The organism is Brevundimonas sp., from assembly GCF_013823285.1.
Lineage (GTDB): Bacteria > Pseudomonadota > Alphaproteobacteria > Caulobacterales > Caulobacteraceae > Brevundimonas.
This window is the reverse complement of the sequence record NZ_PNLV01000001.1, coordinates 1-56649: the sequence shown is the minus strand read 5'-3', so window position 1 is coordinate 56649 and position 56649 is coordinate 1. Positions and strand designations below refer to the sequence as shown.

Below are 56649 nucleotides of genomic sequence, written 5' to 3'. Positions count from 1 at the left end.
GTGGAAGATCACCTCGTAGGGCTTGCCCATGACGGCGGCCAGCACGTTGAGGCGGCCCCGGTGGGCCATGCCCAGAACGATTTCGTCGACGCCCATGGCGCCGCCGCGCTTGATGACCTGCTCCAGCGCCGGGACCATGGCCTCGCCGCCGTCCAGGCCGAAGCGCTTGGTGCCGGGGAAGCGCTTGTGCAGGAAGCGCTCGAAGGTCTCGGCTTCGATCAGCTTGGACAGGATGGCGCGCTTGCCGTTGGCGGTGAAGGTGATCTCGCGATCATTGCCTTCCTTGTCGCGGCCCTCGATGCGCTCCTGCAGCCAGGCCTTCTCCTCCGGCTCGGCGATGTGCATGTACTGGATGCCGAGATTGCCGCAGTAAGTCCGGCGCAGGATGGCGATGATCTCGCGCAGGGTGGCGTTCTCCATCCCCAGCACATTGGCGATGAAGATCGGCCGGTCCATGTCGGCTTCGGTGAAGCCCCAGAACTCGGGCGTCAGCTCGGGGTTCTGGATCGGCGGCTCGATGCCAAGCGGGTCCAGATTGGCCTGAAGATGGCCGCGGATGCGGTAGGCCCGGATCAGCATCAGGGCGCGGATGGAGTCGTGGGCCGCGTTGCGGATCTCGTCGCCGGTGACCGAAGCTGCGGGCCCAGAGGCGGCGGAGGCGGCCTTTGCGGCGGGCCTTTTCGGATCGGGCTTCGGAGCGGGCCAGCGGCCGTCCATGGCGCCCAGCTCGTCGGTGGGCTCGGTCACGGGCTTGCGGCCCCATGACCCGGCGCCCGCAGCTTCCTTCACCTGATCGGCGCGGTCGCGCAGCTGATCGAAGAAGGCGCGCCATTCGCCCGAAACCGAAGCGGGATTGTCGGCCCACTTCGCATGGAGTTCCTCGATGAACCCGGCGTTGGCGCCGTAAAGGAAGGAGGTCTCGGCAAAGACCTGGTTCAGCCGACCCGCATCGTCCGCCATCTTATCGCTTCTCGTCCCTTCGGACGCATCCCTTCAAGGCCCGGATCGCACGTCTGCGCATGGGGCGGGGCGTCGGGGGTCATATAACCGCTGTTTCCTTACGGGTCATGACCGCAAGGTGGCGAGACGCGGATATTTTTCGATTTGCCGGACAAAAACGCCCCCGGTTTGCGGCCGGGGGCGTCGTCGCGTGGAGTCTCGCAAGGGATCAGCCCTTGAGGACGTCCATCAGGGTCGAACCCAGGCGGGCCGGGGAGGGGGAGACGCGGATGCCCGCGGCCTCCATGGCCGCGATCTTGGACCCGGCGTCGCCCTTGCCGCCAGACACCACCGCGCCGGCGTGACCCATGGTGCGGCCTTCCGGGGCGGTGCGGCCGGCGATGAAGCCGACCATGGGCTTCTTGCGGCCCTTCTTCGCCTCATCGATCAGGAACTGGGCGGCGTCCTCTTCCGCCGCGCCGCCGATCTCGCCGATCATGACGATGGACTTTGTCTCGTCGTCGGCCAGGAACATCTCGAGCACGTCGATGAACTCGGTGCCCTTGACCGGGTCGCCGCCGATGCCGACGGCCGTGGTCTGGCCCAGGCCCTCATTGGTGGTCTGGAATACCGCTTCATAGGTCAGGGTGCCCGAGCGCGAGACGATGCCCACATTGCCCTTCTGGAAGATCTGGCCGGGCATGATGCCGATCTTGCATTCCTCGGGGGTCAGCACGCCGGGGCAGTTGGGGCCCAGCAGCCGGGACTTCGACGTCTCCAGCCGCGCCTTGACCCGCACCATGTCCAGCACCGGGATGCCCTCGGTGATGCAGGTGATGAAGGGGATCTCGGCCTCAATGGCCTCGATGATGGCGTCGGCCGCGCCCGCCGGGGGCACATAGATCACGCTGGCGTCGGCGCCGGTGCGCTCCTTCGCCTCGGCCACGCTGGCGTAGATGGGCAGGGTTTCTTCCTCGGACCCGTGCCAGGTCTCGCCGCCCTTCTTGGGGTGCACCCCGGCGACCATTTTCGTGCCGTAGTAGCGCAGCGCCTGTTCCGTGTGGAAGGTGCCGGTCTTGCCGGTCAGGCCCTGGACGATGACCTTGGTGTTCTTGTCGACGAGGATGGACATGGGGACTGCTTTCAGGCGGTGGGAAGGAAAGGGTTCTCGACCCGGACCGAGCCATAGGTCTGGCCGTGGTTCAGGTCTTCGGAATAGACGACGCGGGCGCCCAGCCGCTCGGCGGCGGCGATGATGGCGCCGTCCCAGTAGGAGATCCGGTAGCGACGGGCGTTCTCGATGCCGCCGCGCACCACCTTGTAGTCGACGGGCTGGAACGGCTTCTTCGACAGGCGAAACACCCATTCCTGGGCTTCTTCGGCGGTCAGCGGGCGCGCCCCCTTGCGCTGGGCGTTGACGAAGAACTCGGCCAGAACCTGAGCCGAGGTGCCGAAACGCAGAGTCAGCAGTTCGACCGCGCGCTCGTACTTGACCGGTTCGTCGGCCGAACCGAGCGCGGCGTAGATCAGGACGTTGGTGTCGAGGAAAACGTCAGCGCCAGCGATCAAAACGAGGCTCGCCGCTGTAGGTTTCTTCACGGGAGGGCCGCCAGTCGCCCATGCGGCCCTCGCTCTCGCGGGCCAGCTTCAGCAGGGCCTCGGTCGCCTCGTCATGCTCGGTTTCCTCCTCGACCAGCCGGGTCAGGAACTGGCGCACCATCTCGTTGACGCTGGTCCGCTTCATGGCGGCCAGCACCCGCACCTTGTCGAGCAGGGCGTCGTCGATGGCGAGGGTGAGGTTGCGGGTCACGAAGAAGGTTTTACACGGGTTATGTGGAGCACACAACCTGCGGAGCCATCGCGTCCCGAACGGCCCCATGGATAGAGGGATCAGTCGGCCTCGATCAGCACCAGTTGCCGCGACAGGCTGACGACGACCCTGCCGCTCGCCCGGTCATAGGTGGATGTCAGCGTATACCCGCCCAGGCTTGACCACATGCGCATCTCGCCTTCGATCGGCAGATTCGGAACACGATCTGGTTGTAACCCGAGATCTGCTGCGAGTTGGGCGATCTCCGTGAGCCAGTCGCCTCTCGCCCTTGCCGCATCAACCGTGCAGATCGAACCAAGTGATGGATCAACTCTCCCCGGTTCCGGCAAGCTCGTCAGCGCGACATGAGCATCGCGCACACGATATCCAACGCTCCAGCCGTGAGCGGAACTGGAAGATCTTGTTCGGACAGATCGCCAGCCACGCTCACGAGCGAGACGGTCGATCGCCTCACGGTTCATCTCCGTTTCGACGCAGGCTTCACGCACAAGATGCGCCACCGTAGGCGGTTCAGACGGCTGAGCATTCACGAGCATAAAAGCAAGTGCCAGAGCTGCAGTCATAGCGGGGCTCCTCTTGTTCGGGTGTGCACTTTAGGCCAACCCACATGAAAAGTTCACGCTAGCCCCAGCTGGCAGCCTACCCCACCGCGGCGACGATCTTCTGGGCGGCGTCGTCCAGGTCGTCGGCGGCGGTGATGGCCAGGCCGGATTCGTTGAGAATCTTCTTGCCCAGCTCCACATTGGTGCCTTCCAGACGCACCACCAGCGGCACCTTGAGGCCCACTTCCTTCACCGCCGCGACCACGCCCTCGGCGATGACGTCGCAGCGCATGATGCCGCCGAAGATGTTGACCAGGATGCCCTTCACGTTGGGATCGGCGGTGATGATCTTGAAGGCTGCGGTGACCTTTTCCTTCGAGGCGCCGCCGCCCACGTCCAGAAAGTTGGCGGGCTCCTTCCCGTACAGCTTGATGATGTCCATGGTCGCCATGGCCAGGCCGGCGCCGTTGACCATGCAGCCGATGTCGCCGTCCAGGGCCACATAGGCCAGGTCATGTTTGGACGCCTCGATCTCCTTGGCGTCCTCCTCGGTCTCGTCGCGCAGGGCGACGATATCCGGGTGGCGGAACAGGGCGTTGCCGTCGAAGCTGACCTTGGCGTCCAGCACGCGCAGGCGGCCGTTCTCCATGACGATGAGCGGATTGATCTCCAGCATGGACATGTCCTTGTCCACGAACGCCCGGTAGAGGGTCGGGAACAGGGTCTCGCCGTCCTGGGCGGCAGCGCCGTCCAGCTTCAGGGCCCCGTTGATCTTCGCCACGTCGGCCTCGGTGACGCCGGCGACGGGGTCGATGACGATGGTCTGGATCTTCTCGGGCGTGTCGTGGGCGACGGCCTCGATGTCCATGCCGCCCTCGGTGGAGACCACGAAGGCGATGCGGCCGTGCTGGCGGTCCACCAGCAGCGAGCAGTACAGCTCGCGGGCGATGTCGGCGCCGTCCTCGATGTACAGGCGGTTGACCTGCTTGCCGGCCTCGCCGGTCTGGGCGGTGACCAGGGTGTTGCCCAGCATGTCCTTCGCGTGAGCCACGACCTCTTCAATCGATTTCGCCAGCCGCACGCCGCCCTTGGCGTCCGGGCCCAGCTCCTTGAACTTGCCCTTGCCGCGTCCGCCGGCGTGGATCTGGGACTTCACGACATACAGCGGGCCGGGCAGTTGGCGGGCCGCAGCCTCGGCCTCGTCCACCGAGGTGATGGCGACGCCCGAGGCGACGGGAGCCCCGAAGCCCTTCAGAACCTGCTTGGCCTGGTATTCGTGAATGTTCATGGAGAGGACCGCTGACGCTGGGGAGGAAGGTTGAGGCGCTTATAAAGGCCGCCCCTTCGCAGGCGCAACAGGCGATCCCCTCCGATCAGTCCACCCAGTCGCGCTTCAGGGTGCGCGAAGCCGCGATCAGCAGCACCGAGGCCAGCAGATAGAAGCCCATGCCGGTGTAGATGGCCCAGCGCAGGCTCTCGTCCCCGAAGCGGGGCGCCAGCAGATCGCTCATCCAGCCGAAATAGTAGAAGCCCACGGCGATGCCGAGCAGGTTGTTGATCAGCAGGAACAGGGCCGAGGCGGTGGAGCGCATGGGCGCCGGGACCAGGTGCTGGATCGCCGCGGTGATCGGCCCCAGCCAGGCCAGATTCAAGCCTGTGGGGATCAGGAAGATCAGGAAGGCCAGCGTCAGCTGCTGCACCGCGCTGCCGCCGCCGGGAAGCACCAGGCCGATGATCCAGGGCGAGTTCATGGCCGCGATGAACAGCGGCGCCGAGATCAGGAAGGCGATGGCCGGCGTGAGGGGATAGGCGCCCTTGCCGCGCTTCGCCAGCTTGTCGGCGATGGCGCCGCCCATCCAGATTCCCAGGGTGCCGCCGATCAGGGCGATGCCCGCATAATACCAGCTGGTCTGCAGCAGGGTCAGGTCGAAGCTGCGCATGAAGAACAGAGGCAGCCAGCCGGCTATGCCGTAGCCGCACACCGACGACGAGGCCGCGCCCAGCGCCAGCAGCCAGAAGCTCTTTTTCGGGAAGACGTAGGAGGCTGTGACCTTGGCGATCCAGAAGGACACGCCGATGACCGTCGCCAGGCCGCCGGCGAAGGCCAGCACCAGCGGATTGCCCACGGGCACGCCGCCGAACCAGGCCAGGGCCGCCAGGGCGAAGGCGACCGCGCCGGCCACCAGCATCAGGCGCGAGGCGTTGAGGCCCACGCGATTCGGCGCCGCGATCACTACGGGACGTGCCGCCGCAGTCTGCACAGGGGAAGGCTGAACGGGGGCGGCGTCCACGACCGCCGGACGGGCGATGTCGGTGGCGCCGCGCTTCGGATCCCGCACCGTCAGGCGCAGCACAGGGGCCAGCAGCACGCCCAGCAGACCCACCACGATGAAGGCGGTGCGCCAGCCGTACTGGGCCGCCAGCACGCCGCCCACCAGGGTGCCCGCCGCAGTGCCCAGCGGAATGCCGAAGGCGAACACGGCCAGGGCGCGCGCCCGCTGGTGGGGCGGGAAATAGTCGGCCACGAGGGAATAGGCCGGGGCCACCCCGCCCGCTTCGCCCACGCCCACGCCCATGCGGAACAGGAACAGCTGGCCGAACGAGCCCGCCACGCCGCACAGGGCGGTGAAGCCGGACCAGACCGTCAGGGCGCCGGTCATGATCCACACCCGGCTGAACCGGTCCGCCAGCCAGGCCAGCGGGATAGCCAGGGTCGAATAGACCGAAGCGAAGGCGATGCCGCCGAGAAGGCCGAACTGGCTGTCCGACAGGCCGAACTCCGCCTTCAGCGGCGCGGCCAGGATGCCGATGATCTGCCGGTCCAGGAAGTTCAGCATGTAGACCAGGACCAGGATCGCCAGAACGTAATAGCGATATCCCGGCTTCTCGATGCGCGCTTCGGCCTGTGCGGTCATCGGCGTCTCCCCTCGACTTTACTGTTGGCCGGAACGGTAGCGCCGTCCCCGAACCATGCAAAAGAAAAAGGCGGCGGACCGAAGCCCGCCGCCTGTGTCAGTCTTCGCTCAGAGGATCAGAACCGGACCTGCAGCGCCGCCGTCCAGGTGCGCGGCGGGCCGTAGAAGGCGCTGATGGAGTCGCCGAACACAGCGCCCGGGAAGTTGTAGCCGCCCGTGCGGTACTCCTCGTCGGTCAGGTTCTTGCCATGCAGGGCCAGCTGCCACCGCCGGTCCGGCGAGGTCCAGACCGCCGACAGGTCCACCAGGGCGTAGCCCTCCTGGTCCAGGATCGGATTGGGGAACTCGAACTGGCTGAAGTCGCCGCGGTAGGACACCGAGGGGGTCACGGCCAGTTGTCCGCCCATGACGTCGCCCATCCAGGTCAGGCCCAGATAACCGCTCCAGCGCGGCGCGTTCTGCACCACCACCAGATCCGAGATGTCCTCGTACTGCATGGTGGTCAGGTTGTAGCGGATGAACTCCTCGAACTCGGCTTCCATGTAACCGACGGCGAAGTTGGCCGTCAGGAAGTCGGTCAGCCACAGCGAGCCTTCGAACTCGGCGCCGTAGATGGTCGAGGCGCCGACGTTGTCCACGAAGCTGGCGATGCCCGTGGCGGTGGGCACCTGGGTGGTGACCTGCTGGTCCTGATAGTCGGAATAGAACAGGGCCGAACTGAAGGTCAGCCGGCGGTCGAAGGCGTAGCCCTTCAGACCCAGCTCATAGCTGTTCACCGTTTCCGGGTCATAGCCGTCTACCGTGTCCGGCGTGGCGGTGGCGTCGCCGCGCATGTCGAAACCGCCGGACTTGAAGCCCTGGCTGAAGGCCGCATAGCCGGTCAGGTCGTCGGTCAGGTCATAGGAGACCGAGATGCGCGGGGTGAACTGGCTGAACGAGCGGGTGTTCGTATAGAGGGTGTTCTGCACCAGCGGAGTCGCCGCCGGGCCACCCGTCAGCGGGGTCTGACCCACGCCCAGATAGGTGGCGCGGTTCACAAAGCCGGTCTTCTCGTCCTCGGTGTAGCGGGCGCCGACGGCCAGACGCAGACGGTCCGACAGGTCGAAGTTGAAGTCGGCGAACACCGCATAGCTTTCGGTGTCAACGAAGCCGCCGTTGCCGATGCTGACGCCCAGGTTGCCGAGGATGGTGTCAAAGGCGCCCTCGGCGTGACCATCCAGATAGTAGACGCCGGCCACACCTTGCCAGCGCGCGCCGTTAAACAGCAGCTGGAACTCCTGGGTGAACTGGTCGTCGGCATAGTAGGCGGGGATGTCCAGGATGGGCGACGGGGTGCCGTCGAAGTCGATGACCGTGTCGGTATTGCCTTCGCGGCGCGCGGTAATGGACTTGAAGGTCAGCAGGTCGTTGATGGTCCACTCGGCGGTCAGCGACAGGCCTTCGGTCTCGACAGAGTTGTCGTCGCCCAGGCCTGCACGGGTGTCGTAGATGCTGGGCAGGACATCCGAACCCGGCGCGGTTCCGGCGACCTCGCGGTGGCCGTGTCGGGCATTGGAATTGTCTTCCACGCGGTCATAGGCGAAGCGGAAGAACAGGTCAGCGGTCGGCGCCCACTCGGCGCTGAAACGGGCGGCCAGAACGTCCTTGTCATAATGGTCGGCGCCGGTGGTCAGGTTTTCGCCGAAACCGTCACGGTTGTAGCTGGCGATCGCCCCGCCGATGCGGAAAGTGTCGCCCAGGGGCGCCGAACCCGACGCGATGAGGTCCACCTGCCCGTACGACCCGACGGCGCCGCGCAGGATCAGCTCCGGCTCAGGGGCCAGGCGCGAGGTCACATATTTGATGGCGCCGCCGATGGTGTTGCGGCCGTACAGGGTGCCTTGCGGTCCGCGCAGGACCTCGATGCGCTCGATGTCGAAGATGTCCAGCACGGCGCCCTGGGGCCGGGCCACATAGACGTCGTCGATGTAGAGACCCACGCCCGGCTCGAAGCCCCACAGGGGGTCCTGCTGGCCCACGCCGCGGATGAAGGAGATCAGGGTCGAGTTGGAGCCGCGGGCCACCTGGACCGTGGCGTTGGGGGTCTGCTGCTGCAGCACGGTCACGTCGGCGGCGCCGGTCAGCTCAAGCCGTTCGCTGCTCAGGGCGGTGACCGCGACGGGCACCTCGCGCAGGGATTCCTCCCGGCGCCGGGCGGTGACGATGACCTCTTCCACCTGGGTGGCGGACGGTTGTTCGGAGACCTGGGCCTGGGCCACGGCGGCCGGGGCGGCGAGCGCGCTGAACGCGGCGCCCGTCAGAAGAGCGGATTTGACGAATTTGTGCATGAGATGCCCCAACCTGTGTTTCCGGTGACGACGCCATTTATTCAGCGTTCAATGATTTTCCCGAAACTGATCGCGTTTTCGCTGTCTGTCAAATGGTCAAGCATCGCCCAACCGGGTGAAAGCCTGACCGTGTGGCGCCGGCGCCATGCTCGGCGCCGATTGCCCGACACCCTCGCGCGCTCTAGCGTCCGCCCATGACTCGTTCGCCCGTTGCCGCCGAGACGGCCAAGCCCACGCCCGCCCGCCGGGGCCGTCCGTCCAAGGACCAGAAGGCGGGGGAAACCCGCGAGGCGATTCTGGACGCCGCCGAGGACCTGTTCTCCAAGCACGGGTTCTATGGGGTCACGATCCGGGAGGTGGCGCGCGAGGCGGGCGTGGATACGGCCCTGGTGCACTATTATTTCGGCGCCAAGCGCGGGTTGTTCGATGCGGTCTTCATCCGCCGGGCCGAGGTCTGGAACAACGAACGGGTGGAGGCCATCGACCGCTATGTGGCGGAGGCCGGGGACGCGGCCACGCTGGAGGGCATCCTCGAAGCCTTCCTGCGCCCGCCGTTCCAATGGTCGCTCAAGGGCGGGCCGGGCTGGAAGCACTATGCGGCGCTCGTGGCCCAGACCAACGCCAATCCGGCCTTCGGCGGCGAGACCATGGCGCGCTATTTCGACCCGGCCATCCACCGCCTGATCGAGGCGGTGCGGCTGGTCCTGCCCGGCGCGCGCGACGTGGACCTCTACTGGGCCTGGCACAATCTGTCGGGCGCCCTGACCCTGACCCTTGGCGAGACCGGCCGTATCGACCGGCTGTCGGGCGGTCAGTGCCGGTCCGGCGATCTGGAGACCGCGTGTGACTATATGGTCCGCTTCGCCGCCGCCGGGTTCCGGGCGGTGTGCAGCCGCTGAGATCCGTCAGCTCCCAATCCGGCTGTTTTTCGCACCCTGAGTCCAACAAGAGTCGTCGCGGTCTGGACAGACGGCTCCGGTCCCGGCCTGAATGGTGCGGGGGAATCGCATGTCCGCACGCCTGAAACGCCTGATCACCGGAGACCCCGCCAAGGGAGTGGGGATCGCCGTGGCCGCCGGCGTCTTCCTTGCCCTGACCAACGCCTTCGGCTCGACGACAGACCTATGGCTTCGGCTGGCTTACTGGGTCGTGCTGATGATCGCGGCCGGACTGTGGGCCGAGGTCTGCATGCGTGCGGTTCGCCGCGTGCCGGGCATGGAGGCGTCCGTGCCCGCCCGGTTCGTGGTGTCGGTGCTGGTCATCGGCCTGCCGCTGACCCTTGTGGTCTGGGGCGTGACGGGCTGGATATTCTACGGCCAGGCGTACGGGTTCGACATGCTGCCCGGTCTGGTCTGGCGGGTGCTGCTGATCACCGCCGGGATGACCGCCATCGGCATGGCGCTGGAGCCGAAGACGGTCACCACCAAGGCGGGTGACGAGCCGCCGCGCTTCCTTGACCGTCTGCCGCCCCGGCTGCGCGGCGCGGTGATCCACGCCGTCCAGGCCGAGGACCACTATCTGCGCATCCACACCGACCGGGGCTCGGACCTGATCCTGATGCGCCTGTCGGACGCCGTCGCCGAGCTTCAGGGGCTGGAGGGCGCCCAGACCCACCGCAGCTGGTGGGTCGCCAAGGACGCCGTGCAGGACGTCAAGCGCGGCGACGGGCGCGCGACCCTGACGCTTGACGGCGGCCTCACCGTCCCCGTCAGCCGCCGCCACGCCCGCGCCCTGCGCGCCGCTGGCTGGTATTAGGCCGTCACCCAGTTCCCGTGGAACGCGGCCGGCATGGCCACGTCGGCGCGCCAAGTGCAGACGGGCCCGTCCTCGACCCGCGCCATGTCCAGCACGTGCAGCTCGGTGACGCCCTCGCGCAGGTTGATGGTGGGGCCCACCAGCCAGGCGTCCGCCTCGCCGCTCATGCCCGACTTGGGCACATGGACCATCTCGTCCACCACATGGCCGGCGCCGAAATCATAGCCGTGGGTGCGGCCCTGATCCCAGTCGGTGACACCCACCGCCGTGGCCAGCGGCCGGTCCGGCTCCTCGCCCAGGGTGTGCAGGCTGTAACGTCGCCGTTGACCCGCCCGACGCGCATCCCCGCGAGGGAACTCGGCCGCCGCCCCGGCGTGCTCCAGCCGCCCCTGACCGTCCGGTGACAGGCTCATCATGGCCAGGCGTGCAGGCTCATTGCCCAGCGGCACGCCGTTCAGGATGTCCTGGGCGCCATGGGCCGCGAAGTCCATGTCTGCATGGGTGCAGACGTCGAAGCGGATGGTCCCGCCCGTCTCCTCCCAGGCGTCGCCCAGATGGAAGAAGCCGAAGGCCGGGGCCTCGAACATCCGCCGGGCATCCAGATCGTCCTTGTCGATCACCAGCACCTGGGTCCCCTGATCCGGCAGCCAGTCATAGGCGGTGGAGACCGGCATGACGTTGCGCGCATGCACCCAGGGCTGCAGCACGATCACCAGATGGCGCGCCGTGGCGGTGAAGTCGTGGATATAGCTGGCGCGGGGCAGTGGGATGACCCGCGCGTCCTCCAGCGCCCCGTCCGCCGCCAGACGCCAGACCACGGCCTGATTTCCGTTCATGCCCAGATTCCAGATGCGGCCGTCCGGCTCGATACGCGGGTGGGCCAGGAACGGCATGGACTTCAGGTCCGGGCGCAGGGTGACGAAGCCGCGCGTCTCCAGGGTGTCGGGATCCATGGCCATGGGCGAGCCTGCCTCCCACAGGGCCCAGATGGCGTCGCCCACCCTGTGCACAGAGGTGTTGGCCGGATTGACGTCGTCCACCGAGCCGATCTCGGCGCGCGGGTCGGCCGCCGTACCGAAGCCCGGCATGACCATGGCGTCCAGCCGCGTCTCCTGACGCCGCTTGGGCGTGTCGGCGAAGCGGGCGGCCAGAGTGGCCTGACCGTCGTGGATGCCGAAGCGGCGGATCAGGCCGTCGCCGTCGAACCAGTGCTGGGACGAGCCGCCGGGGCGCCGGAACTTGGCGGGGCCGTTGCGGTACAGCGCGCCGGACAGACCCTCGGGAACGCGCCCGTGAACCCGCTGAAGCACGCGCGGGGCGATGTCGCCCTCCACGTCGGCGGTGGCCAGGGACCAGTCGGAGGCGACCCGCAGGGCGCGGGCGGCGAAGGCCATGTCGGGCGTGATGGCCAGGGCGGCGGCGGCGGTCAGGAATGTGCGGCGCGAGGTGTCCATGGTGTCAGCTCCCCAGTCCGGTTTCAGCGCAGGGTGATGGTCTGGCGGGTCTCGCCCGGGACGGCGAAACGGGCCCGGTCCCACGAGGCGGGGCCCATGTTGCCAACGGCGTTGTTGGAGAAGCCGAACGGTTCGGTGGGCATGCCGAAGGGGTTGGCGTTCATCTCGCCGTCGCCGTTCACATCGTGAAAGGCGCGCAGGGCGTAGTCGCCGGGGGGCAAGCCTTCGAACCGCGCGACGCGCTCGCCGCCGGCCACATCGATCCGCACCCCGCGCACGGCGGCGCCGCCGCCGTCCCAGGCGTCCTCGCTGTCGAACAGGGCGGCCATGATCACCCCTTCCCCGACGCCGACGTCGAAGGTGATCTCGACGACGCTGGTCTCGGCGGTCTGAAGCGTCAGGGCGGCGGCCAGGAAGAGGGCGGGGATGGAAAACATGATCGGGCTCCCGTGATGAAGACCCGATCGCCGGGCCGTCGATGGCCCCGTCATTTCGTGTGGAGCGCGGCGCCGCCACCGCCGATGCGTTCTCGCCCGTCCCGCCTTCGCCAACGACCACACCCGTCCGTTCGCGAAGCGCGGATGAACGGGATCAGGACATTTGAAGGGGAGCCTGATTCACGGCATCGGCGGGATTGTGACGCGATCCCGCCTCAACCGATCAGGCTCCGGCTGCAGTCCTGAGAACGGCCAGATAGCCCGGCGCCATCTCCATGCGCGCGGCCTCGGGGCGGGTTTGCAGCAGCCGGTGCAGGCGCGGCAGGCGCCAGCAGGGCACATGCATGAACAGGTGGTGCTCGGCGTGATAGTTGACCCAGTAGGGGGCGATCAGGGCCCGCTCGATCCAGCCGGCCCGGGTGGTGCGCGCAGCGCGGAAGGCATCCTCGGCCGAGCCCTCGACGCAGGCGTGCTCGGCGATGTTGCGCAGGCGGGTGACCAGCGGGAACCAGGTGCCCATGGGCAGCAGCCACAGCACGAAATACGCCCACCAGAAGCCCGCCAGCGTCAGCGCCGCGAGCATCCCCGCATTGACCATCAGGAAGGGCGCCACCGACTTGCCGGTGACCACCGCGCCCTCGGCCATGTCTTCGTCGCGTTGATTGCGGAAGGCGCCGATCAGCAGCATGACCCGCTGCTTGAAGAAGGTCTGGCCGGTCAGGTCGCGGATGATCTTGCGCCGCAGGGATGCGCCGGTGACGGGGAACGGTTCGGACAGCACCAGATCCGGGTCCTCCGGCTGCTGGGCGAATTTGTGGTGGGACAGGTGATAGGGTCGGTAGGCGCCGAGGCTGGCGCCGACGGGCACGGCGCACAGCCAGTGGCCGAGGAAATCGTTGAGCTTCAGATTCTTCGCCAGCGCCCCGTGGGCCGCCTCGTGCATCAGGATGGCCAGACCCAGCTGGCGGGCGCCGATGATCATGATGCAGACCGGGATCAGCACCGGCCACATGACGCCCGCGGCGATGGCCAGGGCGATCACCGTCCAGGCGTGCAGCACCAGCATCGGCCCCCGCCAGTGGCTGCGCGCCTGAAAGGGCGCCCATTCCTGGGGCGTGAACAGACGGGTCGGGGAAATGCGCGGCGCGGCGGGCATGAGGCCATCATAGCGCGTTTTCCAGAAAGGATGATGAGTCGTGTCAGCCTGACGAAATGTCGTGTTGACCTTACACTACGCCTGTGTCATGTTGACCTTACATTTGGTCAGGAGGACATGACATGCTCACCCTAGGAAAACAACAAACCACCCCGGCCGGGCGCCGCTATGTGGTGCGAACCATGGCGTTCATGGGCGGCTATGTGGCGGTCAATGTGGCGGCCATTTTCGGCGCCTTTGACGAGATCATCGGCCGGCCCGTGGCCTGGGCGCTGGCGCTGGCGGTGGCGGCGCCCGTGGCCGGCCAGATCTGGGCCACCCTGATGCTGATGCGCGACTCCGACGAGTTCGTGCGCGGCGTCACCGCCAAGCAATTCATCCTGTCAGCGGGCATCGCCATGGCGCTGGCGACGGCGTGGGGTTTTGGAGAGAGCTACGCCGGCGCGCCCCACGTCCCGGCCTGGCTGATCTACCCCCTGTTCTGGGCCGTCTTCGGGATGGTCGCGCCGTTCGTGCGGAGTTCCAACTGATGAAGAACAGACTGCGCGTCCTGCGCGCCGAGAAGGGCTGGACCCAAGCCGAGCTGGCGGACCGGCTGGGCGTCTCCCGACAGGCCGTCAACGCCCTCGAGACCGAGAAGCACGACCCGTCCCTCGATCTCGCCTATCGCATCGCCGCCCAGTTCGGGGCCGCGGTGGAAGACATCTTCGACAATCCGCACGGCTAAGGCCGGCGGTTCATTCCCAAGGAGAAATACGATGTTCAACGTTCGCTCATGGAGCGCGCGCCTGGCCGCCTGCGCGCTGATCGCCCTGTCGGTCGGCGCCGTGGCCGCCCTGCCCGGACGGGCCGAGGCCCAGACCGCCGCCCCGGCGCCGGGGTTTGTTTCCGATCGCATCAGCGTGGAGGCGCTGGGCGAAGGCCCCGACGTGGTGCTGATACCCGGCATGGCGTCGTCGCGCGAGGTGTGGCGGGTGACCGCCGAGGCTCTGGCTGTCGATTACCGGGTGCATCTGGTGCAGCTGTCCGGTTTCGCAGGGGAGCCGTGGGCCCACGGCGACGGCGCCTTCTGGCGGCCCGCCGTGGCCGAGATCGAACGCTATATCGAGACGGCTGGACTGGAGCGGCCCGCGATCATCGGCCACTCCATGGGCGGGGCGTCGGGCGTCATGCTGGCGCAGGATCGCCCCAACCTGATCGGCCGGGTGATGAGCGTGGATTCCCTGCCGTACTTCGGCGCGTTGTACGGCCCGTCCGTCACCCCTGAGACCGCCGCGCCCATGGCCGAACAGGCGGTCCGCGCCCTGCTCGCCTCTGACGACGCCGCCTTTCGCGCGGGCCAGGAGGCCCTGGCCCAGGGCATGAGCCGCGACGCGGCGACGCGTGCGGCCATGGTGGACTGGTCCATGGCTTCCGACCGTCAGGCCATGGGCGCGGCCATGCGCGACCTGATGACGACTGACCTGCGGCCGGGTCTGGCGGCCATGACCACCCCGGTCTGGGCGGTCTATGCGGCCGACGCGGACGGCGGCGCTCCCGCCGTATTGGCTGACGGGATGTGGGCGCGGGAGTATGCCGATCTGCCCGGCGTGCGGCTGGAGCGGGTGGACGGCTCGCGCCACTTCATCATGGCCGACCAGCCGGAGGTCTTCATGGCGCTGGTGCGGGCGTTCCTGAGCGAGTGATCCGACGGCGCTTTTCTCCTATCGAGGCTTGATGTCGTGCGGCATGCGGATGCGCCGCCAGCGGGCCTCGACCAGGGCGAAGGCGCCGAAGGCCATGATGCCCAGTCCGGTCCCGCCGAGAATCCAGGCGCCGTAGGGCTGGGACTGCAGCACATCCAGCGAGGCGCCGAAGCTGCGCGCCTCTTCGGCCCGCGTGTTCAGGCCGGCAAGGACGACGAAGATTCCCATGGGCAGATACACCACGCCCCGCGCCGCGTAGCCCGCCCGGGCCAGAGGCACCACGCGCTCGCAGGTCTTGCGGTCGCACGCCAGCCAGGACGCGAAGTCGCCGCGCATGCCCTTGATGATATTGCCCACGCCCATGCCGATGATGAACAGGCCGGCGCCGATCAGCAGCCAGTCGCCGTAGGGCATGTCCATGACGGTGTAGGCCTGCTGCTGCGCCTCGGCGCCGCCGTCATCCGCCTGAATCTCGCCCACCTCGTCCATCAGCTCGAAGACCGACGACGCCAGGATGCCGTAGAACACGCCACTGAGCGCCTGGCCCGCGCGTTTGCCGATGGCGGCGAGCGACCAGCCCTCATGGTCGGCGTCGGCCACGGACTGCAGCACGCGCCACAGCACGAACATCCACAGGCCCACGCCCAGCAGGGTCAGCCAGACCCGGCCGAACGGCTGGCCCGCCGTGAGTTCGATGATCCCGCCGGCGCCCACGCTGTCGCCCATCAGCCCCATGGCCGTCAGCAGGGCCACCAGCCCCACGTTGAAATAGACGAAGCCGCGGGCGCCGTAGCCGAGGCGGGCGGCCCATTCCAGCAAGGTCTGGATCGACGGCAGCGACCGGCCTGTGAGACGTTCCATGCGACGGCCCAGACGCCGGGCCGCGCGTTCACCGAAACGGCGGCTCTCGGCGATCGCCTGGGTCAGGGTCATGGGTATTCGTCCTCCGTGCGCGGAGGCAAACGCCCGAGTTGTGCAAACGGCTCCGCCTATTCGGCGGCCTGAGCGGCGCCCGCGCGCTCGGCGTCGAGCTCGGCGGCCTTCTTCTCCACCAGTTCGACGATGTGCTCGACCATGCCGGCGTTGTCCTGCTTGTGGGTCATCTTGCCGGCCAGATAGACCATGCCCGCGCCCTTGCCGCCGCCGGTGAAGCCCACGTCGGTGTAGAGCGCCTCGCCGGGGCCGTTCACGACGCAGCCGATGATGGACAGACTCATGGGGGTGGTGATGTGGGCCAGCCGCTCTTCCAGCACGCCCACGGTCTCGATGACGTTGAAGCCCTGACGGGCGCAGGACGGGCAGGCGATGATGTTGACGCCCCGGTGGCGCAGGCCCAGCGACTTCAGGATGTCGAAGCCGACCTTGATCTCCTCCACCGGATCGGCGGCCAGGCTGACCCGGATGGTGTCGCCGATGCCGGCCCACAGCATGGAGCCCAGCCCGATGGCGGACTTGATGGTGCCGGTGCGCAGAGGCCCGGCCTCGGTCACGCCCAGATGCAGGGGGCAGTCGATGGCGTCGGCCAATTGCTGATAGGCGGCCACGGTCAGGAAGGGGTCGGAGGCCTTCACCGAGATCTTGAACTCATGGAAGTCCTCGTCCTGCAGGATGCGGGCGTGGTTCAGCGCGCTTTCCACCATCGCATCGGGGCAGGGCTCGCCGTATTTCTCGAGCAGTTCGCGCTCCAGCGACCCGGCGTTGACGCCGATGCGCATGGAGCAGCCGTGGTCTCGCGCCGCCTGGATTACCTCGCGCACCCGGTCGCGCGAGCCGATGTTGCCCGGATTGATGCGCAGGCAGGCGGCGCCCGCCTGGGCCGCCTCGATGCCCCGGCGATAATGGAAATGGATATCTGCCACCAGCGGCACGCGAGACTCCCGCGCGATGGTGCGGAAGGCGGCGGTGGACTCTTCATCGGGGCAGGACACCCGCACGATGTCGGCCCCGGCCTCCTCCAGCTGACGGATCTGCTCCAGGGTCGCCGCCGCGTCGGCGGTCGGCGTATTGGTCATGGACTGGACGCTGATGGGAGCGTCGCCGCCCACGGCCACGGAGCCCACATGGATCTGGCGGCTCTTGCGGCGCTCGATATGGCGCCAGGGGCGGATGTGGCCCAGCTGGTCGGCGGCGTTGGACATGACACACCCTAGATAGGGGATCAGGCGATGTTATTCCACGACGGAAAGATGTCAGCCCGCAGGAGGAATTGTTGCGGTCCGCTGGGCCAGTGCGCTGGCGGTCTGGCGCGCGGCGGCCTGGGCGCGGGCGTTCAGACCCGCCAGCGGCGTCAGGGCCGAGGTCAGGGCGCCCTCGTACTCGCCGTTCAGATAGACAGTGAAGGCGGACGGCTCGGACACATCGATGGTGGCCGCCACGTCGCGGGGCGCGCGCCAGGATTCCCCGGCCGCCAGTTGGCGGGCGAACAGGACCCGGCCGTCAGCCATGCGCACTACGATGCTGGCGGGGCGCTGGGCCTGGATCACGACATGGGAAGCGGTGGGCGCGGCGCCATAGGTCGCGCCGCGCGGATTGAAGGCGCGCTGGACCGGAGCGGTCGGCGCCGGCGTTGCGGCCTGGCCATCGCCCTCGGCCTCGGATTCCAGTCCGCTCAGCTCGGCCTCAAGACCGGGCGTTATGTACAGGGCAGGGACAGTCTGGTCCGGCGGCGCGGCGCGCGGCGCGCCCAGACGCACCACGCCGGGCGCCGAGCCGAGAGACCAGGTTTCGGGCGTCTCGAAAATGGCGGGCGGGGTCGGCGCCTGCATCAGGCTGACCCGCTGGAAGACATTCCAGCCGACGACGGCGAACACCAGGGCGGCGGCGGCGGCGATGAGACGCGGCGAACTGCGCCTGGCCTCGCGCACGTCCACCCCGGTCGGCGGCTGCAGTCCCACGGGCGCATGGGGGCTTTCCCGTTTGAAGCGTTCGGCAGCCAGCTGCTCATCCAGCCCCAGGGCGGCGGCGTAGGCTCGCACATAGCCCAGGGCGAACACCTGAGACGGCAGGGCGGTGAAGTCACCCTGTTCAAGGGCCCGAAGGTAGCGGGCATGGACGCGGGTCGCAGCGGACAGCTCATCGATGGGGCGGTCGGAATGTTCACGCGCCCGGCGCAGGGCGTCGCCCAGAGTGGGGGACTCCGTCAGAATGCGGTGCGGATCGCTCCACTCCGCCTCGTCGTGTCGCACGTCAGGGTCGAACCCTGCATCCAGCGGCATGTCGCCCGCCCCCATACTCGCACTGTCGATCGATGAATGATCGAACCGCCACGTCCCCCGCAGCGCCCGATCCTGACCTCCCCCCGGAAGCCCCTCGAACTCATCCTGTGGATAACCCATTGACAGCCCCGGATCAATGTCTGGTTAACCGATTCGCGCCCCGCGCGAGCGGCTTTCTCACAGAGCGACGTTCAACTTCCGGGCCAAGGCCTCCACCTCGTTGCGGACCGAGGCCGAGGGGGCGCCCAGCAGCCCCGACACGCCGCGCCGAGCCGCCGCCAGATCCAGCGACAGGATCATGCGCTTGACCGGCCCCACCCCGCCCGCGGGCGCAGAAAGCCGTGTGTATCCAAGCGCCAGCAGAACCATGGCCTCCAGTGGCCGGCCGGCCAGCTCGCCACAGACGGACACCGGCGTCTCGGTTTCCTCGCACTGGCGCTGAATGTCCTGCAGGGCGCGCAGGGTCGGGGGCGACAACGGGTCGTACCGATCCGAGACCAGGGGATTGGTCCGGTCCGCTGCGTACATGTACTGAAACAGGTCATTGGTGCCGATGGACACGAAATCGGTCAGCGGCAGCAGGGCGTCCAGATGCCACAGCAGGCTGGGCGCCTCGATCATGGCGCCGACCCGCAGGGACGCGGGCAAGGTCTTGCCCCGGCGCTCGGCCCATTCGCATTCGGCGTCCATCAGGGCGCGGGCCGCGCGGAACTCGTCCACCGTGGCGATCATGGGGAACATGACCCGCAGTTCGCGGCCGGCGGCTGCGCTCAACAGGGCGCGCAGTTGCAGCCGCAGCAGGCCGGGCCGGTCCAGACCGAGACGGATGGCGCGGCGGCCGAGGGCGGGGTTCTCCTCGCGCTCCACCTCGAGATAGGGCAGCACCTTGTCGCCGCCCACGTCCAGGGTGCGGAAGGTGACCGGGCGGTCCCCCGCCGCGTCCAGCACCCGGCGATACAGATCGGTCTGGGCCTGGAGGCGGGGCAGTTCCTCAGACACCATGAACTGGAACTCGGTGCGGAACAGGCCGATGCCCTCGGCGCCCGTCTCGTCCAGGGTGTCCAGATCCACCACCAGTCCGGCGTTGGCCAGCACCGTCACCCGCACCCCGTCTCGGGTCACGGCGGGCGTGTCGCGCAGGGCCACGAACTCGGCGCGGCGCTGGGCGCGGACCTGCATGCGCGCCTGCACCGCGTCCAGCATCTCGGGCCGGGGGCGCAGGAACGCCTCGCCCGACTCGCCGTCGGCGATGACCAGATCACCCTCTGACAGGCGGTCCCTCAGGCCGGCGAGGCGGCCGACGCAGGGAATCTGGAGCGCCCGGGCGACGATGCCCGCATGGCTGGCGGCGGAGCCTTCCTCAAGCAGCAAGCCGCGCAGCTTGTCGCGGGGATACTCCAGCAGGTCCGCAGGCCCCAGGTTGCGGGCCACCAGAATGGTGTCGTCCGGCAGATCGCGCTGGCCCGGGCGGTCTCCCGCCAGCACCCGCAGCAGGCGGTTGGCCAGATCCTCGAGATCGTGCAGGCGTTCGCGGATGTAGGGATCGCGGGCCTTGGCGAAGCGGGCCCGGTGCTCGTTTCGCACCCGATCAACCGCCGCCTCGGCGGTCAGACCGCCGCGCACCGCCTCCTCCAGCGACCGGTTCCAGCCCCGGTCGTCGGCGAACATCCGGTAGGTCTCCAGCACCTCGTAGGACGGTCCGGCGAGGCCCTGCCCGCCCTCCAGCATGGCGTCGATGTTGGCCTTCAGCGCGGTCAGGCCAAGCTTCAGCCGCGCCTCCTCCGCCACGGGGTCGTCGGCCAGCAGGCGCTCGGGCGCCACCGGCGCCTCGTGCAGCACCGCATGGCCGATGGCGAGGCCTTCGGCGAAGCGCTGGCCCTTGATGCGTTCGGGGCGGTGGGGGGCGACCTCCACATCGCGCAGCTCGTCCAGGCCCAGCAATTCTCCGGAGGCGACGGTTTCGGCCAGGACCATGGCGATGGTCTGGATGTCCTCGACCTCGTCCTCGTCATAGCGGCGCGCCGCCTGGTTCTGGACCACCAGCACGCCGATGGATCGGCCGCCGCGCAGCAGGGGCGCGCCGAGGAAAGCGTGGTAGGGATCCTCGCCGGTTTCGGGGCGGTAGGAGAAGCTGGGGTGGCTGGGGGCGTCCGACAGGCTGATGGGCTCGTTGAGCCGCGCCACCTCGCCCACGAGACCCTCGCCGGGCCGCAGGCGGGTGTTGTGGACGGCGCCGGGATTCAGGCCCTCGGTGGCGAACAGCTCCAGCTCTCCGGTGGAGCGGCGCAGATAGATGGAGCAGACTTCCGCCACCATTGACGAGGCGATGGTCTTGACGACCTTGTCCAGACGCTCCTGGGCCGGGCCGCCGCCGGCCATGGCCTCGCGGATCTGGCGCAGGAGGTTTCTGGGCCCCCTCGTCGTCAATCCGCTGCCCATGGGCATCACGCGCCTGCTCCCGCCATCCGATTCCGCCCTAGCATATACAGAAGCTTCTCCGCCGCGCACCCCGGCTAGTCGGGGAGCGACAGCTTCGGCGGAACCGGATCGTACCCCGAGCCGCCGAAAGGATGGCAGCGGCAGACCCTTTTCAAGGCGAGCCAGCCGCCCCGCGCGGGGCCGTGGGTGATCAGGGCCTCGGCCGCATAGTCCGAACAGGTGGGCAGGAACCGGCACTGCTGTCCGGTCAGGGGCGACAGGGTGACCTTGTAGCCCCGGTGGGCCAGACGGACGCCGCGCTCGTACAGGCTGGCCGCCACGGTCAGGCCGCGCCTGACAGGCGGGCGCGCTCGGCCGCGCGCACCGCGTCCAGCGCCGCCTCCACCGCCACCAGCGCCGACGCGTGGCGGGCTGGATAGTCCGCCACCTGTTTCAGCATGCGCAGATCAGCGAAGCGCCCCTCGGGCCCTTCGCCGCCTGATTTCAACATGGCCGCCATGGCGTCCCGGGCCTGCTCGATCTCGTCGCCGGTTGCGCCGATCACCTGTTCGCCCAGCACCGCCGCCGCCGCCTGGCCAAGGGCGCAGGCCTTCACGGCCTGGGCGTAATCCGCCACCTGGCCGGTGTCATCCAGAATGACGTCAACGGTGGCGGTCGAGCCGCACAGCCTGGCGACCCTGTGGCCCGTGCCCTGCGGCGCGTCCAGACGCCCCGTGCGCGGCATGTTGGCCGCGAGCGTGAGGATGCGCGCGCTGTAGAGATCGTCGATCATGACCGACAGATAGGCGCTCATCGATCTTGCGAGAAGTGTGAAAGACTTGCCGTCTGGAACGGACTTCATCGGCATCACAGCTATCCGTGGAGCCGTCATGATCCGTCGACCAGTCCTTCCTGCCTGCCTTCTCGCTATCGCTTCGCTCGCCGTCGCGTCCGCCGCCCATGCCGAACGCAACGTCTATCTGGGCCTGAACCTGATCCATCCGCAGACCGAGACGTTCCAGCCGGACGCCTATGTGGTGGTCGAGGACGGCCGCATCGTCGAGATCGGGCAGGGCCGTCCCGCGACCGGGCAAGGCCGGATGCACGACTTCACCGGCCTGTTCGCCCTGCCCGGCCTGATCGACACCCATGCGCACATCAGTCTGGCGGCGATCCGCATCGACACAGACGAGGACGGCGCGCCCTATCTGGCCGCAGATCATCGCCCCGACATCGTGGCCCACAACGCGCGGCGCATGCTGGCCTACGGCGTCACCACGGTGCGCAATCCCGGTGGCGACATGGCGGCGAGCCGCGCCTACGATGAAGCGCGGGCAGCGGGCCTGTCGGGGCCCGAAGCCCTGCACGCCGGCGAAGTCATCGACCGCTCACCCTTTCCCGTCATGGGCCTGGCGGACCGGCCGTCGGAGACGCGGGGCGTCGCCGCCATCGTCGCCGAGCAGGCGCAAGGGGGCGCGCGCTACATCAAGCTCTACGAGTCCCTGAGCGAGGCGGACCTGATCGAGGGGATCGCCGAGGCCCGGCGTCACGGCCTGCCGGTGATCGCACACCTGTCGGACGTGAGCTGGACCCGCGCCGCCGAACTGGGTGTGGACGCGCTGGTGCACATGATGCCGGTGAGCCCGGAGTTGCTGCCGCCGGATCGCCGCGAGGCCTATGTGGCGAGCCGCAGGCAGGGCGCGTTCGCTTTCTTCGAATGGTACGAGGCCGTCGATCTGGACGCACCGGAGATCGAAACCATGATCCGGACGCTGGCGCGTGAACAGGTTCATGTCGACGCCACGCTGGTGGCTTTCGAGGCGGCTTTCCGGGGCGACGATGCGGCCTTTCTCGCCCGGGATGCAGGCCTGTTTCATCCGGACATGCAGGCGAACTGGAGCCAGGTCTTCCGGTTCGATCTGGGCTGGACCGCCGAGGACTATGCGCGCGCCCGGGCGGTGTGGCCCAAGGTTCTGGAGCTGACCCGCCGCATGCACGAGGCGGGCGTGCCGCTGACCCTGGGCACAGACATGGCCAATCCCTTCATCGCGCCGGGACGGAGCATGGCCCGCGAAGCGGTCCTGCATCAGGAGGCCGGGATACCCGCATGGGATGTGCTGCGCATGGCCACCACCGATGCCGCGCGCAGGCTGGGGATCGCGGACCGCACCGGCGCCCTGGCCGTGGGTCAGGAAGCGGACATCGTCTTCCTGTCAGCGGACCCGGCGACGGACCTGAACGCCCTGACACAGGTGCGGGCGGTGTTGTCGGACGGCGAGCTGTACGATCCGGCGGGCCTGCTGGCCGATCAGTAGCCGCCGAAGCTGCCCGCCGCGCCGGGGAAGACCACCGGGCTTTCCGCGCCGTTGTCCGCCACCGCCGCCACGCCGAAGAAGTAGTTGTCGATGACCACATTCTCCAAGGTGAACTCGGTGACGTCCCCGACCCAGCGGCTGTGGGTCCATTGGGGCTCGGTGGTCAGGCGCCAGTAGATGCGGTAGCCGGCCAGATCGGGGGCCTGGGCGTCGGTGGGACGGGTCCAGCGCAGGGTGGTGTCCGGGCTGACCGCGCCCTCGATCTGGACCCCGGCGGGCGGCGGCGGGGCCCAGGCCATGCCCGCCAGCGCCACGGCGTTCAGGCCCGTCAGCTTGGCCGCATAGTCGAAGTCCACGTACTCGATGGTGTCGCCGTAGTGGCGGCCGTCCTCGTTCCTGAGGTCCTGATGCTGGCGGTCGTAGTGCTCGTTGGTCTCCATGATCCGCACGCCGGGGTAGCCCAGATCGTTGAACGGCCGGTGGTGACCGCCGCGGCCGAAGCGATCGAGCCTGTAGACCATCATCACGTCCAGATTGGGCACATACTGCTCGCCCACCTGCGCGATGTAGCGGGCCAGATTGCGCGAGGGGCTGTCCACCTCGCCGCCGGTAAAGCGCCGCTGGCGCGCCTCGGCCTCGGTCTCGGTCATGCGCGTGCCCTCGGCGAAGACCCGGGCGGTGACATTGTCCACCACCCCGTTGATGCCTGCCGAGTTGCCGATCATGTCGTTGTTCAGCACCGCCTGGAGCCGCCAGCCCTCGCGCTGGGCATGGGCGGCGAGGATCTGGCCGCCGAACAGGCCCTGCTCTTCCCCGGCCAGCGCGGCATAGACGATGGTGGCGGGGAAGCGGTGCCGGGTCAGCACCCGCGCCGCCTCCAGCGTGCCCGCGACGCCCGAGGCGTTGTCGTTGGCGCCCGGGGAGTCGTCGGCGGCGTTCATGACGTCGGTGACGCGGCTGTCGATGTCGCCGCTCATCAGCACATAGCGGTTCGGGTCGGCGGTCCCGCGCTGGATGGCGATGACGCTGACTACCTCGGCGGGTTCGGGGATGCGCGGGCCGGTGACCGTGTCCGAGACATACATGACCTCAAGGCAGCCGCCGCAGGCTGCGGAGATGCGCTCGAACTCCGCATGGATCCAGCGACGGGCCGCGCCGATGCCGCGCGTCTCCGACTCCGTTTCCGACAGGGTGTGCCGGGTGCCGAAGCCGACCAGGGTGGCGATATCCGCCTCGATGCGCTCCGGCGAGGGCGCGACGGCGATGTCGTAAAGGGCGGGAATCTCTGCGGGTGGCGGCGTCTGGGCCACGGCGACGGCCGGCAGGGCCGCGATCGCCATGGCGGTGAACAGGGCGCGCATCAGGTTTTCTCCTTGATTTTCAGACGCCTTGCGTTGGCGCTTACGGCCGTGTGCAGCGGCGCCAGGACATAGGTCTGCATACGCGCCCAGTCGGCGTTCAGCGTCAGAGCTCTTTCAGTGGCGCGTGTCCAGCAGCCCAGGGCCCACTGGGTCTGGATGACCGCCGCCTGCGCAGGATCCGACGCTCTCATAACCTGCTCCATGGCGTGGGAGGCGGCGTCGGTCTCGACCGCCAAGGCGCGGGCCACTCGCCCGGCGACAATTCCCGCGCCCGCCGTTGCGCGATCGGAAACCGCATGGAAGGCAGCGACCTTTTCGTCGCTCATCAGGGCCAGTTCGGTCAGGTCGGCGCCGGCGGGGTCACACACGGCCTCGGCCATGATCTCCAGCCGCCGGTGGATCACTGCCCCCGCCTCGCGCATCATGCGGTCATTCATGTCGGCGGGACTCCGGGGGGGCTTGGGCTGGTTCATGTCCGCAAGCCTAGACCGACGCCGCCGCCATGCAAGGGGCGGCTCAGGGCGTGACCTCGGCCGAGAACGCCTTCACGTCGGCCAGCAGGGCTGAGACCGCCGCGTCGATGATGCGCTGACCCTTTTCGGGCGACGCCTGGGCCGGGTCCGAGCCGATGCGGCCGTCGGGGAAACGGGCGCGGTAGTCCAGGGCGTCGCGAATCGGCCCTATGGGCGCGATCTGCGGGGAGTAGTCCGCCGTCTTGATGCGGTCCGGATAGGCCGCCTGGGTCACGGCGATCTCCGACGGGGTGGCGTGCATGCCGTGCCCCTTGGGAAAGATCTCGGTGCACAGCCGGTGCACCCCCGGCAGGTCCCACCAGTTGACCAGCTTCAGGGCGAAGGGCGGGTGCTCCTCCACAAACGACCATTCGGCGTAGATTTCCGAAAAGGTCGCCTCGATGGTGGCCACGTTGCCGCCGTGCCCGTTGAGGAAATAGATGCGCTCGAAGCCGTGGCGGCTCAGGGACGAAACCCAGTCGGTGATAGCCGCCATGAAGGTGGAGGGCCGCAGGGATATGGTGCCGGCGAACGCCAGGTGGTGCTGGGCCATGCCGATGTTGAAGGTGGGCGCCACCACCAGGCCGTCGTCCTGCTTCTCCGCCGCGTGGGCGATGATCTCGGGGCACAGCCAGTCGGTGCCCAGCAGGCCCGTGGGACCGTGCTGTTCATTGGAGCCGATCGGCACGACCACGGTCTTCGTCGCCTTCAGGCGCGCGTCGATCTCGGGCCAGGACGACAGGTGGATCAGCATGGAAAACTCCGGAACATGAGACAGTGGTCCGCTTGGCAAGCGGACGTCCAGCGCATACGCCTGTTTCATCGGCGCCGCAAAGACGCGACCTCCCCCACACGGAGCCCAGCATGACCGACCAGACCCGCATTCCCGTTCGCGACCATGTCGCGCAAGGGGCCCACATGGACACCGAAGCCTATGCGCGGACGGTGGAGAGCGCGGCGCGCGATCCTGAAGGGTTCTGGCGCGGGGTGGGCGAGCGGCTGGACTGGTCAAGGCCCTTCACCGAGGTGAAGGACGTCAGCTTCGACCGGCAGGATTTCCGCATCCGCTGGTTCGCCGACGGAGAGCTGAACGCCAGCGTCAACTGCATCGACCGGCACCTGCCCGACCGCGCCGACCAGACCGCTATCCTCTTCGAGGGCGACGACCCCTCCGTAGACGGCGCGATGACCTACGCCGAGCTGCACGCCGAGGTGTGCCGCATGGCCAATGTGCTCAAGGATCTGGGCGCGAAGAAGGGCGACCGCATCACCCTGTACATGCCCATGATCCCGCTGGCGGCGGTGGCCATGCTGGCCTGCGCCCGCATCGGCGCGGTGCACTCGGTGGTGTTCGGCGGCTTCTCGCCGGACAGCCTGGGCGGGCGGATCGAGGACTGCGGCTCGACCATTGTCATCACCGCCGACGAGGGGCGGCGCGGCGGCAAGCGCATCCCGCTCAAGGCCAATGTGGACAAGGCGCTGGAGAAGGTCTCCGTCGACAAGGTGCTGATGATCCGCTGGACCGGCGCGGACGTGCCCCTGACCGAGGGACGGGACGTGGTTTATGAGGACGTGCGCGAGGCGGCGTCCACCGAGTGTCCGCCCGAGCCCATGAACGCCGAGGATCCGCTGTTCATCCTCTACACCTCCGGCTCCACCGGAAAGCCCAAGGGGGTTCTGCACACCACCGGCGGCTATCTGGCCTGGGCCGCCTACACCCACGAGCTGGTGTTCGATTACAAACCGGGAGAGGTCTACTGGTGCACCGCCGACGTGGGCTGGGTCACGGGGCACAGCTACATCGTCTATGGCCCGTTGGCGAACGGGGCCACGACCCTCGTGTTCGAGGGCGTGCCCACCTGGCCCGACGCCGGGCGCTGCTGGCAGGTGGTGGACAAGCACAAGGTCAACATCTTCTACACCGCTCCCACCGCCATCCGCGCCCTGATGCGCGAGGGCGACGACTGGGTCACGAAGCACGACCGCTCGTCCCTGCGCCTGCTGGGGTCCGTGGGCGAGCCCATCAATCCCGAGGCCTGGCTGTGGTATCACCGCGTGGTCGGCGACGGCCGCTGCCCGGTGGTGGACACCTGGTGGCAAACCGAGACCGGCGGCATCCTGATCAGCCCGCTGCCCGGCGCCACCGAGCTCAAGCCTGGCTCGGCGACAAAGCCCCTGCCGGGCGTCATGCCCGCGATCGTCACCAACGAGGGCGACATCCTGCAAGGCGCGGCCGAGGGGCCGCTGTGCATCACCGACTCCTGGCCCGGCCAGATGCGCACCGTCTACGGCGACCACAACCGCTTCATCGAGACCTATTTCACCACCTTCCCCGGCAAGTATTTCACCGGCGACGGCGCCCGGCGCGACGCGGACGGCTATTACTGGATCACCGGGCGCATTGACGATGTGCTGAACGTCTCCGGCCACCGTCTGGGCACCGCCGAGATCGAGAGCGCGCTTGTGTCCCACCCTGCGGTGTCGGAGGCCGCGGTGGTGGGCTATCCCCATGACATCAAGGGGCAGGGGGTCTGGGCCTATGTGACCCTGAAGGCGGATCAGGATCCGTCCGAGGATCTGAAGAAGGCGCTGGTCACCCACGTCCGGTCCGAGATCGGCCCGATCGCCAGCCCTGACGTGATCCAGTGGGCCCCGGGCCTGCCCAAGACCCGATCGGGCAAGATCATGCGGCGGATCCTGCGCAAGATCGCCGAGAACGAGACCGGGGCCCTTGGCGACACCTCGACCCTCGCCGACCCGGCGGTGGTGGACGATCTGATCAGGAACCGGCCGGAGTGAGCCTGGCGCTGCGCTGGCCCCCCGACCCGGACCGGGTGGAGGAAATCTTCGCCCGTCTGGCGCGGGTGATGCCCGAGCCGAAGACCGAGCTGAATTTCACCAACCCGTTCACCCTCGTCTCCGCCGTGGCCCTGTCGGCCCAGGCGACGGACGTGGGGGTGAACAAGGCGACAGCCGCGCTGTTCGCCGTGGCCGACACGCCGCAGAAAATGGCTGCGCTCGGCGTCGAGGGCCTGACCCCCTACATCGCCTCCATCGGGCTGTACCGGAACAAGGCGAAGAACCTGATCGCCATGTCGCAGATCCTGATCGCGCGGCACGGCGGCGAGGTGCCGCTGAACCGCGCCGACCTTCAGGCCTTGCCCGGGGTGGGGCGAAAGACCGCCTCGGTGGTGCTGAACGAACTGGGGATCGAGCCAGCCATCGCGGTGGACACCCATGTGTTCCGCGTCTCCCACCGCCTCGCCCTGGCCAACGCCGGCACGCCGGATAAGGTGGAGGCCCAGCTGCATCAGGTGGTGCCGCACCACTGGCTGCCCAAGGCGCACCACTGGCTGATCCTGCATGGCCGCTACACCTGCGTGGCGCGCCGTCCCAAATGCGAGGCCTGCGTCATCTCGGACCTGTGCCCGGCGCGGCCCGACCTGATGGCGGCCCGCGCCTGATCGATCAGACGTCGACCGCGGCGTCCAGGGCGTTGCTCTGGATGAACTCGCGGCGCGGCTCCACCACATCCCCCATAAGCTTGGCGAACAGGTCGTCAGCGTCGTCGGCGTGGTCCACCTGCACCTTGAGCAGGGTGCGGGCGTTGTCGTCCAGAGTGGTTTCCCACAGCTGCTCGGGGTTCATCTCACCCAGACCCTTGTAGCGCTGGATCGACAGGCCCTTTTTGCCCGCGTCCAGCACGGCGGCCAGCAGGTCGAGCGGCCCGCGGATGGTGGTGGACTTGTCCTTGCGCCGGAACGTCGCCGGCTCGCGGAACAAACCGTCGAAGGCTGCGGCGCGCTCGCCCAGGCGTCGCGCGTCCAGCGAACGGGTCAGGGATTCCTCCAGCACGATCTGCTCGGCCACGGCGCGGCGCGTCCGGCTGAACACCAGCGCCCCCTGTTCCCCTTTCTCGCCGGACCACGGGCCGTCGCCCTCTTCGGCGTAGAGGTCCAGATGGCGCGCCGCATAGGCCAGGTCGCCGCCCTCCGCCGTGAACAGACCGGAAAGGGCCGCCTGCTCGATGGCGAACGCGGGGGCGCGGGTCGCCAGCCGGTCCACCAATCCCTTGAAGGCCTTGGCCTCGCGCACCAGGCCTTGCAGGTCCATGCCGGTCCGGCGCTCGCCGCCGACGAAGTCCAGCTCGGCGCCGTCCGATCCTTCCTCGATCAGATAGGCGTCCATCTCCGGCTCGTCCTTGAGGTAGCGGGACTGCTTGCCCTTGGACACCTTGTAGAGGGGGGGCTGGGCGATGAAGATGTGGCCCTTCTCGATCAGCTCCGGCATCTGCCGATAGAAGAAGGTGAGCAGGAGGGTGCGGATGTGGGCGCCGTCCACGTCGGCGTCGGTCATGATGATGATCTTGTGGTAGCGCAGCTTCTCGATGTTGAAGTCGTCGCGTCCGATGCCGGTGCCCAGGGCCAGGATCAGGGTGCCGATCAGCTCGCTGGACAGCATCCGGTCGAACCGCGCCCGCTCCACGTTCAGGATCTTGCCGCGCAGGGGCAGGACGGCCTGATTCTCGCGGTTGCGCGCCTGTTTGGCCGAGCCGCCGGCGGAGTCGCCCTCGACGATGAACAGTTCGGACTTGGCCGGGTCACGCTCCTGACAGTCGGCCAGCTTGCCGGGCAGGGAGCTGATCTCCAGAGCGGACTTGCGCCGGGTCAGGTCACGGGCCTTGCGGGCCGCCTCGCGGGCCGTGGCCGCCTCCACGATCTTGGCCACGACCTGGCGGGCCTCGGTCGGGTGCTCCTCGAACCAGGTGGACAGCCCTTCCGAGCACAGGGCCTCCACCGCCGGGCGGACCTCGGAGGAGACCAGCTTGTCCTTGGTCTGGGAGCTGAATTTCGGATCCGGCACCTTGACCGACAGCACGCAGGTCAGGCCCTCGCGCGCGTCCTCGCCCGTGACCGAAACCTTCTCCCGCTTGGCGATTCCCGAGCTTTCGATATAGGCCCCCATCACACGCGTCAGGCTGGCGCGGAATGCCGACAGGTGCGTGCCCCCATCCCGCTGGGGGATGTTGTTGGTGAAGCACAGCATGGTCTCGTGGTAGCTGTCGTTCCACCACAGGGCCAGGTCGATCTCGATGTTCTCCTTCTTGCCCCGGATGACGATGACGTCCTTCAGGATCGGAGACTTGGACTTGTCCAGGTGGCGCACGAAGGCCTCGACCCCGCCCTCGTAGTGCAGGATCTCCTCGAACGGCTCCGCGCCGCGGTGATCGGCCAGCTTGATGACCACGCCCGAGTTCAGGAACGCCAGCTCGCGCAGGCGGTGCTCCAGGGTCTTGAGGTCGAAATCGATGTGGCTGAAGGTGGTCACCGACGGATAGAAGGTCAGCTCCGTGCCGGTCAGAACCTTGCCGTTCTCGCGCAGGGGCGCGTCGCCCACCACTTCCAGCGGCTTGACGGTGTCCCCGCGCTCGAAGCGCATCTGGTGCTTCTTGCCGTTACGGTAGATGACCAGCTCCAGCCAGTCCGACAGGGCGTTCACCACCGACACGCCCACGCCGTGCAGGCCGCCGGAGACCTTGTAGGAATTCTGGTCGAACTTTCCGCCCGCGTGCAACTGGGTCATGATGACCTCGGCGGCGGACACGCCCTCGCCCTCGTGGATGTCCACGGGAATGCCCCGCCCGTTGTCGGTGACCGTCACCGAGCCGTCGGCGTTCAGGATCACCTGCACCAGGTCCGCGTGACCGGCCAGGGCCTCGTCGATGGCGTTGTCCACCACCTCGTAGACCATGTGGTGCAGGCCCGAGCCGTCGTCGGTGTCGCCGATGTACATGCCCGGCCGCTTGCGCACGGCGTCGAGGCCTTTCAGCACCTTGATGGATTCGGCGCCGTAGGCGGCTTCCTCGGCGGTGTCCGGGGTGCGGTTCTGGTCGGTCATTCAGTCATCCGATGGGGCGAGCGTTCCTGCGTCGACGCGCACGAACCGGCCTCGCCCGTGAAGGTCAGAGAAGAGCGTTTCGTCGGTGCCGGTCAGGAAAGCCTGAAGGTCCAGCGCCACGATCTCCTCGAACAGGGCGGCGCGTCGGCGGCTGTCCAGGTGCGCCGGCGCTTCGTCCAGCAACAATACAGGGTTTGCGCCCGAATTGGCCAGTGAATCCCGGTTTTCCGGCATGGTTTTCAGCCGGGCAACCTGCGCCAGAATCAGGTTCAGAACCAAGGCCTTCTGCTCGCCGGAGGAGCCCTCGGCCGCCGGGCGGTTCTTTTCCCGGTGAAGGGCGGTCAGATCCGACCGGTGCGGACCGAAAAGCGAGCGTCCGGAAGCCGAATCACGGGCCCGTGACGCCTTCATGCCGGCGACGATTCCAGCTGCGATTTCAGCGGCCTCTGCGCCTGTGGCGGCGCTCTGCTCGGCCTCGCCGGTCAGGCCGAGATCAGCCTGGGGGAAGGGACGGTCGCCGCGCGCATCGATGCCTGACTGCAGGTCGCCCAGGGCCCGGGCCCGGGCCATGGCGGCGGCGGCGCCCTGTTCGCCCAGCCTTGCCTCCAGCGCGTCCAGCCAGGCCGGGTCGGCGGGCCGCTTGCCCTCCGCCGCCTCGGTCAGCAGGCGCAGGCGTTCCCGAAGGGCCTTCTCATAGGCAGAGACGCTGGCGGCGTGCCGGGGATCGGCGGCGAACACCAGCCGGTCGAAGAATTTCAGCCGCTCGGCCCGGCTGTCCGAGAACAGCCGGTCGTGCTCGGGTGTGGCCCAGACGGGCCGGAGATAATCCAGCATCCGCCCCGGCTGGGCGGTCTCGCCGTCGATACGCACGATGCGGCGCGACGCGCCTGGCGCCTGCACCCCCGTGCCCAGCCGGACGTCATCCCCGTCCGCACCCGCCAGCACGGCCGCCACGGCCCAGGCGCGGCCACCGGCCTCGCCCGGCTCGCGCCGCCCCAGCTCGGCCACCGGCGCCCCGCGCAGACCCCGCCCCGGCGTCAGGAGGCTGGCCGCCTCCAGCAGATTGGTCTTGCCCGCCCCGTTCGGCCCATGGAGCACGATGGGGCCAGACCCCACGCGCAGGGTGGCGCTGGCGTAGGAGCGGAAATCGGTGAGGGTGAGGGAAAGAAGGGTCAAGAGACCGCAATGCTCCCCCTCTGGGGGAGCTGTCCGCGAAGCGGACTGAGGGGGCGGCGAAGCGGACAGACCCCCTCCACCACGCTGCGCGTGGTCCCCCTCCCCCGGTGGGGGAGGAAAGGCGCCATCACACCCTCAGCGGCATCAGCACGTACTGCACGCCCGGGTCGCCCGGGTCGAGCACCAGGGTCGGGCTGGCCGGGTCGGCGAACATGTAGGTGGCGGTCTCGCCCTCGATCTGGCCGGCCACGTCCAGCAGATAGCGGGCGTTGAAGCCGATCTCGAAGGGCTCGTCGGTGTAGCCGATCTCCACCTCTTCCACGCCCTGTCCGGCCTCCATGTTGCGCACGGTCAGGGTGACCCGGTCGGTGTCCAGACCCAGCTTCACCGAGCGGCTCTTCTCCGCCGAGATGGTGGAGACCCGGTCCACGGCCTGGGCGAACACGGCGTTGTCGATGTCGGCGCGCTTGTCGTTGCCCTTGGGGATGACCCGCAGATAGTCGGGGAACGAGCCGTCGATGACCTTGGAGGTCAGGCTGGCCTGGCCAAACTCGAAACGGATCTTCTGGGCGCTGACCTGCACCTCTACCGGGCCGGAGCCGTCGTCCAGCAGGCGGCGCACCTGATCGATGGTCTTGCGCGGAACGATCACGCCAGGGCCGCCCGCTGCGCCTTCCGGGGCGGGGGTCTCGGCCAGGGCCAGGCGGTGGCCGTCGGTGGCGACGGCGCGCAGCAGCGCCTGTCCGCCCTCGGACACCGTGTGCAGATAGAGGCCGTTCAGATAATAGCGGGTCTCCTCGGTGGAGACGGCGAAGCGGGTCTTGTCGATCAGCCGAACCAGATCTTCCTTGAGCAGGCTGAACCGGGCCCCCGCGCTGTCGGCGGACATGACCGGGAAGTCCCCGGCCGGCAGCACCGGCAGGTTGAACTTGGACCGGCCGGCCTGGACCACCAGACGGGGATCGTCGCCGGAGTACAGCAGCGACACCTCGGCGCCTTCCGGCAGTTTGCGGACAATTTCGTACAGGGTGTGGGCCGGGGCCGTGATCTGGCCCTCGGTGTGCACCATGGCCTCGGCCTCATCCACCATCTCCATGTCCAGGTCGGTGGCCGCGAAGCTCAACCGGTCCCGGCCCGCCGAAAGCAGGACATTGGACAGGATCGGGATGGTGTTGCGTCGTTCGACGACGCTCTGCACGTGGCCAAGGGCCTTCAGGAGCGCCGCGCGTTCGATCGTCAGCTGCATGTGGTCTCGCCCGGATGACGACGACTCAACCGTCGCCGCTGCAATTGTGGGCCTTGGACATTAGCGGCTTGCGCGCCCGCTTCAACAGGGGAAACGGGCGCTCCACAGACCGGCGGTGCTTATCCCCGCAGCTTGCGGGTCAGGGTCTCCACATCGCGGGCGATCTGGTCGTCTGCGGGCATCATCTCCTCGATGCGGCGCACCCCGTGCAGGACCGTGGTGTGGTCCCGCCCTCCGAAGCGTCGGCCGATGTCCGGATAGCTGCGCGTGGTCAGCTGTTTGCACAGGTACATGGCGATCTGGCGGGGTCGGGCGATGATGCGTGTACGCCGTTCGCTCAGCAGGTCCGCCTGCTTCAGGTTGAAGTGCTCGGCCACCGTCTTCTGGATTTCGTCCACGGTGATGCGGCGCTCGGGTCCGCCGCGCAGGGCGGCGCCCAGCAGCACCGAGGCCTCGTCCGCCGTCAGCTCGGCCAGACGCTGCCCGGCGGAGGCGGCCAGGGTGTTCACCGCGCCCTCCAGTTCGCGCACCGACCCGGGCGTCCGGTCCACCAGCTGCTCCAGAACCTCGGGACGCGCCTCGCCGGACACCAGGCCCAGGCGGCCCAGGGCCTCAAACCGCTTTCTGGCCACCGCCAGCTTGACCATGCGGTCGGCGGGTTCGACCGGACAGGTCAGGCCCGCGGCCAGGTGCGAGCGCAGGCGCGGCTCGATGTCGGTCATGGCCGTGGGCGGCTTGTCGCCGGCCATGACCACGCGCTTTCCGTCCTCGATCAGGGCGGTCAGGGTGTTCAGCAGTTCTTCCTGGGTCGAGCTCTTGCCGCCCACGAACTGGACATCGTCCAGCAGCAGCATGTCGGCCGAGCGCAGGCTTTCCTTGAAGGCCGCCGTCTGGCGGTCCTGCACGGCGCGCACGAAGGTGGACAGGAAACGCTCGGCGGTCAGGTAGATGACCTTGGCGTTGGGGCGCAGGCGCTGCGCCTCCCAGGCGATGGCGTTCAGCAGGTGGGTCTTGCCGTGGCCGTAGGGGCCGCACAGGAACACGGGATTGAAATGGCCCTCGGCCCAGCTGGCGGTCTGTTTGGCGATGGCCAGGGCGAAGGCGTTTCCGGGACCTTCCACGAAAGCGTCGAAGGTCAGGCGGTCCTGCAGTCCGGCGGCGCGCACGGCGCGGGGGCCGTCGGTGACCGGGCCCACCGTGGCGCGGGGTTGCGCCGCAGGGGGCTGCGTCTGGGACGCCGGGCCGGAGACGGTCGGCGCGGGCGAGCCGAATTCGGCCCGGCACCGCACGTCCAGATGGCGTGACAGGCCGTCCAGGCCTAGCCACAGCTCATTCATGCGACGCAGGGCGTTTCTGCGAACCCAGTCCCGCGCATAGGCGGTGGGCGTCACCAGCACCAGCCGGCCCGAGGCGTCGGCCCGAACCGCCGACGGCGCGATGTACGAGCTGAACGGACCCTCGCCGATCTCGGCGCGCAGACGCGTCGCCGCTTGGTCCCAGATCCGTTCCGGATCCGTCAGTCTCTGTTCCGCCGCGCTGCCCGCCATGGGTTGCCCACCTCTTTCAGTTCACCAGCCACAAAGCCCGCCTGATCTCCGGGACGACTTCTCCTGGCCGCCGGAACAGGGGTTCCGGCGGTGGGGTCGGCCTCGCAGACGGACTTCTACCGCCGACGTGGAACAGGGTCCCGCGCCGTCTTCATCCGTGTCGGGATGGAAGTGCGTTAGGCCCCAAAACTTACGCCCAGCGAGGGCGCCGTCAACGCTGATTCGCGGACCCGGATGCGGATAAATTGTTTGACTCCGCTAAGCGCCTCGCCCGCTTGGAGAAACGGATGATCCGCAGCACCGGCGGGTGCGGAATTTTTTATTGCAACTTAGCCGCACACGGCAAAACGCCGAAGGAGGGAACCCACCTTCGGCGTTGAAATGCTTGAATATTTACTGTGACGGCCCTGTGACGGGCCGTGATTCAGGCTGCGGCCAGCTTCTTCAGCTGGGCGTGCAGGCGCGACACCTTGCGGGCGCCGGTGTTCTTGTGGAACACGCCCTTTGACACCGCCCGCATCAGTTCCGACTGGGCGTCGAGGAAAGCCGTCCGGGCGGCCTCGACGTCACCGCCGGCGACGGCGGTGTCGAACTTCTTCAGGAAGGTGCGCACGCGGCTGCGGCGCGCCGTGTTCACTTCAGTCCGGGCGGCGATCTTGCGGATCGCCTTCTTGGCGCCGGGGTTGTTGGCCATTCGTCAAACCTTAACGTAAAGCGCCGCGGAGCACGTCCCCACGGCGCGGAAATCTCAAGAGGGCGGGCCTATAGCCGATGGCTGCGTGGGGGTCAACGCGACTCTGGACTCAGCGCCCTTTGAAATCGGGCTTCCGCTTGCCGACGAAGGCGGCCATGCCTTCCTTCTGGTCCTCGAAGGCGAACAGGCTGTGGAACAGCCGACGCTCGAAGCGCACCCCCTCGGTCAGGGTGCTCTCAAGGGCCACATTGACCATCTCCTTGTTGGCCATGACCGCCAGGGGGCTGTGGGCCGCGATCTTCGCTGCCGCCTCCCGCGCCTCGTCCAGCAGGCGCTCGCCCGGCACGACGCGGCTGACGAGCCCGGCGCGCTCCGCCTCGGCGGCGTCCATCATGCGGGCGGTCAGCATCATGTCCATGGCCCTGGACTTGCCCACAAGCCGGGTCAGGCGCTGGGAGCCGCCGATGCCCGGCGCCACGCCCAGATTGATCTCCGGCTGGCCGAACTTCGCCGTCTCCGAGGCGATGATGAAATCGCACAGCATGGCCAGCTCGCAGCCGCCGCCGAGGGCATAGCCGGACACCGCCGCGATGATCGGCTTTCTGAACCGGGTGATGCGGTCGTGCCCGGCGGCGAAGAAATTGTCGGTGAACATCTGGGCGTAGGACTGGTCCGCCATCTCCTTGATGTCGGCGCCGGCCGCAAAGGCCTTTTCCGAGCCGGTCAGGACGATGCAGCGCACCGCGTCGTCGCGCTCGACGCTGTCCAGAAAGGCCGTCAGATCGGCGAAGACCTGGCTGTTCAGGGCGTTCAGCGCCCCGGGCCGGTTCAGCGTTACGACCGCATAGCCGTCGTCGTGCCGCTCAATCAGCAGGGTTTCGTAGGTCTCGGCCATGGCGGGTCTCCCTTGTATGCGGGCCCCGTCTAGCGCGTCCCAAGGTCGGCTGGAAACTCTTGCCCACACCTTCCGCGCCCAAAAGAAACATCCACTAGAGAAAACAAGTTTGAAAAACAGACAAGTCTATGTCATCTGTGCGCTCATCCTCAGCGGAGACCGCCATGACCGTCCTGTCACCCGAACCCATAGACCGCCTGCACGGTCTTGACGCCCTCAGGGGTTTCGCCCTCCTGCTCGGCGTCGTGCTGCACGCGGCCATGGCTTATACGCCCATGCCCATGTGGGTGGTGGCGGATGGCCAGACGTCGCCCGTCGCCGGAGCGATGTTCTTCGGCATCCATCTTTTCCGCATGACCGCCTTCTTCCTGATCGCCGGGCTGTTCGCCCACATGATGATCGGGCGCAGGGGCGTCGGCGGTTTCCTCAGGAACCGACTGATCCGCATCGCCGGTCCGCTGGCGGCGTTCTGGGCTCCAACGCTCGCGGCCATCATCGCGGTGTTGATCTGGGTGGCTGTGATCAACAACGGCGGGACCATGCCCGAGGGGCCGCCCCCGCCGCCTCTCACTGTCCAGACCTTTCCCCTGACTCACCTGTGGTTCCTGTGGGTGCTGCTGATCCTCTACGCGGCCCTGCTGCTCCTGCGCGCGCCCTTCGCGGTCCTTGATCGTAACGGCGGTTGGGGCAGGGGGGTGGATCGCCTGACCGGCGCCCTGATCGGGTTCTGGACCCCCGTGGTGCTGGCCGCGCCCCTGGCTGTCGCCCTCTACCTGACGCCCAACTGGATTTCCTTCTTCGGCATCCCCACGCCCGATCACGGACTGGTCCCCAACCCCGCCGCCCTGACCGCGTTCGGCGTCGCCTTCGGCTTCGGGGCCCTGATTGATCGACGTCGTGACCTGCTGAACGGCGTCAGGAACCTCTGGGCGCCTTTCACCGTCATGGCTTTGGGGGCCGGAACCGCCGCCTTCATGCTCAGCGGCGGCGAGACGCCGAGCATGGTCCCGTTGGCCGATCCCCAGATCAAGGCCGGCATGGCCGCGCTCTACGCCTTCGCCGTCTATGCGAGCGCCCTGGCCGCCATGGCCCTGGCCCTGCGCTTCGCCTCGGGCGTCAGCGGCGTGCGCCGTTACCTGGCCGACGCCTCCTACTGGATCTACATCGTCCACCTGCCGCTGGTGATGGCGGGGCAGGTTCTGATGCTCGGTCTGGACTGGCCATGGTTCGCCAAGCTGGCCGCTGTCATCGCCGGGGTCACGGTCGTCTCGGTGTTCACCTACGAGCTGCTGATCCGCCACAGCTTCATGGGCCGCTGGCTGAACGGCCGCCGTGTGCCGTGGCGGCGTCCGGCCGCCCCTGTCGCCCCATCCGCGCCCGCTGAATGACTTGCCAAGCCATGTCCGCTCGTTCACCCCACCCTCTGGCCGCCACAGGAATCGCTCCCATGCCCGCGCCCCGGACCTCATCCGCTGAAGACGATCTGGCTTACCTCCGTTCCGTCATTACGGGCGGCGGGCCACAAGGGCATTTCACCATGGGCGTCGCCTATCTGGCGGGCGGCCTGCTGTACGGGGTGCAGTGTCTGTTTCACATCGGCCAGTCATGGGGCTGGATTCTGTGGCCGCCCGCACCGACCCTGGCTTTCATCATCGGCATAACCGTCGCCATGATCGCCGTGCTGATCTGGGCCTGGCGAAAGGACCGGAGACAGCCGCGCCCCGGCCCCGTAGTGACGCGCACCCTGAACGCGGCCTTCAGCGCCACGGGCATGGTCAATCTGGCGGTGATCGTGGTGTTCGGCGCCGGGGCCATGCGGGATCAGGATTTCGCCGTCTGGCTCTACTATCCGGCCATGGTCTTCGCCATCCAGGCGGCGGCGTGGTTCGTGGCGTGGAGCCTGCGCAAGAAGGCCTGGATGCTGGCGACCTGTCTGGGCGGCTGGGTCACGGCGATCGCGCTGGGCCTGCTTGTCCGCGAGCCGCTGCTTTACCTCTATGTCTCCACGGCGGCCCTGTTCCTGCTGTTCGCCGCGCCCGGCTGGATCATGCTGAGCGGAGCCCTGCGCGCGCGGGCGGCGGGCTGATCCATGGGGCTGCCCGATCTCGGACGCATCGACGAGATCATCCACGGTCGCATCCGGCTGGGGATCATGGTTTATCTGGCTGACGCCGAGGTGGCCGACTTCACCGAGCTCAAGACCGCGCTGGAAGCCACCCAGGGCAATCTGTCCATCCATCTGAAAAAGCTGGAGGAGGCGGGATACATCGCCATCGACAAGAGCTTTGTGAACAAGAAACCCCTGACACGCGTGCGCATCACCGCCGCCGGGCGTGATGCCTTCCAGTCCTATGTGGAGGCCATCGGCGCCCTGATCGGAGACAGGTCATGAGCGAATGGAGCTGGCTTGCCCGCCTCGGAGATGTCGTGTTCGGCGCGCGCGCGACCACCCCCTTGCATGGGCGGCTGCGCGTCATGGGTATCGTCAATGTGACGCCGGACAGCTTTTCCGACGGGGGCCGTCATGAGACCGTCGCGGCCGCCGTGGATCATGCGCTGGCCTTGCTGGACCAGGGCGCCGACGTGCTGGATATCGGCGGCGAAAGCACCCGTCCCGGCGCCGATCCTGTCAATGGGCTCGAGGAGATCGTCCGCGTCGTGCCGGTGGTCGAGGCCATCCGCGCCGAGCGGCCCGATGCGGTCATCAGCATCGACACCATGAAACCGGACGTAGCCCGCGCCGCGGTGGCCGCGGGCGCGACCATCTGGAACGATGTCACAGCGCTGACGCATCGGCCAGAAAGCGCCGTCCTGGCGGCCGAACTGGGCTGTGACGTCATCCTCATGCACATGAATGGGGAGCCGCGCACCATGCAGGCCGATCCCCGGTACGCCGACGTGGTGGCGGAGGTGCGCGACTGGCTGGCCGCGCGCGCCGAAGCGGCGATGGCGGCGGGGGTCGCGCGGGAACGGATCTGGCTCGATCCGGGCATCGGTTTCGGCAAGACGGCGGCGCATAACCTGGCCCTGACGGCGCATCTGGATCAACTGACAGCGCTGGGCTTTCCCGTCCTCTACGCCGCCAGCCGCAAGCGGACCATTCAAGTGGTCGATACGACCGCGACTGATCCCATGGACCGGATGGGCGGCTCCATTGCCCTGGCGCTGGAAGGCGCCAGACGCGGTGCGGCCATGGTCCGGGTCCACGACGTGCGCGAGACGGTCCAGGCGCTGAAGGTGCAGGCTGCGGTCGCCGGCGCTTGAGCCGGGTCAGCCGGCCAGGTCGAACAGGTCCAGCTGGCTGCGCGCTTCGGGCGGCACGCGGAACTGGCTGACGTCAAGCGCCCGGCGCGGCCTGTCCAGATGATACCGCTTCACCGCCGCCCGGAACCGCGCGGCGATCAGTTCGGCCACAGGCCCGGTCCCCTTCATGCGCTGACCCCAGTCCGGGTCATAATCGCGGCCGCCGCGCGTCTGGCGCACCAGCGACATGACCCGCTTCGCCCGGTCCGGCCGCGCCTCGGCCAGCCACTCCTGGAAAAGGGATTTGATCTCCAGCGGCAGGCGCAGGGTGACATACATGGCGCCGGTCGCTCCAGCCTTCTTCGCCGCCTCCAGCACCGCTTCCAGCTCATGGTCGTTGAGGCCGGGGATGACAGGCGCGAACCCCACTGTCACGGGCACCCCCACGTCCGCCAGGCGAGATACGGCCTCCAGCCGCTTCGCGGGCGTCGCCGCACGCGGCTCCATGGCGCGAGCCAGTTTGCGATCCAGAGTGGTGATGGACACCGTAGCGCTGACCAGCCCCTTTTCCGCCATCGGCCCCATGATGTCCGCGTCCCGCACGATCAGGGCCGACTTGGTGATGATGCTGAATGGGTGATTGAACCGCGCCAGCACCTCGATCAGCCCGCGCGTCACGCGGTGCTCGCGCTCCACCGGCTGATAGGGATCGGTGTTGCCGCCTATGTGGATGGGTTTGCAGACATACCGCCGGGCGCAGAGCTCCTGTTCCAGCAGACGCGGGCCTTCGGGCTTGAAGAAGAGCTTGCTCTCGAAATCCAGGCCCGGGGATAGGCCCATCCAGGCATGGGCCGGACGGGCGTAGCAGTAGATGCAGCCATGTTCGCAACCTCGATAAGGATTGATGGATCGGTCGAAGCCCACGTCAGGGCTGTCGTTTCGCGTGATGATCTTTCTGGCCCGCTCCGGGGCGAGGGTGGTTCGTAAGGGCGGGGCCGCCGCGTCCTCTCCGGTCCAGCCGTCATCGAAGTCTTCCTCGCGAAGGGTCTCGTATCGACCGGATGCATTGGACCTGGCCCCTCTGCCCTTGGTGACGCTGGTGGACGACATGGCGGCATCGTAGCGAGGAGATGGAACAAATCAAGAACATTCAGAGCATAAGAAAACCCGGCTCATGGCCGGGTTTTCAACGTTCATCTTGTTCAGACGTCGCGACTTACCAGCAGTCCGGGTCCTCCCAGTTCACATATTCGCAGTACTCATCGTCGCTCATGTCGTCGATGGATCGATGGGCCGTACTGACGTTGCCGATCAATTCGGAAATGCTGAGAGCCGCGCTGACCGTGCCCTGGGAATAGCGTCCCACCCAGATGTCATACCGCCCCGACTGGGCTGCAGTGGACGCGAACAGGGGATCCAAGCCGCCTGCGCCGTCATCGTTGCAGTACCACGAGCCCTCGGGGGCCCGCACCACAAGGGTGGTGTCCCCGTCCGAGCGGGCTGAGATAAGGAGCGGCAGGCCTCCCGAGCCGGCCCTCCACTCCAGCCGGGCCGTGGGCGCATCGCTGATGAAGCCGCGGCAGCTGGAACTGATGTCGCCCGCTGTGATGTTTCCGCCCGCAGTCACATTGAGAGTATGCGGATCCGGCACGAAGCCGGCGGCCAGGTTGATAACCCCGAAGCGGGGCGAAAGATGATAGTTCGGAGGACGGCCTGTCACCACGGCGCGAGCGGTTGGCGTCACCTGCCCGGAGGAGGAGGACTGCGAGCCGACATCGTCGTTGTTCAGCTCTGTGACCCGGAAGGTGGCGACGCCCCGGGCGTCCGAGAACGTTCCGATCCAGACATCATATCGGCCTGTCCGCGCGTTCCGCGCCTCGAACAGGGGATTAAGCCCGGCGCCGCCGTCGTCGTCGCAGTGCCAGGCCCCGGCGGGATCGCGCACCAGTATGGTGGGATCCCGGTCTGAATTGGCGGTGGTGAAGATGAGAGGCAGGGCGCCGCTTCCGCTCGACCAGTGCACGCTTACGGTCGGCGCTTCGGTGACATAACCCGAACAACCGGACTGGAAATTTCTGACCCGGATCGGCCCGCCCGTATTGACCCGCAGATCATGCGGATCGGGCAGGAACCCGCCGCTCAGATGGATATCGCCATGGAGCGGCCTCAGATTTGGGTCTGGCCATGCCTGCGCAACCGCATGCCCCGTCAACAGCAGTGTGAGCGCCGCCGCCCCCCATAAGCTCTTCATAGTCGTTCCCCTTGTTACACCGCGTTCCCGACGCGGTGTCCTGGCGACAGGCCCTCCCGGTCATCAAGATGCGATGGCCAGAACCGTTGGAAAACAAGAAAGGCCCGGCGCAGCGCCGGGCCTTTCCCGAAGCCTACTGAATCTCGGTGATCACCAGTGTGGCAGGCGCCGTTTGATCGCCGAAGGTGCCGATCCAGACATCGTACTGGCCGGTGGGCGCGTTCCGGAAGATCACGCGGGCGTTCAGGCTGCCGCCGCTGTCATCGTCGCAATGCCAGCGGCCGTCGGGGCCGTTGATGACTAAGGTGGTGTCACTGCTGGAGCGCGTTCTGAAAATGAGGGGCAGGCTGCCGCCCCCGTTCCAGTTCACCCGCACATCCGGCGCATTGGCGATGCGCCCGTTGCATCCGGACGCGGTGCGGCTGGCGTCGATCGTGCCGCCCGCCACGACCTCCACCGTGCGGGGATCCGGGGTGAAGCCGGCCGACAGGTTGACCGTGCCGAAGCTGGGCGACCGGGAGAAATCCTGCGCGACGGCCGGGGCGGAAACGAGCACGGCCACCGCCGCCAGACCAAGAATTTTTTTCATGTAAGAACCTCAAGCGATTTGAAGGAATGTCCGTTTGGAGGACAAGGCGAAGCTTACTAATGGAAGCTTGGCTTTAACACGAACGCCGCATTCACCCCTCATTCAGAATCAAAAAGGCCCGGCGCCTTTCGGTGCCGGGCCTCTCTGCTGCGCGGACGCGGATCAGTTGCTGTAGAGTTCCGAAATTGACAGGGTCGCCGACACATAGTCGCCGCCGTAGCTGCCGACCCAGATGTCGTACTGGCCGCTCATGGGGCTGCCGAAGCGCAGGGAGGGGTTGGTGCCCTCGCCGCTGTCATCGTCGCAGTACCAGCGGCCGTTCGGGGCGTTCACCACCAAGGTGGTGTCGCGCGAGGACGAGGCGGATATGATCAGCGGCAGATTGCCGCCGCCCGACCAGTGCAGACGCACGTCGGGCGCGTGCGAAATGTAGCCGTAGCAGCCCGAGAAGCGCTCGCTGGCGCGGATGGTGCCGCCGGCTGTTACGTTGACGTTGTACGGATCCGGCGTGAAGCCGGCCGACAGGCGGACCGTGCCCGCATGCGGGTTGGCGGAGTAATCCTGAGCCGCGACGGGCCCGGCGACGAGCAGCGCGGCAACAGCTACGCCAAGAAGGTTTTTCATGTTGAACCCCAGATAATCAGCCCCACGCGCACGGCGCGCGCTCTTCAGACAACGGCGATACTACACGCCGTTATCGTTCTGCAAAGCTGATTGAACGTGACGGGTGAGCCGCCGTCAGCGGGTCTCTGAGGACAAGCCGGAATCGAGAGCCCCGCCGGGCTGGGAGGGGACATGGTCCAGCGCCAGCGGGATATGCGTCGCGCCGGATGCGACTGCGTCGAGCGTGTTCAGCGGCCGGCCCATCATGCGCTGATAAATCCAGTAGGTGGCCACAACGTCTTCCACATAGGCGCGGGCCTGGGGCACGTCGATGGTCTCGATCAGCAGCAGGGGGTCCGGATTCGGTCCAAGCCGGCGCAGGGCGCCCAGCATTGGGCCGGGACCTGCGTTGTAGGAGGCGACCGCCCGCAGAAGATCCCCCTGGAACGCGCCCATGCTCAGCATGCGTGCGATGTAGGCTTGGCCCAGCCGCAGATTCACCGCCGGATTCCACAGACGCTGGGGATCACGCACGAAGCCGGGATCGCCGGCTAGTTCGGCGGCGGTGGTCGGCATGACCTGCATGATGCCGTAGGCGCCCACCGAGCTGCGGGCCTGGGGCTCGAAGCCGCTTTCCTTGCGCGCGATCGCGTAGACCAGCGCCCGTTCGATGGTGAAGCCGCCCTCGGGCTCCAGCACCGGCATGGGATAGGCGTTGGCGTCGATGCGGGCGGCGGAGGACAGCCCCCGCCGGGGCGCCAGTCCCCGCGCCAATGCGGCCCAGAGGGTTCGGTCGTCATCCGACGCCCGGCGCAGGCCGTTTCTCAGTTCCGTCTGGGCTTCCTCGGGTCGGCCCAGTTCATGGAAGGCCACGGCGCGCCGAGCCTGGTCGTTGGAGGCCACGAAAGCCGCCAGGGCGTCCGCCTCGACCGCCATGGGCTCGGGCGCACGGTCCGCAGCCGCGATCACCGCCATGTAGGGTTGGGGGCCCAGATTCTCGATCACCGGGTCTTCACCCAATTGCCGAAGGGCGATCTGACCGTAGAACGTGGCGGGCCAGCGACCGGCCAGACGCAGATACTCCTGCACCCGGTCCTGCCGTCCCGACGCATAGGCCGCTCGGCTGGCCCAGAAGGCGCCGCCGGAACGGACCCACGGATCCTCCAGAGGGTCCAGGGCCACGATCTCGAACTCGGAGAAGGCTTCGGCTAAGCGGCCCATGCGCCAGGCGGCCAGACCGGCCGTCCAGTGATCGCCGAGGGCGATCCCCAGCTCATAGGCGCGGGGCAGGTCGTCGGCGTTGAGGGCGATGCGCGCCTCGCGCGGGCCCGGTGGCGTGAAAATGTCCTGCCCGACAGCCTCACCCCCCGCCGCCTGAATGCTCGCCCAGTTGCGCAAGGAAGCCATTACGCCCGGACGCCGGGGCTCGGGGGCGCCGTCCGGGCGTCTGCGCAGGGCGAGGGCGTAGACGCGGGGTGCAGGCGACAGGTCGGCATAGGACTCCAACCACGCCGAGAGCTCCTCATAGGTGGCGGAGTGGTTGGCGTGGAACAGCCGTTCGAACTCCAGTTGGCCCAGGAGCACCCGATCCTGAATGTCGCGCGCCATCTCGCGGGCGGCGTCCAGTTGGCCCCTGCGCAGGGCGTCGAAGGCGGTGGTGTACGACAGGCGGTCCGAATCGCTCAGGGCACGGGGCACCTGGGCCATGCCCGCGCCCGCGCCAGCAAGCGCGGCGATGAATGTCAGCGCGCCAAGGACGCGACGGCTTGTCCGCTTCATGGCGGCCCCTCCGGAATGGCTCGACCTGTCTCGATTCAGGTCGCCCCCTACGCACACGGTCAGTCGTCAGGCCGCTTTCGTGCCAGCGTGGTGGGGCCGCTTCAAGGCGAAAGGGTTAATCCGGCGTCTCCAGTTTCGCCGCCAGGTCCAGCACGTCGGCCCAGGCCATGCGCTTGGCCATGGGCTGGCGCAGAAGGAACGCCGGGTGCAGGGTCGGCAAGACAGGGGCCGCCACGCCGCCTTCGTTGAGGCGCCATTCGCGCCACTGGCCGCGCATTTTCATGATGCCCTCGTCGGTCTTCAGCACCGATTTGGCCGCCGCCGCCCCCAGCAGAAGCACGGCCTTCGGCTGGATCAGGGCGAAGGCCCGCTCCACGAAGGGAGCGCAGACCATCTGCTCCTGCGGCGTCGGGGTGCGGTTGCCGGGCGGACGCCAGAACACCGTGTTGGTGATGAACACCTTGTCCAGGAGGCCCGCGGCGTCGAGCATCCGGTCCAGCAGCTTGCCCGCCCGGCCCACGAAGGGCGCCCCTTGTGCGTCCTCGTCCGCGCCGGGGCCTTCGCCGATAACCAGTATGGGCGCCTTGGGATCGCCCCGGGCGAACACGGCCTGGCTGGCCCCCATGTCGCGCAGGGGGCAGCCGGTGAAGGCGGCGATGGCCTCCTTCAGGGCGTCCAGATCGGCGGTCTCAGCCGCCAGACGGCGCGCCTCGCTGACCGCGCCGCCGAAATCCGTCGGGATCGAGACCGAAGCAACGGCTTTCAGCGTCGCCTTCTGTTCGAGCGGGGCGGGCAGGAAGGTGCGATCAACGGGCGCCTCCTCGAAGCACGCATCGACGCCCGCATCCCGCCAGAAGGCGAGCAGGCTTTCGGTCGCAGCGATTTCCGGGTTGAGCACGTTCATGGTTCAAGGACAGGGATAGTCCTTGACCACCGTCACGTCACCTTCGGATAGTGGTTCAAACCCATAAGAAACGAGGATTCAGGGGAACATGGCTGAGGATATCGTCGAAGGCGGCGCGAAAAACAAAGCTGAGGAAGCGGCCATCGGCGGCGGGCTGGGCGCAGACGCCGAGCGCGAGGTCATGGAATATGACGTGGTCATCGTCGGCGCCGGACCGGCGGGCCTGGCCTCGGCCATCCGCCTGAAGCAGCGTGCGGAGAAGGAAGGGCGCGAGCTGAGCGTGGCCGTGCTGGAAAAGGGCTCGGAGGTCGGCGCCCATATCCTGTCGGGCGCGGTGATCGATCCCTCGGGCCTCAGTCAGCTGTTCCCCGACTGGAAGGAGCGTGGCGCGCCCCTGGACACGCCGGTGACGAAGGACAAATTTCTCGTTCTGGGCCCACAGGGCGACGTCGACATCACCTGGCTGCCCCAGCCGAAATACATGAAGAACCACGGCTGCTACATCGGCTCTCTGGCCAATCTGACCCGCTGGCTGGCCGAACAGGCCGAGGCGCTGGGGGTCGAGGTCTATCCCGGCATGGCCGCCAGCCATGTGGTCTGGGACGAGCCCTCTGGCCGGGTGAAGGGCGTGGTGGCCGGCGTGTTCGGCATTGATCGCGAGGGCAGGAAGACCGACGATTATCAGCCTGGCATCGCGCTGCACGGCAAGTATGTCTTCATTGGCGAAGGCGTGCGCGGCTCGCTAGCCAAGACCATCATGGCCCGCCACAATCTGTGCGACGAGGCCGAGCCCCAGAAGTTCGGTATCGGTCTGAAGGAACTGTGGCAGGTTCCGGCCGAGAAGCACCAGCCCGGTCTGGCCCAGCACACCTTGGGATGGCCGCTGGATGACAAGACCGGCGGCGGCTCGTTCCTCTATCACTTCGGCGATCGCTATGTGGCCGTCGGCTTCGTGGTGCACCTGAACTACAAGAACCCTTTCCTGTCGCCCTTCGACGAGTTCCAGCGCTTCAAGACCCATCCGGCCATCGCCGAGCATCTGGAGGGGGGCGAGCGCATTTCCTACGGCGCGCGGGCCATCACCGAGGGCGGTTATCAGTCCGTGCCGAAGCTGGCCTTTCCCGGCGGTGTGCTGGTGGGCTGTTCGGCCGGCTTCGTGAACGTGCCGCGCATCAAGGGCAGCCACAATGCGGTGCGGTCAGGGATTCTGGCCGCCGACGCTGCCTTTGAAGCCATCGCCGCGGGCCGGTCTGGCGACGAACTGGTGGAGTATCAGGCCGCCTATGAGGCTTCGGATATCGCGAAGGAGCTCAGGCTCGTCCGCAACGTGAAGCCGCTTCTGTCTAAATACGGCGCCACGTTGGGCACACTGCTGGGCGGCATCGACATGCAGATCACCTCCCTGTTCAGGGGCTGGTCGCCCTGGGGCACGGTCAAGCACGGTAAGACGGACGCCGAATCCACCGGCAAGGCTAAGGATTACAAGCCGATCGTCTATCCTAGGCCGGACGGGAAACTGAGCTTCGACAAGCTGTCGTCGGTGTTCATCTCCAACACCAACCATGCCGAGGAGCAGCCCGCCCACCTGCGGCTGAAGGACCCCTCCATCCCTATCCGGGTCAATCTGCCCGAATATGGAGAGCCCGCACGGCTTTATTGTCCCGCAGGCGTCTATGAGGTGGTGTATGCGGACGAGACGAACCGCACAGATCCGCGTTTCGTCATCAACGCCCAGAACTGCGTCCACTGCAAAACCTGCGACATCAAGGACCCGTCGCAGAATATCGTCTGGACCACGCCTGAAGGCGGCGGCGGCCCCAATTATCCCAATATGTAAGGCGATCCTCGCACCATGACGCGCACCCTGACCGCCGCGGCGCTCGCCGCCCTGATCGCCGCCGCCACGCCCGCCGTGGCCGAACCGCTGCAGGTGGCGGGGCCGGTTCGTTTCGTCGACTTCAGCGACGTGCCGGTGGATGCGCGGGGCCGCTCCAGCTACGGCCTGTTCCTGGCCGGGCGAAACGCCATGGCCCTGGGCGAAAGCAGCACAGGCGCCGACTATCTGGCGGCTGCCCAGGCAGCCGAACCGGATCAGACGCGTCTGAGGGATCAGGCCTTCACCTCGGCTCTGCTCGCCGGTGACCTTGATGTGGCCGCGCGACTGTCGCCCAGCGGCGAAGGTGTCAGCTCCACCGTGGCCGAGGCGGGGCGGCTGGTCTCCGTGGTGCGCGCTTACGGGGCCGGCGACGCCCGACAGGCAAACGCCGTGCTGACGCAGCAGCCCATTGGCTTCCCCCATGCCCGCGCCGGGCTGTTCGTGCAGCCCTGGATCGCCGCCGCAGCCGGGGACTGGGACCGCGCCCTGGCTGAGCCGCCGGCAGGCGCCGACCCTCTGGCGCGCCTGTTCGCCCGTTATCACCGGGCCCTGTTGCTGGAGCAGCGCCGGGACTATGCGGCAGCCGAATCGATCCTGAGCGAGCTGGCGGGGGCCGCGCCGACCGCGCCGCTTTTCCGCACCGCCTATGGAGAGTTCCTGGAGCGGCGCGGGCGGCGGGACGAGGCCGTGGCCGTGTTCGACGCCGCCATCGAAGCCGGCGCCACCGACCTGACCACCCGTCTGGCCCGGGACAGGGCCGCCTCGCGCGCCCGCCCCATCCCGGCCCCCACCCTGCGCGAAGGCGCGGCCCTGGGTCTCGGGGCTGCGGCCGCGGCCGCTCTCGCCGAACAGAACAATGAGTTCGCCGCCGTCTATCTGCGCCTGGCTCTGGGGCTGGATGCGAACGACCAGACCCGTCTCCTGCTGGGCCAGACGCTTCAGGATGCCGGCCTGACCACCGCCGCCCGGGCGACCTTCGCCGAAATCGGCAGGGACGAACCGATCCTGTATGCGGCGGCCCGTCAGCAAATGGCCTGGAGCTACCAGGAGGATGACCGGGACGAGGACGCACTGATCCATGCCCGTGAAGCCCTGAGCGCGGCCCCGGAAGACCCGCAGGCGGTCTATGGTCTTGCTGGGTTACTGACGTCGCAGGAGCGGTATCAGGAGGCGCTGGAGCTGCTGAACGGCCCGGCGCTGAACACCGGCGAGCAATCCTGGCAGGTGCGCTTCACTCGCGGGGCCGTCTATGAATCCCTGGGCCGTTTCGAGGAGGCCGAGGCTGAGCTGTGGGCCGCCCTGCAGGACGAACCGGATAACGCCGAGGTGCTGAACTACCTGGGTTACATGTGGGTCGACAGCGGCCAGAGGGTGCATCAGGGCGCCGAGATGATCGCCCGGGCCGTGGCGGCTGAACCGGACTCGGGGCACATCCAGGACTCGCTGGGCTGGGCCCAGTATCGTCAGGGCCAGTTCGAGGCGGCGGTCGAGACCCTCGAGTTGGCCGTGTCGCTGGAGCCGGGCAACGCGGTCATCAATGACCATCTGGGCGACGCCTACTGGCAGGTGGGCCGTCGGCGCGAGGCCGAATTCCAGTGGAGCCGGGCGCTGAGTCTGGCCCCGGAGCCGGATCTGCGCGCCCAGGTCGAGGCCAAGCTGGAGCGCGGGCTCGGCGCCGTTCAGTCCGTCAGCGCCGTCGCCCGCGCCGACAACGGTCAGGTCGCCGACCCCGTTAATCCGTGACCCCCGGCGAACCAGCCTGGAGGCTGGCCCCGGCCAAGGTGAACCTGTTTCTGCACGTGGGACCGCCCGGCGCTGACGGCTATCACCCGCTGGTCAGCCTGGCGGTGTTCGCCGATGTGGGCGATCGGGTGTCGGTGACGCGTGCCGACACCTTTCGGTTTAAGACCGCCGGTCCCTTCGCGGCGCGCATCAATGGCGGACCGAACCTGATCGAGACCGGGCTGGACGCCATGGCGAACGCCGTGGGGCGGGACCGCCTGCCGGTTCATGTGCAGCTCGACAAGCGCCTGCCGGTTGCAGCGGGTCTCGGCGGCGGGTCGTCGGACGCGGCGACGGCCATGAAGGCGGCCCGGGATGTGCTGGGTCTCGATCTGGATGACACCGCTTTGACGCGGATCGCCGAGCCGCTGGGCGCCGACATGGCTATGTGTCTGGCCGCCCGGCCCGTGATCGCCCGGGGCAGGGGAGAGGTCCTGAGCCCTGCGCCATCCCTGCCGGATATCCACGCCGTGTTGTTGAACCCGGGCGTGCCGTCGCCCACGGGCGCGGTCTACCGGGCCTATGACGAAGCGCCCCGCCCGGCGGCGGACGCGCCGGACATGTCTGCCGGGCTCGCCTCGACCGCCGAACTGGTGGACTGGCTCGAGAGGACGCGCAACGATCTGGAGACGCCCGCCATCGGGCTCACGCCCCTGATCGGAACGGCGCTGGAAGTGGCGGCTTCGGCGCCGGGGACCCTTCTGGCGCGGGTCACTGGATCCGGGGCCACGGTCTTTGCCCTGTTCGAAACGGCGGAGGCTGCGCGATCGGCCGCTGACGCCCTGTCGCAAGCCCGTCCGGACTGGTGGGCGGCATCCTGTCGCCTCACCTGAAGTCGCGCTTTGCCCCGAAATGACCCCAGCCTTTCGGGGAACAGAGAGCCCTGCTCCCGGATTGTCTTCTCAAGAAGTCGGGAACCGCGCCGTCCGGGCCTCGCCCAGGCGGCTATACTGGAGAGGACGACCAATGTTTCGCATGCGCCTTATGACGGCCGGCGCGGCGGCGGCTCTGTTGATGGCCCCGGCAGCTATGGCTCAGGATCAATCCGTGACGCCGCCCCCGGCGGACGACGCCGCCGAAACGCCCGGCGAGAACGCCGTGCCCTATGACACGGTCCAGGACGAGGGTTGGAGCGAGCCCGACGCCGCGCCGCCCGCGGGCGAGGACTCCATGGAGACCGAAACAGACGATGCGGACCCCATGGCCCCGCGCCCTGATCCGGCCATGCCGGTCGAGCCGATGTATGCGCCCACCGACATGGATGCGCCGACGCCGGATCCGCTGAACCCGACGCCCGCTGATCCTGTGGACACGCCCATGGCCGATCCCCTGGAGCCCCCGGCCGACAGCACTGTTCCGCCGCCGCCGATCGATCCGGCGCCGGACGCGGCAGAGGATGACCTCATGGACCTCATGGACCCCATGCCCCCGGGCGTCTGATCCCCGGCATCCGGCATTGATGCACAAGGCGGCGGGCCCTATGGTCCGCCGTCTTTTTTCGCGCCCGCGAAATGCCCGCAAATCCGGATACGGCCTTGTCTTCCAGGACGACTGAACCGCTGAGTTTCCAGGATCTGATCCTGACCCTGCACGCCTACTGGAGCGAGAAGGGCTGCGCGATCCTGCAGCCCTACGACATCGAGGTGGGCGCCGGCACCCTGCACCCGGCCACGGTGCTGCGCGCCCTGGGCCCGCGCCCGTGGAAGGCCGCCTACGTCCAGCCCAGCCGCCGCCCCGGCGACGGCCGCTATGGCGAAAATCCCAACCGGCTCCAGCATTATTACCAGTACCAAGTTATTCTGAAGCCGAATCCGGACGATCTGCAGGATCTGTATCTGGAGAGCCTGAAGCGGATCGGGATCGATCCGAAGCTGCACGACATCCGCTTCGTGGAGGACGACTGGGAGAACCCCACGGTGGGCGCCTGGGGGCTGGGCTGGGAGGTCTGGTGCGACGGGATGGAGGTGACGCAGTTCACCTATTTCCAGGGCGTCGGCGGCATCGAGGTGGACGTGGTGTCGGGCGAGCTGACCTACGGGCTGGAGCGACTGGCCATGTATGTGCAGGGCGTCGACAACGTCTATGACCTGCGCTTCAACAACGACGGCGTCACCTATGGCGAGGTGTTTCTGGAGAACGAGCGCCAGCAGTCGGAGGCCAATTTCCACGGCTATGACGTAGACGGGCTGAAGCGCCGGTTCGAGGACATGGTGGCGGAGGTGACACGCTTCCTGGCCATGACCGGGCCGCAGGGGCAGGCGCTGGTGCTGCCCGCCTATGACCAGGTGCTGAAGGCCAGCCACCTGTTCAACCTGATGGACGCCCGCGGCGCCATCGCCGTGGCCGAACGGCAGAGCTACATCGGCCGCATCCGGGACCTGTGCAAGGCGTGCGCTGTCGCTTACGTCGAACAAGAGCGGAAGACCGCCTGATGCCCCAGCTTCTTCTTGAAATCTTCTCCGAGGAAATCCCTGCGCGGATGCAGGCGGGGGGCGCGCGGGATCTGGAACGGCTGGTGAGTGACCGGCTGAAGGCCGAGGGGCTGTCGTGGGACGCGCTGACGACCTTCGCCGGGCCGCGCCGGCTGACGCTGGTGATCGAGGGCCTGCCGACGGCGACGCCGGACCGGGACGAGGAGCTGAAGGGCCCCAAGGCCTCGGCGCCGCCGCAGGCGCTGGAGGGCTTTCTGAGGAAAACCGGCCTGACCCGCGAGCAGCTGGAGGAGCGCGACGGGGTGCTCTACGCCCGCGTTCAGGAGAGCGGCCGGGCGACCACCGAGGTGGTGGCCGAGACGGTGGATGCGGTGGTGCGCGCCTTCCCCTGGCCCAAGTCCATGCGGTGGGGGTCGGGGACCCTGCGCTGGGTGCGGCCCATCAAGCGCATCCTGTGCCTGTTCGACGGCAAGGTGGTCCCGTTCGCCATCGACGGCATCGAGGCTCATGACATCACCGAGGGGCACCGGTTCCTGGGGACGGGCCGGGGTCTGAAGATCCGCGACTTCGCCGACTATCGCCGCCAGCTGCAGGACAATTTCGTCATGCTGGACGTGGCGGACCGCAAGCTGCGCATTCTGGAGCAGGCCAAGGCCGTGTGCGCGGCCAAGGGTCTGGCGCTGGTGGATGACGACGGTCTGCTGGACGAGGTGGCGGGGCTGGCCGAATGGCCGACGCCGATCCTGGGCGACATGGACCCTCAGTTCCTGGACCTGCCGCCCGAGGTGGTGCGCCTGTCCATGAAGGTGCACCAGAAATATTTCGCGGTCCGCGACCCGGCAAAGGATGGTCTGGCGCCCCACTTCGTGGTGGTGGCCAATGTGGAGGCGACCGACGGGGGCAAGGCGCTGGCGGCGGGCAATTCCCGCGTGCTGTCGGCCCGCCTGAACGACGCCCGCTTCTTCTGGGACGAGGACCGCAAGGTGGGCTTCGACGCCTGGCTGGGGAAGCTGAAGGGCGTCACCTTCCATGCGAAGCTGGGCACCCTGGCCGAGCGGGTCGACCGCATCGCCGCCCTGGCCCGCGAGATCGCGCCGCTGGTGGGCGCTGACCCGGATCAGGCCGAACAGGCCGCGCGCCTGGCCAAGGCCGATCTGGCCAGCGGCATGGTGGGCGAGTTCCCCGAGCTGCAGGGCGTCATGGGCGGCTATTACGCTCGGGCCGAGCATGGCGACGCCATCGCCGACGCCATTCGCGACCACTACAAGCCGCAGGGGCCGGGGGACACGGTTCCGACCGCGCCGCTGACGGTGGCGGTGGCGCTGGCCGACAAGCTGGACACCCTGGTCGGCTTCTTCGCCATCAACGAGAAGCCCACGGGATCCAAGGACCCGTTCGCCCTGCGCCGGGCGGCGCTGGGGGTTATCCGGCTGGTGCTGGAGAGTGGGGCACGCCTTCGTCTAAAAGCCGTCGTTGAAAAGGCGCAGCCGCGAACATACTGGCGCGACAGCCTTATGATGCGCCTTCTCCAGCGGCACCCTACTGAAGACTACCTAATCTATCCCGAGTTCTGGGAGGACTATCACGGCCCCTACATTGATGAGCAGGGCGACGAGGACTGGCGCTTCGATATCTGGTCCTTCCCGTCCGACGCTGACGTGCTTGTGGTTGCCGATTGGATCAGACCCGACATGGCCAGTGAGCGGCTGATGGTCATTAACAGTCCAGATTTCTTCAAGAGCGCGGAACGGCCAGAAACTATCTTATCGGCCCAGACGACCGCACGAGACCTCCTCGCCTTCTTCGCTGACCGCCTGAAGGTGCTCCTGCGCGATCAGGGGCAGCGGCACGATCTGGTGGACGCCGTCTTCGCGTTGGGCGACGACGACCTCGTCCGCATCGTGCGCCGCGTCGAGGCGCTCGGCGCTTTCCTCGCCACGGACGACGGGGCCAATCTGCTGGCGGGGTACAAGCGGGCGTCCAACATCCTGAAGGCCGAGGCCAAGAAGGGGGATGTGCCCACGGGCATGGTCCAGACCGGCCTGCCGAGCCAGCCGGAGGAAGAGACGGCGCTGGCCTTCGCCGTGGGCGCGGCCCGGACGGCGGTGGATGCGGCGCTGGAGACCGAGGACTTCGCCGCGGCCATGACGGCGCTGAGCAAGCTGCGGGCGCCGGTGGACGCCTTCTTCGACAAGGTGATGGTGAACTCGGACGTGGCGGCGGAGCGGGACAACCGGCTCAAGCTGCTGGGCCAGGTGCGCGACGTCATGGGCCGGGTGGCCGACTTCGGGCAGGTGACGGGCTAGATTGCTTTTGTAGCGGGACGCCTTGAAACGACGGTGCCAGGCCTGACGCTGATCAGTAACAATATGTGTGCCAGTTAGGACTTTCCCTCGCGTCCGCCGCGCCTATCTGAGCGTCAACATCCACCCCTGGAGGGAGACCATCATGATCGAGCGCAGACCGTTCGACAGCCTGGGCGGCGCCGACCACGGCTGGCTCAAGGCCAAACACCATTTCTCGTTCGCCAGCTATTTCGACCCGAACCGGGTGCAGTGGGGCAACCTGCGCGTCTGGAACGACGACGAGATCGCGGCGGGCTCGGGCTTTCCGCCCCACCCGCACGCCGATATGGAGATCATCACCTATGTCCGCGACGGCGCCATCACCCACGAGGACAGCCTGGGCAACAAGGGCCGCACCGAGGCCGGCGACGTCCAGGTGATGAGCGCGGGCACCGGCATCCGTCACGCCGAGTACAATGCGGAGCCGGAGACCACCCGGATCTTCCAGATCTGGATTCTGCCCACCCGTCAGGGCGAAAAGCCCGCCTGGGGCGCCAAGCCGTTCCCCAAGGGCGACCGCGCCGGCCAGTTCGTGGTGCTGGCTTCCGGTTTCGACGATGACGCCGACGCCCTGCCGATCCGCACCGATGCGCGGGTGGTGGGCGCGACCCTGAAGGCGGGCGAGAGCGCCGACTATCCGCTGGGGGCGGCCCGGCGCGGCTATCTGGTTCCGGCCAAGGGCGAGGTGGAGGTCAACGGCGTCCGTCTGAACGCCCGCGACGGCGCGGCCATCACCGATGAAGACGTCATCACGGTGAAGGCGTTGGGCGACGCGGAAATCGTCCTGGTGGACGCCGCCTAGAACCTGCCGATGGCGTAGAAGCGCTCGGCGCGCTGGGCTTTCAGCGCGTCGGGCGTCATCGCCGTCAGCGCCTTCAACTCTTCCTCGAGCACGTCGCCCACCGTCTGGATGGCGGCTGCGGGATCGGCATGGGCGCCGCCCAGGGGTTCGGGGATCAGGCGGTCGACGATCTTGAGGTCGATCAGGTCCGGGCCGGTGATCTTCATGGCCGCGGCCGCGTCCTTCGCCCGTGCGCCGTCGCGCCACAGGATGGAGGCCGCGCCCTCGGGCGAGATCACCGAATAGATGGAGTGCTCCAGCATCAGGACCCGGTTGGCGGCCGCCAGCGCAATGGCGCCGCCCGATCCGCCCTCGCCGGTGACCGTGGCGATCATGGGCGTGCCCAGGGTCAGGCCCCGCTCGGTGGAGCGGGCGATGGCCTCGGCCTGGCCGCGCTCCTCTGCGCCCAGCCCGGGATAGGCCCCGGCGGTGTCTACGAAGGTGAGCACCGGCAGGCCGAACTGTTCGGCCATGTCCATCAGGCGCACCGCCTTGCGGTAGCCCTCGGGCCGGGCCATGCCGAAATTGTGGGTCAGGCGGCTGGCGGTGTCGTGACCTTTTTCGTGGCCCATGACCACGCAGGCCTGGCCCCGGAAGCGGCCGAGACCGCCGATGATGGCCTGATCGTCGCTGAATTTGCGGTCGCCGTGCAGTTCGGTGAAGTCGGTGAACAGGCCCGCCAGATAGTCGCCCAGATGCGGGCGTTGGGGGTGGCGCGCCACCTGGGTCTTCCGCCACGGGTCCAGCTCGGCGTAGGTCTTCTTGCGGAGTTGCTCCGCCTTTTTCCGCAGTCCGGCCACCTCGGTCTCGAACGAGCCGGCGGATTCGGACAGCAGGCTCAGCTCCTCGATCTTGGCTTCAAGCTCGGCGATCGGCTTTTCAAAATCGAGGTAGTGACGGGCGGCCATGGATGTCCGGTGGGCGGCTGATCGGGAAGCGGCGGAACCTAGAGCCGTCAACGCGCGCGGGCAAGCACGGGTTCAGAAGGTCTTGGGCAAGCCCGCCTGCTTGAGAATGCCGTTGGCGGTATGTCGGCTCTTGGAGCGCGGAACCAGCAGGGCGTGCGCCTGATCGGGGTGTCGCCACTTCTCATGGCTGCCCTTGCCGCCGGAGACGGGGCCCCATCCGGCCTCCCGGAGCAGACGGCTCAGTTCAGGGTAGAAGTCCTTGGGCATGTTGGCGCTCCGGTCAGGGCGCCATCATCGACTGGCCAAGCCAGGCGACAACGCACACTCAGGCGGCGACGACGTCAAAGCCGCCTTCCGCTTCGAACCGGATCGGTACGGGACCCTGCACGCCCATGTTCTCCGCCAGAAGCTCGGGCGCGAAGTGGCGGGCCAGGGATTCGAATTCGGACAGGGTCGCGGTCTCAAGCACGAGGCCCAGAATGTTGGACTCGCTGCACCAGACGCCTGCCTCGGCGTCCCATATCGCCTTGACGTAGAAGGACTGGGCCATGACGGAAATATGCGCGCCTAATCCCCCTTCGCCAAGGGGTGCTTGCTGGTCATGACCTGGGTCAGGCGGTCGGTGGCCACGTGGGTGTAGATCTGGGTGGTGGCGATGTCGGCGTGGCCCAGCAGGGTCTGGACGATGCGCAGGTCCGCGCCGCCTTCCAGCAGGTGGGTGGCGAAGGCGTGGCGCAGGACGTGGGGACTGACCCGGGCCGGGTCGATCCCGGCGTCC

General features: G+C 68.0%; 55 protein-coding genes (1 of these 55 only partly in view). 19 read left to right on the top strand and 36 right to left on the bottom strand.

From position 1 onward, the window contains the following. The 8 genes from C0461_RS00275 to C0461_RS00240 all read right to left on the bottom strand — a co-directional run. Nucleotides 1-960 carry the start of a 2-oxoglutarate dehydrogenase E1 component gene (locus tag C0461_RS00275; protein WP_292102538.1) on the bottom strand. The gene continues 2064 nt to the left of window position 1, outside the view, so 960 of the gene's 3024 nt are visible here — the first part of the coding sequence; the start codon lies at nucleotides 958-960; its stop codon lies off the left edge, out of view. A 208-nt stretch (nucleotides 961-1168) separates the two neighbouring features. Beyond that, nucleotides 1169-2071, bottom strand: coding sequence for a succinate--CoA ligase subunit alpha (gene sucD, locus C0461_RS00270; RefSeq protein ID WP_292102537.1), 903 nt, complete (start codon nucleotides 2069-2071; stop codon nucleotides 1169-1171). An 11-nt stretch (nucleotides 2072-2082) separates the two neighbouring features. Beyond that, entirely contained in the window at nucleotides 2083-2508 is a 426-nt protein-coding gene (locus tag C0461_RS00265; protein WP_292102534.1) for a PIN domain-containing protein, read from the bottom strand. Beyond that, on the bottom strand, nucleotides 2492-2749 hold the full coding sequence (locus C0461_RS00260; protein ID WP_292102531.1) for a DUF6364 family protein: 258 nt from the start codon (nucleotides 2747-2749) through the stop codon (nucleotides 2492-2494). The genes C0461_RS00265 and C0461_RS00260 overlap by 17 nt, the downstream gene beginning before the upstream one ends. 80 nt (nucleotides 2750-2829) lie before the next feature. Then, the gene (locus tag C0461_RS00255; RefSeq protein ID WP_292102528.1) at nucleotides 2830-3333 is read right to left on the bottom strand and encodes a hypothetical protein; all 504 of its coding nucleotides are present in this window, start codon (nucleotides 3331-3333) and stop codon (nucleotides 2830-2832) included. A gap of 76 nt (nucleotides 3334-3409) precedes the next feature. After that, a complete protein-coding gene (gene sucC / locus C0461_RS00250) occupies nucleotides 3410-4600 on the bottom strand; it encodes an ADP-forming succinate--CoA ligase subunit beta (RefSeq protein ID WP_292102524.1) in 1191 nt (396 codons plus the stop codon). 85 nt (nucleotides 4601-4685) lie between these two features. Beyond that, nucleotides 4686-6227, bottom strand: a complete 1542-nt coding sequence (locus C0461_RS00245; protein ID WP_292102522.1) for an MFS transporter — start codon at nucleotides 6225-6227, stop codon at nucleotides 4686-4688. A gap of 116 nt (nucleotides 6228-6343) precedes the next feature. Continuing rightward, nucleotides 6344-8554: a TonB-dependent receptor gene (locus C0461_RS00240; protein WP_292102520.1), complete on the bottom strand. Its 2211-nt coding sequence runs from the start codon at nucleotides 8552-8554 to the stop codon at nucleotides 6344-6346. 194 nt (nucleotides 8555-8748) lie between these two features. On the opposite strand from C0461_RS00240, the gene C0461_RS00235 reads away from it, so the two are divergent. Together C0461_RS00235 and C0461_RS00230 are read left to right on the top strand one after the other, a co-directional pair. Next, entirely contained in the window at nucleotides 8749-9453 is a 705-nt protein-coding gene (locus C0461_RS00235; protein ID WP_292102517.1) for a TetR/AcrR family transcriptional regulator, read from the top strand. 109 nt (nucleotides 9454-9562) lie between these two features. After that, nucleotides 9563-10309: a LytTR family DNA-binding domain-containing protein gene (locus C0461_RS00230; protein WP_292102515.1), complete on the top strand. Its 747-nt coding sequence runs from the start codon at nucleotides 9563-9565 to the stop codon at nucleotides 10307-10309. Here the strand turns inward: C0461_RS00230 and C0461_RS00225 are convergent. From C0461_RS00225 to C0461_RS00215, 3 genes are all read right to left on the bottom strand, one after another. Further along, the gene (locus C0461_RS00225) at nucleotides 10306-11763 is read right to left on the bottom strand and encodes a carotenoid oxygenase family protein (RefSeq protein WP_292102513.1); all 1458 of its coding nucleotides are present in this window, start codon (nucleotides 11761-11763) and stop codon (nucleotides 10306-10308) included. The genes C0461_RS00230 and C0461_RS00225 overlap by 4 nt on opposite strands. A gap of 23 nt (nucleotides 11764-11786) precedes the next feature. Continuing rightward, nucleotides 11787-12200, bottom strand: a complete 414-nt coding sequence (locus C0461_RS00220; protein ID WP_292102510.1) for a DUF2141 domain-containing protein — start codon at nucleotides 12198-12200, stop codon at nucleotides 11787-11789. Nucleotides 12201-12423: 223 nt separating this feature from the next. Then, nucleotides 12424-13356: a fatty acid desaturase family protein gene (locus C0461_RS00215; RefSeq protein WP_292102508.1), complete on the bottom strand. Its 933-nt coding sequence runs from the start codon at nucleotides 13354-13356 to the stop codon at nucleotides 12424-12426. A gap of 122 nt (nucleotides 13357-13478) precedes the next feature. Here C0461_RS00215 and C0461_RS00210 point away from each other — a divergent pair, with 122 nt between their 5' ends. Genes C0461_RS00210 through C0461_RS00200 form a run of 3 tightly spaced genes read left to right on the top strand, consistent with a single transcriptional unit; the run spans nucleotide 13479 to nucleotide 15041 of the window. Next, nucleotides 13479-13886 (top strand): hypothetical protein, encoded by a 408-nt coding sequence (locus tag C0461_RS00210; protein WP_292102503.1) that lies wholly within the window; start codon nucleotides 13479-13481, stop codon nucleotides 13884-13886. Next, a complete protein-coding gene (locus C0461_RS00205) occupies nucleotides 13886-14083 on the top strand; it encodes a helix-turn-helix transcriptional regulator (protein WP_292102499.1) in 198 nt (65 codons plus the stop codon). Before C0461_RS00210 ends, C0461_RS00205 begins: the two co-directional genes overlap by 1 nt. A 31-nt stretch (nucleotides 14084-14114) precedes the next feature. Then, on the top strand, nucleotides 14115-15041 hold the full coding sequence (locus C0461_RS00200) for an alpha/beta hydrolase (RefSeq protein ID WP_292102497.1): 927 nt from the start codon (nucleotides 14115-14117) through the stop codon (nucleotides 15039-15041). A gap of 18 nt (nucleotides 15042-15059) precedes the next feature. Here the strand turns inward: C0461_RS00200 and C0461_RS00195 are convergent, their stop codons facing one another. The 6 genes from C0461_RS00195 to C0461_RS00170 form a co-directional block, all read right to left on the bottom strand. Continuing rightward, nucleotides 15060-15974 carry a DUF1206 domain-containing protein gene (locus C0461_RS00195; RefSeq protein ID WP_292102494.1) on the bottom strand — a complete coding sequence of 305 codons (915 nt, stop codon included), beginning with the start codon at nucleotides 15972-15974 and terminating at the stop codon, nucleotides 15060-15062. 56 nt (nucleotides 15975-16030) lie between these two features. Beyond that, entirely contained in the window at nucleotides 16031-17179 is a 1149-nt protein-coding gene (gene ispG, locus C0461_RS00190) for a flavodoxin-dependent (E)-4-hydroxy-3-methylbut-2-enyl-diphosphate synthase (protein WP_292102488.1), read from the bottom strand. 51 nt (nucleotides 17180-17230) lie between these two features. Next, nucleotides 17231-18256 (bottom strand): helix-turn-helix domain-containing protein, encoded by a 1026-nt coding sequence (locus C0461_RS00185; RefSeq protein WP_292102485.1) that lies wholly within the window; start codon nucleotides 18254-18256, stop codon nucleotides 17231-17233. A 177-nt stretch (nucleotides 18257-18433) separates the two neighbouring features. Beyond that, on the bottom strand, nucleotides 18434-20695 hold the full coding sequence (ptsP, locus tag C0461_RS00180) for a phosphoenolpyruvate--protein phosphotransferase (protein ID WP_292102481.1): 2262 nt from the start codon (nucleotides 20693-20695) through the stop codon (nucleotides 18434-18436). A gap of 74 nt (nucleotides 20696-20769) precedes the next feature. Then, complete coding sequence (yidD, locus tag C0461_RS00175; RefSeq protein ID WP_292102474.1) at nucleotides 20770-21015, bottom strand: membrane protein insertion efficiency factor YidD; 246 nt, start codon at nucleotides 21013-21015, stop codon at nucleotides 20770-20772. Between the two features lie 2 nt (nucleotides 21016-21017). Next, nucleotides 21018-21467, bottom strand: coding sequence for an iron-sulfur cluster assembly scaffold protein (locus C0461_RS00170; protein WP_292102733.1), 450 nt, complete (start codon nucleotides 21465-21467; stop codon nucleotides 21018-21020). A 97-nt stretch (nucleotides 21468-21564) separates the two neighbouring features. Between C0461_RS00170 and C0461_RS00165 the strand changes: the two genes are divergently transcribed. After that, entirely contained in the window at nucleotides 21565-22989 is a 1425-nt protein-coding gene (locus C0461_RS00165) for an amidohydrolase family protein (RefSeq protein WP_292102469.1), read from the top strand. Here the strand turns inward: C0461_RS00165 and C0461_RS00160 are convergent. From C0461_RS00160 to C0461_RS00150, 3 genes are read right to left on the bottom strand one after another with little or no spacing between them, the layout of a single operon-like run. Then, entirely contained in the window at nucleotides 22983-24350 is a 1368-nt protein-coding gene (locus C0461_RS00160; protein WP_292102467.1) for a M28 family metallopeptidase, read from the bottom strand. The genes C0461_RS00165 and C0461_RS00160 overlap by 7 nt on opposite strands. Next, a complete protein-coding gene (locus C0461_RS00155) occupies nucleotides 24350-24823 on the bottom strand; it encodes a phasin (protein WP_292102465.1) in 474 nt (157 codons plus the stop codon). Before C0461_RS00155 ends, C0461_RS00160 begins: the two co-directional genes overlap by 1 nt. A 43-nt stretch (nucleotides 24824-24866) precedes the next feature. Then, entirely contained in the window at nucleotides 24867-25616 is a 750-nt protein-coding gene (locus C0461_RS00150) for a creatininase family protein (RefSeq protein WP_292102462.1), read from the bottom strand. A 110-nt stretch (nucleotides 25617-25726) separates the two neighbouring features. Between C0461_RS00150 and acs the strand changes: the two genes are divergently transcribed. Both acs and nth read left to right on the top strand, forming a co-directional pair. Next, nucleotides 25727-27661, top strand: a complete 1935-nt coding sequence (acs, locus tag C0461_RS00145; protein WP_363377248.1) for an acetate--CoA ligase — start codon at nucleotides 25727-25729, stop codon at nucleotides 27659-27661. Beyond that, entirely contained in the window at nucleotides 27658-28326 is a 669-nt protein-coding gene (nth, locus tag C0461_RS00140; protein WP_292102454.1) for an endonuclease III, read from the top strand. Before acs ends, nth begins: the two co-directional genes overlap by 4 nt. 4 nt (nucleotides 28327-28330) lie before the next feature. Here nth and gyrB read toward each other — a convergent pair whose 3' ends face one another. From gyrB to C0461_RS00110, 6 genes are all read right to left on the bottom strand, one after another. Further along, the gene (gene gyrB, locus C0461_RS00135; protein WP_292102452.1) at nucleotides 28331-30760 is read right to left on the bottom strand and encodes a DNA topoisomerase (ATP-hydrolyzing) subunit B; all 2430 of its coding nucleotides are present in this window, start codon (nucleotides 30758-30760) and stop codon (nucleotides 28331-28333) included. Beyond that, nucleotides 30761-31936, bottom strand: coding sequence for a DNA replication/repair protein RecF (gene recF, locus C0461_RS00130; protein ID WP_292102449.1), 1176 nt, complete (start codon nucleotides 31934-31936; stop codon nucleotides 30761-30763). It lies immediately after the preceding gene. 127 nt (nucleotides 31937-32063) lie between these two features. After that, a complete protein-coding gene (gene dnaN / locus C0461_RS00125; RefSeq protein WP_292102443.1) occupies nucleotides 32064-33182 on the bottom strand; it encodes a DNA polymerase III subunit beta in 1119 nt (372 codons plus the stop codon). A gap of 119 nt (nucleotides 33183-33301) precedes the next feature. Then, nucleotides 33302-34729 carry a chromosomal replication initiator protein DnaA gene (dnaA, locus tag C0461_RS00120; protein ID WP_292102432.1) on the bottom strand — a complete coding sequence of 476 codons (1428 nt, stop codon included), beginning with the start codon at nucleotides 34727-34729 and terminating at the stop codon, nucleotides 33302-33304. 424 nt (nucleotides 34730-35153) lie between these two features. Beyond that, nucleotides 35154-35423 (bottom strand): 30S ribosomal protein S20, encoded by a 270-nt coding sequence (gene rpsT / locus C0461_RS00115; protein WP_292102429.1) that lies wholly within the window; start codon nucleotides 35421-35423, stop codon nucleotides 35154-35156. A 109-nt stretch (nucleotides 35424-35532) separates the two neighbouring features. After that, on the bottom strand, nucleotides 35533-36318 hold the full coding sequence (locus C0461_RS00110) for an enoyl-CoA hydratase (protein WP_292102426.1): 786 nt from the start codon (nucleotides 36316-36318) through the stop codon (nucleotides 35533-35535). 164 nt (nucleotides 36319-36482) lie between these two features. Here C0461_RS00110 and C0461_RS00105 point away from each other — a divergent pair, with 164 nt between their 5' ends. The 4 genes from C0461_RS00105 (at nucleotide 36483) to folP (ending at nucleotide 39582) form a co-directional block, all read left to right on the top strand. Next, complete coding sequence (locus C0461_RS00105) at nucleotides 36483-37706, top strand: acyltransferase family protein (protein ID WP_292102424.1); 1224 nt, start codon at nucleotides 36483-36485, stop codon at nucleotides 37704-37706. Nucleotides 37707-37765: 59 nt separating this feature from the next. Continuing rightward, complete coding sequence (locus C0461_RS00100) at nucleotides 37766-38404, top strand: hypothetical protein (protein ID WP_292102420.1); 639 nt, start codon at nucleotides 37766-37768, stop codon at nucleotides 38402-38404. A 3-nt stretch (nucleotides 38405-38407) separates the two neighbouring features. Beyond that, nucleotides 38408-38710, top strand: a complete 303-nt coding sequence (locus C0461_RS00095; protein ID WP_292102418.1) for a transcriptional regulator — start codon at nucleotides 38408-38410, stop codon at nucleotides 38708-38710. Between the two features lie 83 nt (nucleotides 38711-38793). Next, nucleotides 38794-39582, top strand: coding sequence for a dihydropteroate synthase (folP, locus tag C0461_RS00090; protein WP_292102726.1), 789 nt, complete (start codon nucleotides 38794-38796; stop codon nucleotides 39580-39582). Nucleotides 39583-39588: 6 nt separating this feature from the next. Here folP and C0461_RS00085 read toward each other — a convergent pair whose 3' ends face one another. From C0461_RS00085 to C0461_RS00060, 6 genes are all read right to left on the bottom strand, one after another. Beyond that, entirely contained in the window at nucleotides 39589-40671 is a 1083-nt protein-coding gene (locus tag C0461_RS00085; RefSeq protein WP_292102415.1) for a PA0069 family radical SAM protein, read from the bottom strand. Nucleotides 40672-40777: 106 nt separating this feature from the next. Next, a complete protein-coding gene (locus C0461_RS00080) occupies nucleotides 40778-41812 on the bottom strand; it encodes a hypothetical protein (protein WP_292102413.1) in 1035 nt (344 codons plus the stop codon). 133 nt (nucleotides 41813-41945) lie between these two features. Next, the gene (locus tag C0461_RS00075) at nucleotides 41946-42401 is read right to left on the bottom strand and encodes a peptidase S1 (RefSeq protein WP_292102411.1); all 456 of its coding nucleotides are present in this window, start codon (nucleotides 42399-42401) and stop codon (nucleotides 41946-41948) included. 162 nt (nucleotides 42402-42563) lie between these two features. Then, on the bottom strand, nucleotides 42564-43025 hold the full coding sequence (locus C0461_RS00070) for a peptidase S1 (RefSeq protein WP_292102409.1): 462 nt from the start codon (nucleotides 43023-43025) through the stop codon (nucleotides 42564-42566). Between the two features lie 114 nt (nucleotides 43026-43139). Next, on the bottom strand, nucleotides 43140-44783 hold the full coding sequence (locus C0461_RS00065) for a lytic transglycosylase domain-containing protein (protein WP_292102407.1): 1644 nt from the start codon (nucleotides 44781-44783) through the stop codon (nucleotides 43140-43142). Between the two features lie 115 nt (nucleotides 44784-44898). Continuing rightward, nucleotides 44899-45687, bottom strand: a complete 789-nt coding sequence (locus tag C0461_RS00060; RefSeq protein WP_292102405.1) for a uracil-DNA glycosylase — start codon at nucleotides 45685-45687, stop codon at nucleotides 44899-44901. A 154-nt stretch (nucleotides 45688-45841) separates the two neighbouring features. Between C0461_RS00060 and C0461_RS00055 the strand changes: the two genes are divergently transcribed. From C0461_RS00055 to C0461_RS00025, 7 genes are all read left to right on the top strand, one after another. Next, nucleotides 45842-47524, top strand: coding sequence for an electron transfer flavoprotein-ubiquinone oxidoreductase (locus tag C0461_RS00055; protein ID WP_292102725.1), 1683 nt, complete (start codon nucleotides 45842-45844; stop codon nucleotides 47522-47524). Between the two features lie 15 nt (nucleotides 47525-47539). Further along, nucleotides 47540-49306, top strand: a complete 1767-nt coding sequence (locus tag C0461_RS00050) for a tetratricopeptide repeat protein (protein ID WP_292102404.1) — start codon at nucleotides 47540-47542, stop codon at nucleotides 49304-49306. A 23-nt stretch (nucleotides 49307-49329) separates the two neighbouring features. Next, entirely contained in the window at nucleotides 49330-50178 is an 849-nt protein-coding gene (locus C0461_RS00045; protein ID WP_363377269.1) for a 4-(cytidine 5'-diphospho)-2-C-methyl-D-erythritol kinase, read from the top strand. Nucleotides 50179-50392: 214 nt separating this feature from the next. Continuing rightward, nucleotides 50393-50785 (top strand): hypothetical protein, encoded by a 393-nt coding sequence (locus tag C0461_RS00040; RefSeq protein WP_292102400.1) that lies wholly within the window; start codon nucleotides 50393-50395, stop codon nucleotides 50783-50785. A 95-nt stretch (nucleotides 50786-50880) separates the two neighbouring features. After that, nucleotides 50881-51777, top strand: a complete 897-nt coding sequence (locus tag C0461_RS00035; RefSeq protein WP_292102398.1) for a glycine--tRNA ligase subunit alpha — start codon at nucleotides 50881-50883, stop codon at nucleotides 51775-51777. Beyond that, nucleotides 51777-54083: a glycine--tRNA ligase subunit beta gene (gene glyS / locus C0461_RS00030; protein ID WP_292102396.1), complete on the top strand. Its 2307-nt coding sequence runs from the start codon at nucleotides 51777-51779 to the stop codon at nucleotides 54081-54083. Before C0461_RS00035 ends, glyS begins: the two co-directional genes overlap by 1 nt. A 142-nt stretch (nucleotides 54084-54225) precedes the next feature. Next, nucleotides 54226-54924 carry a pirin family protein gene (locus tag C0461_RS00025; RefSeq protein WP_292102394.1) on the top strand — a complete coding sequence of 233 codons (699 nt, stop codon included), beginning with the start codon at nucleotides 54226-54228 and terminating at the stop codon, nucleotides 54922-54924. On the opposite strand, the gene C0461_RS00020 is transcribed toward C0461_RS00025, so the two are convergent. The 4 genes from C0461_RS00020 to C0461_RS00005 all read right to left on the bottom strand — a co-directional run. Further along, nucleotides 54921-55871, bottom strand: a complete 951-nt coding sequence (locus C0461_RS00020; protein ID WP_292102391.1) for an acetyl-CoA carboxylase carboxyltransferase subunit alpha — start codon at nucleotides 55869-55871, stop codon at nucleotides 54921-54923. The two genes, C0461_RS00025 and C0461_RS00020, sit on opposite strands and share 4 nt — an antisense overlap. Before the next feature lie 72 nt (nucleotides 55872-55943). Then, nucleotides 55944-56138, bottom strand: a complete 195-nt coding sequence (locus tag C0461_RS00015) for a type II toxin-antitoxin system HicA family toxin (protein WP_292102389.1) — start codon at nucleotides 56136-56138, stop codon at nucleotides 55944-55946. 58 nt (nucleotides 56139-56196) lie between these two features. Further along, nucleotides 56197-56421: a DUF1902 domain-containing protein gene (locus tag C0461_RS00010; protein WP_292102387.1), complete on the bottom strand. Its 225-nt coding sequence runs from the start codon at nucleotides 56419-56421 to the stop codon at nucleotides 56197-56199. Between the two features lie 17 nt (nucleotides 56422-56438). Further along, on the bottom strand, nucleotides 56439-56649 hold a 211-nt coding region (locus C0461_RS00005), incomplete at its 5' end, for a tyrosine-type recombinase/integrase (protein ID WP_292102385.1).

Coding starts and splice junctions, on each gene's coding strand:
- sucD (WP_292102537.1), bottom strand. CDS start 2,071: ATGTCCATCCTCGTCGACAAGAACACCAAGGTCATCGTCCAGGGCCTG.
- C0461_RS00255 (WP_292102528.1), bottom strand. CDS start 3,333: ATGACTGCAGCTCTGGCACTTGCTTTTATGCTCGTGAATGCTCAGCCG.
- sucC (WP_292102524.1), bottom strand. CDS start 4,600: ATGAACATTCACGAATACCAGGCCAAGCAGGTTCTGAAGGGCTTCGGG.
- C0461_RS00245 (WP_292102522.1), bottom strand. CDS start 6,227: ATGACCGCACAGGCCGAAGCGCGCATCGAGAAGCCGGGATATCGCTAT.
- C0461_RS00240 (WP_292102520.1), bottom strand. CDS start 8,554: ATGCACAAATTCGTCAAATCCGCTCTTCTGACGGGCGCCGCGTTCAGC.
- C0461_RS00235 (WP_292102517.1), top strand. CDS start 8,749: ATGACTCGTTCGCCCGTTGCCGCCGAGACGGCCAAGCCCACGCCCGCC.
- C0461_RS00230 (WP_292102515.1), top strand. CDS start 9,563: ATGTCCGCACGCCTGAAACGCCTGATCACCGGAGACCCCGCCAAGGGA.
- C0461_RS00225 (WP_292102513.1), bottom strand. CDS start 11,763: ATGGACACCTCGCGCCGCACATTCCTGACCGCCGCCGCCGCCCTGGCC.
- C0461_RS00220 (WP_292102510.1), bottom strand. CDS start 12,200: ATGTTTTCCATCCCCGCCCTCTTCCTGGCCGCCGCCCTGACGCTTCAG.
- C0461_RS00215 (WP_292102508.1), bottom strand. CDS start 13,356: ATGCCCGCCGCGCCGCGCATTTCCCCGACCCGTCTGTTCACGCCCCAG.
- C0461_RS00210 (WP_292102503.1), top strand. CDS start 13,479: ATGCTCACCCTAGGAAAACAACAAACCACCCCGGCCGGGCGCCGCTAT.
- C0461_RS00205 (WP_292102499.1), top strand. CDS start 13,886: ATGAAGAACAGACTGCGCGTCCTGCGCGCCGAGAAGGGCTGGACCCAA.
- C0461_RS00200 (WP_292102497.1), top strand. CDS start 14,115: ATGTTCAACGTTCGCTCATGGAGCGCGCGCCTGGCCGCCTGCGCGCTG.
- C0461_RS00195 (WP_292102494.1), bottom strand. CDS start 15,974: ATGACCCTGACCCAGGCGATCGCCGAGAGCCGCCGTTTCGGTGAACGC.
- ispG (WP_292102488.1), bottom strand. CDS start 17,179: ATGTCCAACGCCGCCGACCAGCTGGGCCACATCCGCCCCTGGCGCCAT.
- C0461_RS00185 (WP_292102485.1), bottom strand. CDS start 18,256: ATGCCGCTGGATGCAGGGTTCGACCCTGACGTGCGACACGACGAGGCG.
- ptsP (WP_292102481.1), bottom strand. CDS start 20,695: ATGGGCAGCGGATTGACGACGAGGGGGCCCAGAAACCTCCTGCGCCAG.
- C0461_RS00170 (WP_292102733.1), bottom strand. CDS start 21,467: ATGATCGACGATCTCTACAGCGCGCGCATCCTCACGCTCGCGGCCAAC.
- C0461_RS00165 (WP_292102469.1), top strand. CDS start 21,565: ATGATCCGTCGACCAGTCCTTCCTGCCTGCCTTCTCGCTATCGCTTCG.
- C0461_RS00160 (WP_292102467.1), bottom strand. CDS start 24,350: ATGCGCGCCCTGTTCACCGCCATGGCGATCGCGGCCCTGCCGGCCGTC.
- C0461_RS00155 (WP_292102465.1), bottom strand. CDS start 24,823: ATGAACCAGCCCAAGCCCCCCCGGAGTCCCGCCGACATGAATGACCGC.
- C0461_RS00150 (WP_292102462.1), bottom strand. CDS start 25,616: ATGCTGATCCACCTGTCGTCCTGGCCCGAGATCGACGCGCGCCTGAAG.
- acs (WP_363377248.1), top strand. CDS start 25,727: ATGACCGACCAGACCCGCATTCCCGTTCGCGACCATGTCGCGCAAGGG.
- gyrB (WP_292102452.1), bottom strand. CDS start 30,760: ATGACCGACCAGAACCGCACCCCGGACACCGCCGAGGAAGCCGCCTAC.
- dnaN (WP_292102443.1), bottom strand. CDS start 33,182: ATGCAGCTGACGATCGAACGCGCGGCGCTCCTGAAGGCCCTTGGCCAC.
- dnaA (WP_292102432.1), bottom strand. CDS start 34,729: ATGGCGGGCAGCGCGGCGGAACAGAGACTGACGGATCCGGAACGGATC.
- rpsT (WP_292102429.1), bottom strand. CDS start 35,423: ATGGCCAACAACCCCGGCGCCAAGAAGGCGATCCGCAAGATCGCCGCC.
- C0461_RS00110 (WP_292102426.1), bottom strand. CDS start 36,318: ATGGCCGAGACCTACGAAACCCTGCTGATTGAGCGGCACGACGACGGC.
- C0461_RS00105 (WP_292102424.1), top strand. CDS start 36,483: ATGACCGTCCTGTCACCCGAACCCATAGACCGCCTGCACGGTCTTGAC.
- C0461_RS00100 (WP_292102420.1), top strand. CDS start 37,766: ATGCCCGCGCCCCGGACCTCATCCGCTGAAGACGATCTGGCTTACCTC.
- C0461_RS00095 (WP_292102418.1), top strand. CDS start 38,408: ATGGGGCTGCCCGATCTCGGACGCATCGACGAGATCATCCACGGTCGC.
- folP (WP_292102726.1), top strand. CDS start 38,794: ATGGGTATCGTCAATGTGACGCCGGACAGCTTTTCCGACGGGGGCCGT.
- C0461_RS00085 (WP_292102415.1), bottom strand. CDS start 40,671: ATGTCGTCCACCAGCGTCACCAAGGGCAGAGGGGCCAGGTCCAATGCA.
- C0461_RS00080 (WP_292102413.1), bottom strand. CDS start 41,812: ATGAAGAGCTTATGGGGGGCGGCGGCGCTCACACTGCTGTTGACGGGG.
- C0461_RS00075 (WP_292102411.1), bottom strand. CDS start 42,401: ATGAAAAAAATTCTTGGTCTGGCGGCGGTGGCCGTGCTCGTTTCCGCC.
- C0461_RS00070 (WP_292102409.1), bottom strand. CDS start 43,025: ATGAAAAACCTTCTTGGCGTAGCTGTTGCCGCGCTGCTCGTCGCCGGG.
- C0461_RS00065 (WP_292102407.1), bottom strand. CDS start 44,783: ATGAAGCGGACAAGCCGTCGCGTCCTTGGCGCGCTGACATTCATCGCC.
- C0461_RS00060 (WP_292102405.1), bottom strand. CDS start 45,687: ATGAACGTGCTCAACCCGGAAATCGCTGCGACCGAAAGCCTGCTCGCC.
- C0461_RS00050 (WP_292102404.1), top strand. CDS start 47,540: ATGACGCGCACCCTGACCGCCGCGGCGCTCGCCGCCCTGATCGCCGCC.
- glyS (WP_292102396.1), top strand. CDS start 51,777: ATGCCCCAGCTTCTTCTTGAAATCTTCTCCGAGGAAATCCCTGCGCGG.
- C0461_RS00025 (WP_292102394.1), top strand. CDS start 54,226: ATGATCGAGCGCAGACCGTTCGACAGCCTGGGCGGCGCCGACCACGGC.
- C0461_RS00020 (WP_292102391.1), bottom strand. CDS start 55,871: ATGGCCGCCCGTCACTACCTCGATTTTGAAAAGCCGATCGCCGAGCTT.
- C0461_RS00015 (WP_292102389.1), bottom strand. CDS start 56,138: ATGCCCAAGGACTTCTACCCTGAACTGAGCCGTCTGCTCCGGGAGGCC.
- C0461_RS00010 (WP_292102387.1), bottom strand. CDS start 56,421: ATGGCCCAGTCCTTCTACGTCAAGGCGATATGGGACGCCGAGGCAGGC.